The sequence below is a fragment of the Terasakiella brassicae genome (assembly GCF_014641495.1).
GTDB classification, from domain to species: Bacteria; Pseudomonadota; Alphaproteobacteria; order Rhodospirillales; family Terasakiellaceae; genus Terasakiella; species Terasakiella brassicae.
On sequence record NZ_BMHV01000013.1, the window covers coordinates 57,672 to 100,104 of the forward strand.

The window sequence follows — 42,433 nt, forward strand, 5'->3', positions numbered from 1 at the left end:
GTCTGAGCGAACAAGCCGATTGCAAAGGAAAGCTCGCTGATCAACCCGATAAAAAACTACATGCCTTGGCGGCATCCATCAATGACTGGCACCTGCTGCCCAGTGGCACGGAAGGATATCGCACAGCCGAAGTCATGCGCGGTGGCGTGGATACCAACGAGCTGTCATCCAAAACGTTTGAGGCAAAAAAAGTGCCCGGTCTTTTCTTCGTCGGGGAGGTTATTGACGTGACCGGGCATTTAGGAGGCTTTAATTTCCAATGGGCATGGGCATCCGGCTATTGCGCCGGACAGTATGTCTAAAGCAAATCCCGAGCAGGTTATCTCAACCTGCGACGATGCATTTGCGTTAAATCACTATCCCATCGAAAAAGAACGGTGCTTCTTTACGGGCAACAAAGAAGCACCGGTTTCAAGAACCTGATTTCAGGTTCCTAGATCAGGGTTGTCGGATCGAGATAATCATAACCCAGATCATCCGCAACGGCCTTGTAAGTCACACGACCATTGTGAACGTTCAGACCTGCCAGCAAATGCACATCATCTGCACAGGCTTTTTTCCAGCCTTTATCGGCCAGCGCCAAAGCAAACGGCAAGGTGGCATGGTTCAGTGCAAAAGTTGACGTCCGGGCAACCGCCCCCGGCATATTGGCCACACAGTAATGAACCACATCATCAACGATATAAGTCGGGTCTTGGTGGGTCGTGGCTCGGGATGTTTCAAAACACCCGCCCTGATCGATTGCAACATCTACAATGACGGAACCTTTTTTCATTGAAGACAATTGCTCTTTACGGATCAGCTTAGGCGCAGCTGCACCCGGAACCAGGACCGCACCAACAACCAGATCGGCACCATAGACAAGTTCTTCTGTGGCATCGACCGTTGCATATTGTGTTTTCAAACGTGACCCAAAGATATCATCAAGATAGGCCAAACGTGCCAGTGATTTATCCAGCACAGTTACGTCCGCGCCCAGCCCCATTGCCATACGAACCGCGCTTGTACCGACAACACCGCCGCCAATAACAACAACGCGCCCGGGCTGAACACCCGGCACACCACCCAGCAGGATCCCACTGCCGCCATTGGCTTTTTGCATGGCATTTGCACCCACCTGAATGGACATACGCCCGGCAACTTCAGACATCGGTGCCAGCAAAGGCAGGCCGCCATGTGCATCCGTAATCGTTTCATAGGCAATGCAGGTTGCCCCGGATTTCACCAGACCGGCTGTTTGCTCAGGATCTGGCGCAAGGTGCAGATATGTAAAGAGCAACTGATCTGCACTCAGTTGCTCATATTCAACTTTCTGCGGTTCTTTGACCTTGATGATCATTTCGGCACGATCAAAAATTTCAGCCGCCGTTCCAACAACTTTAGCGCCCGCAGCTTCATAATCTGTATCACTGAATCCGATACCGTTTCCGGCGTAGGTTTCGACCAGAACTTCATGGCCGTGATGTACCATTTCGCGTACAGAGCTTGGCGTCATACCAACGCGATATTCATGGTTTTTAATTTCTTTGGGTACACCGATAAGCATTCTCTCTCTCCTTGAAAACCAGGGTGACTCATCCCTTGAATACATATAATTTTGTTATGCGATGATGCTATATCAAGATCTCTCGAATGTGCTACGAAATCGCACTATGAAAACCATCAATTAACGCATATAATTCGAATTATTTTTAATTTTACAGAATTATTATGCAATGAACGAACTAGATATAACAGATCGTAAGATTCTCACCCTCCTGCAACGCGATGGTCGTATGAGCAACGCAGACCTCGCCGATGCGGTTAACCTGTCCCCTTCGGCCTGCTTACGCCGTGTCAAACGACTGGAAGACGATGGTTACATCGATGGTTATGCCATGCTGGTCAATCAGGCAGCCGTTGGCAAACCGACCAATGTTTTCGTGGAAATCACCTTGCGTAGTCTCAGTGAGGAAACCGTCGATGCCTTCGAACATGCGGTTATCAATTGCCCGGACGTGCGCGGCTGTTATCTGATGTCAGGTGATGCGGATTATTTATTGCGCATTGCGTGCGCTGGCCCGGAAGGCTACGAACATATCCATCGTAATTACCTGTCACGTATGCCCGGTGTCTCCCGCATCCGATCCAGTTTTGCCCTGCGCACCGTCTGCAAGAAAACCGGCGTGAAAATGGCTGATATCTGATATAGTTTGTCTATGAAAAAGAGATTCTTCCCCAAAGGTCGCCTGACAGACCCAAGCCGTTGTGAAATGATCGCTCAGTTACTTGGGCCTAAGGCACAACAACGCGACCTGTTGATCGAAAACCTGCATGTCGTTCAGGACCACTTTGGTCATCTGGATAAAGAAAGCATCACTGCACTCGCCGAGGTTATGCGTCTGTCACAGGCTCAAGTCTATGAAGTTGCCAGTTTTTATGCACATTTTCATTTAAACGGGCCACCTGCCCCGCAACAATCCTGTGTCAGTCTGACCTGCGCGATGTTTGGGGTCGGTAAGGGTGCACCTGTTCCGTGCGTGGGGCGGTGTGCTGAAGCCCCGGTTTCCCTGCCGCGCGCACAGAAATCGCCACCCGATTATATAGATTATGCGGCCTACGATTATACCACCTATCGCCAATATAAGGGGCAATCCGATCAGGTTTTACATGCCTTGGAAGCCGCAAACCTGCGCGGTTTGGGCGGGGCCGGATTTAAAGTCGCTGATAAATGGCGTTTTTTTGATAAGGCCACAAATGCCGTTTTGGTCATCAATGCCGATGAGGGCGAACCCGGCACGTTTAAAGACCGTCACTGTCTGGAAAGAAACCCGCATAAAGTTATTGAAGGGGCATTGATCGCCGCCGATGTCATCAACGCCAAAGACATCTACATCTATTTGCGCGATGAATATGCCGATATCCGCCAGATCCTGCAAATCGAATTGCCAAAGATTGATACAGACGGGCGTGTTATTCACCTGCGCCGTGGAGCCGGGGCCTATATCTGCGGGGAAGAAACCGCCCTTCTGGAAAGTCTGGAAGGTAAACGCGGCCTTCCCCGCATCAAACCACCCTATCCCGCCCAGCAAGGGTTATTTGGTCGTCCAACCCTGATCAATAATGTGGAAACGCTTTGGCGGGTACAAGATATCCTGCAAAACGGGATTGAGGCCGGATCAAAACGGTTTTATTCCCTATCCGGTCGCATCCAAAAACCGGGCGTTTACGAAGCCCCCCTGACCATCACCGCCCAAGAACTGATCACCCACTATGGGGGTGGTCTGTTAGACGGTCACAAATTCAAGGCTTATTTGCCCGGCGGGGCATCCGGCGGGATTTTACCGGCCTATCTGGCAAACCTGCCACTGGGATTTGGACAGCTGGAACAATACGGCTGTTTTATCGGGTCGGCCGCCGTCATTGTGTTATCAGATCACGACAATATGAAAACCGTCTGCACAAATTTGCTGGATTTCTTTAACCACGAAAGCTGCGGACAATGCACGCCTTGTCGCGTGGGTTGTGACAAACTGTCAAATATGCTTCGGCACACTCTGGATACAGACTTGGCACAAGAATTATGTGCGGTCATGCGCGATAGCTCCATCTGCGGACTGGGACAAGCCGCCCCCAATCCGCTGCTGTCTGCCCTGACATATTTTGCGGAGGATTTTACATGATTTCCTTCACCCTGAACGGCAAAACCGTTCACGCAGAACAAGATGAAACCCTGTTTGATATTGCCCAACGCGAAGGCCTTTCCCTGCCGCATCTTTGTTCCGGCTATCATACACATAACAAAGCGGACGGGAATTGCCGCCTTTGCGTGGTCGAGGTCGAAGGCGAACGCACATTAAGCGCATCTTGCAAACGCACCGTCCACGATGGCATGAAGGTTCACACCCATTCAGAACGGGTCACAAAATCACGCAAGATGATTATGGAACTGTTGCTTGCGGACCATCCTGAACACAACCAAAGCCCAGACCCGAACGCGCACTTCTGGCAAATGGCGGATGAGGTCGGGATCCAAACTTCACGCTTTTCGCCACGCCCAACCCTTGAGCCCGATTTTACCCATCCGGCCTTGGCTGTCAATTTGAACGCCTGTATTCAATGTACCAACTGTATTCGCGCCTGTCAGGACCTGCAAAGCAATGATGTCCTCGGTATGTTTGGGCGCGGGGCGCGTTCCACCATTGCCTTTGATCAAAACGATCCGGTGTTTGACAGTACATGTGTGGCCTGCGGGGAATGCATCCAGTCCTGCCCAACCGGGGCCTTGTTGCCGCGTGATCCACAAACGGGGGACGCTGTTACAGCATCAAACAGTTTGAAACGTGTGGACTCGCTCTGTCCCTTCTGCGGGGTCGGCTGTCAGTTGACCTATCATGTGCGCGATAACCGTCTTATACGTGTCGATGGCCGCGATGGTCCGGCAAATGAAGAAAAGCTCTGTGTAAAAGGGCGTTTTGGTTTTGATTACATCCATCATCCGCAACGCCTGACCAAACCTTTGATCCGCAAGGAAGGCGCACCAAAAGAACAAATGGATCCCGCTAATCCCTTGAGCCATTTTCGCGAAGCCACATGGGATGAGGCACTGGAAAAGGCAGCCAATGGTTTTAAATCGTTCAAGGGGCCGGAACTCGCTGGTTTTGGGTCGGCCAAAGGGTCCAATGAAGAAGCCTACCTGTTTCAAAAACTGATCCGCACCGGATTTGGCACCAACAATGTGGATCACTGCACCCGCCTGTGTCATGCATCTTCCGTTGCCGCCTTGATGGAAGGCATTGGATCTGCCGCCGTTTCCGCCCCGTTTATGGATGCGTTAAAATCCGATGTCATTATCGTTATTGGGGCACGCCCGGCCCAAAACCATCCGGTTGCCGCCACTTATATTAAAAAGGCGGTTAAACAAGGGGCCAAACTGATCGTCATGGACCCGCGTCGCCAAGCCCTTAGTCGATTTGCCGATCATATGGTGCAATTTAAATCCGGGGCCGATGTTGCCCTGCTGAACGCCATGATCCACACCATTATCGACGAAAACCTTGTTGATGAAGAATATATCAAAACCTACACACAGGATTTTGAAAAACTGCGCAGCCGTATCCAATCTTTCAGCCCGGAAGACATGGCGCCTGTTTGCGGTATTGCACCCAATGAAATTCGCAAAATTGCCCGCCTTTATGCTGGTGCCAAACGTGCCCTGATTTTTTGGGGAATGGGCGTGAGCCAACATGTCCACGGCACCGATAATGCCCGTTGCCTGATCGCATTGGCCCTGATCACCGGGCAAATCGGGCGCGATGGCACCGGCTTGCATCCTTTGCGGGGACAAAATAATGTGCAAGGCGCATCGGATGCCGGATTAATCCCGATGGTCTATCCCAATTATCAGGCCGTTGGCGATAAAACCATCCATGACCGTTTTGCCGATTTTTGGCAGGCTGAGCTTGATCCCGATCCCGGACTGACGGTTGTTGAAATCATCCATGCCATTCAGGCCCGACAGATTAAATCCATGTATATTATGGGGGAAAACCCCGCCATGTCGGACCCGGACACCACCAACACCCGCAAGGCTTTGGCCTCCTTAGATCATCTGGTCGTGCAGGATATCTTTTTGACAGAAACAGCTATGTATGGCGATGTGGTCTTGCCCGCCAGCGCCTTTCCTGAAAAAACAGGTACATTCACCAACACCAACCGACAGGTACAACTAGGCCGACAAGCCGTTGATCCGCCGGGTGATGCCAAACAAGACCTTTGGATTATTTGCGAGATTGCCAACCGGCTGGGGCTGAACTGGTCTTATGATCATGTGCGTGATGTCTATCGTGAAATGGCCAGTGTCATGAATTCCCTCAACGCGATTACATGGGAACGGTTGGAAACTGAAAACAGCCTGACCTACCCCAACGATCAGGCCGTTCTATTCAGAAACGGTTTCCCCACAGAGACGGGCAAAGGACGTATCGTCCCCACCGATTTGATCCCACCGGATGAAGTACCGGACACGGATTATCCTTTCGTCCTGACAACCGGGCGCATGCTGGAACATTGGCACACCGGGGCCATGACACGGCGCGCAGGCGTACTGGATCAGATCGAAGCCCTGCCCGTTGCCTGTTTAAACCCGAAGGAAATGAAAAAACGCGATATCGAAGCCGGTGACATCATCACCGTTTCCACGCGGCGTGGCACGGTTGATATTCATGCGCGCCCGGACCGCGATGTCCCCCCGGGGATGGTGTTTATTCCATTCTGTTTCAAAGAAGCGGCAGCCAACCTTCTCACCAACCCGAAACTTGATCCTTACGGTAAAATACCCGAGGTCAAGACCTGTGCTGCCAAGGTAGAAAAAACCTAAGACGCTTCCTTGATAAACTTTGCCGAACGTTTGCGTACTTTCCAACGCTTGTCTTTCAAGGCCGGATCAATTGGATAAATGTTGTCGAGAAATTCTGCAACCACCCGGTCCCATGAAAAATGAAGGGCATGACTGCGACAGGCCGGAACAAGCTTGCCATAGGCTTTTTTTACCGCCTTGCTCAAATCATCGTGCAAGGCCCCAAAGGATGTCTCGCAAGCCGCCTGCTGTCCAAACACATCCAGCGGACCGGACACCGGATAGGCTGCAACAGGCACACCACACGCCAGACTTTCCGCCATCACAAGACCGAATGTATCGGTCAAACTGGGAAAGACAAAAACATCAGCTGCCGAATAACACAGGGCCAATTCCCGATCGCTGTAGGGGATATGGAATAAAACATCCGGGTATTTTTCCATCAATTCTTCGCGCAATGGGCCAGGGCCGACAACGACCTTGGAACCGGGCAAATCCAGATCAAGAAAGGCCGGAATATTTTTTTCCACCGCCAAACGCCCGACATACATATGAATCGGACGTGGCAGATCAAAGAAATCTTTTTCCTGTGGACTAAAGGTATCGGTATCCACCCCATGCGACCATTCAAAGACATTTTCAAACCCATAACGGGCCAATTCTTTCGCCACACTATGCGATGGAGAAAAGACGCATTTGCTCGGCCCATGAAATTTCCGCATCACATCATACAGACGATCAAGGGACAGAAACGGTAAACGTTCATGGACATATTGCGGAAACTTGGTGTGATAGGCCGTTGTAAAAGGTAATCCCTTTTTAAGACAGACCTTGCGCATCGACCAGCCGATCGGACCTTCTGTGGCAATATGGATCACATCCGGGCGCATGCGTTTCAGCATAGAACGGATTTTTCGCTGCGGAAAAACAGCCAAAGGAATTTCAGCATAACCGGGACAGGGAACCGTAATAAAATCGTTCGGAGAAATCACACTGACCTCAAACCCGCGATCCATCAAACGTGTGCGCAATGTATCCAGCACCCGAACCACGCCGTTAATCTGCGGATGCCACGCGTCTGTAACGATCAAAATATGCAAAACCGAACCTTTCCCCATCGATACAACCGATAGAGACAAACATGCAGGTCATGACATTTTGAAGACAGACGTATGATTCTTTTTCTAAAAAAAGCTCTAACGTGTAATTACACCATCTTTGCCGCTTAGATAACCTTCGATCAATTCGTATCCCAGCAGACGGTTTTGGTCGTAACGCCCCGGCATGCGCATCAACCATGTTGGTTTTGCGCTGAAGCCTACGCGTTCGTAATAAGGCGCATCGCCCACCAAAACAATCGCACCATATCCGGCCTTACCAGCCAAATCGATGACTTTTAACAACATGGCCTTTCCCAGACCCAGACCATGCAATCTTGGTTCAACAGCCAGCGGCCCCAACAACAATGCATCCCCGGCATTACCAGCTTGAATATTCCACAGGCGCACGGTTCCAACCAGTTCATCCTTTAAAAAGGCGACCAGTGACAGGTCTTTGACAGGATCACGACCGATCCGAAGCTGGTGGGAAGATTTGGTTGTCCAGTTTTCCCCAAGCGCCCGTGCAACAAGTGCGAAGATTTTTTCTTCATCCACAGGACACTGCGCTTCTGTTTTTATGGTCCATTGCATAATGTCCCATAGCAGTAAGCCACGGAAGCGCCAAGCCTTTTTCTATTAAATACAGAAAAAGGCCTGACAGAAAGAAACAACCGTTAAATTTTAAACGCGGTCATGGCGAACAGAACAACAGCCAAACCGATCAAAAAGGCTGTAAATCCACCACGCCACCCGGGGCTGGAAGACCTGAGATCAAGAAAATGGCGCAAGATACCTTCGGCTTTTAAAACACTAAAGCCAAACAACAGGGCCAATGCCAGAACGGAAAGATGCGGCACATCACTGCCGGCCTGCCCGCTGATCATGGACAAAATAGTCAAACCAACCAGCACGACCCAGACAATAAATAAGCGTGTCATTTTTTCTACCTCGCCAAATAAACCAGCGGATACAACAGCACCCAGATTAAATCGACCATATGCCAGAACGCACAAACCGTTTCCAAAACATCACGGCGTGGCTTCCAAATCCCGATTCCCAACAAAATCATGCCGAAAATAACATGCAAAAAATGAAAACCCGTCATCAGGAAAAACAACGTAAAGAACGTGTCGGTTTCAATGCCGATGCCATGATCGAACTTGTCACCATATTCGATCATTTTGATCACGCCGAAGACACCGCCTAAGGCAATCGCACCTGCCAACAATCCACGCGCGCGCTGTATCGATTTTGTTTCCACGGCAACGGCACATAAAAACCCGCTTGTGATCAGCACAATCGTGTTCACCCCACCATAGACACCGTCCAGCAAGGCTTGTGATTGACCAAAGCCAACCGGGTCCAGCATACGCGAGACCCCAAAGCTCAGGAAGAATGCACCGAACACCAACAATTCACTGATGATCAGAATCCACATCATCGGGTTGCCCGGCAGGTCGTCTAGTGCCCCCCAGCCACCACGTTCTTCAACTTGTTCCATCTATGAACCCTTTACCAACTGGCGATAAATTTTCGGTAAGGCCGTCGACAATTTGGCGACATGCCCGACAATTTGATAAGACCCCCGCCCAAAAATATAAGGGAAATAATCTTGTGCTTTTTGGTCTACCGTCACCCCGAAAACGCTCAATCCCATTTGTCGACATTCTTGTACGGCCTTGCGGCTATCTTCGATACCGTAACGGCCTTCGTAATGATCGACATCGTTGGGTTTCCCATCGGTAATCACCAACAACAATTTTTGTCGGTTGGGACGTTCTGCCAAATCTTCTGCCGCCGCCCGCAACGCCGCCCCAATACGGGTATAATATCCCGGTTTTAGGGCTGAAATCCGGCGTTGCACTTGTGGGCCGAAGGCTTCATCGAAACTTTTGAGACAATCCACCCGGACATAATCGCGTTTGCGCGATGTAAAGGTATTGATCGCAAAATCATCCCCACACGCCGCCAGACCATTGCCTAAAATGGTCAGGGCTTCTTTTTCCACGTCAATCACCCGGTGATTATCCAGCCAGCTATCGGTTGAAAGCGAGACATCCACCAGCAAGGAAATTGCCAGATCACGCGTTTGCATGCGACTGGATAAATAAAGGCGGTTACTGGACCGTCCACTGGCCTGAATATCGGCACGTGCGCGCACAACCGCTTCAAGGTCCAGTTCTTCCCCATCAGGTTGGGCGTGCAGAACCTCGCGTTTGGCTTGCAAGGCCTCGAATTGGCGCTTCACCCGGCGAATACGCCGTCTGGCGGCTTCATCCGGTGTCCAGTCTTCGCCTTCTTCCAAACCGGTGCGGATGAGAACACGGCAATGGTCCTGTAAATAAATGCCTTTACGATAATGCCATTCCGGCAAGACCTTTTCCCCGGTCAGGCGGGTTTCATCCACCTCATCCCCGGGCAGGTCCAGATCCATTTTGATCTTGGTTGCCGCCTTTTTGTCATGTTCACTGACGGTGACCCGTTCCAGATCGTCAATCGCCTTGACCGCTTCGTCTTCTTCTTCGTCTTCCACATTGCGGTTCACGTTCAACATATCGGCAATGGACATGATCTTGTCGTAAATGTGCAAAAAGAATCCATCATCACGGTTGGCCTGATCCAGTTCGCGGCGTTGTGAACGCAGCTTGCGATCGGTCGCCTGCTTGCGCGACATATCGCCGCCCATTTCCTGATCGCCTTTTTTAACGTTGGACATCTCGCGTTCAAGAATTTCACCCCATAACGGGACAGGCAAAAACGGCTTATATTGCAAAACCTCGTCATCCGGCAATGCACCGTCTTCAAAGATATAGGCCATTGCCGAATTTTCGGGTTTTTCCCCACCCAACAAATAAAGAACGATATCTTCAACCATGTTTTCCAGAGGTGGCAGGCCTTTTTTCGGGCGCATCATACGCAACCCATAAGACAGACGCGTCCAGATCGGACGAATGCCGGGTAATTCCTGCAAGACAGAAAGCTGGACTTCATAGACCCGTTTTAAAAACATCAAGTCACGATGAAAGGCATTGTCCGTTTCTTCCAGCTTTTCATCGGGACTTGCGGCAAAAAAGGCCGATAACCAATAGAAAAGTTCTTTGTTCAACTGCTTTTCGGGGAAAATATCCAGCTCGATCGGCAGCATTAATGTATGCCCGTCAAGTGTCGGGCGAATCGTTCGTTCTTCCCCCATCCCCAAACGTTGACGGAACGACAGTCGGTGGTGCGATGTTTCATTCTTTGCCGCTGCGATTTCCACACCCTTGGCGCCGCCAAGACCCCGGAAAAAGACGCCAAGGGACGCGCGCACCTGATCCAGTGTCACCGCTGCCTCGGGGTGGGACCCATAACTGGCCACCCCGTTGCTGATGATCCTGTGCCAATGCGAGCCGACAAATTCCTCGACCTCTATGACCTCCATCCAACTCATGTTCTTTTATCCGAATGTGACGCGAACGACTTCCAACAAGCCTTCCTTCACGTCGGGTTCATCGGTCAGCGGTTCAATCATCGCATGTAAAACCGCAGCATCAACCGTCATGCCTGCTTTAATCAGGCTTGCGCAATAAACGATCAAACGTGTGGACACCCCTTCTTCAAGGTCCTGACCTTTCATTTCACGTAATTTATTGGCCAAACGAACAAGCGGACGTACGCGATCTTCTTCCAGACCACTTTCACCCGCGATAATCTTTGTTTCCAGTTCCAGTTCCGGGAAGTCAAACTCGACCCCGAGAAAACGCTGACGCGTACTGGGTTTCAAGGATTTCATCACATTCTGGTAACCGGGGTTGTAAGAAACAACCAGCATGAAATTATCCGGTGCCACCAATTCTTCACCAGTACGATCCAGCGGCAAAACACGACGATCATCCGTCAACGGGTGCAAAACAACCGTTACGTCTTTGCGTGCCTCCACGACTTCATCCAGATAACAAATCCCACCTTCACGCACGGCACGGGTCAAAGGACCATCTGTCCAAACCGTGTCACCGCCTTTAAGCAGGTAACGACCCGTTAAATCCGCCGCCGTTAAATCATCATGGCAAGAGACTGTATAGAGCGGCAAACCGAGTCGCGCCGCCATATGGCTGACGAAACGGGTTTTCCCGCACCCGGTCGGCCCTTTAAGTAACAAGGGGAGCTTATTCTTAAATGCCTGCTCAAACAGGGTACATTCATTGGATGCTTCGACGTAATGAGGGATGGATTTTGTCATGATATTAGCTTTTTCTATTGTTAACATTTTTCCAAAAAGAAGGGCTATAAGGTTGATAAAACAACCCTATAGCCCCCCATTTACCTTAAGAGAATGGCAGAATTATGCCTGTTTCTCTTTGCCCGGCAGCAGCAGTGATACGACGATAATAATCGCACCAAGTACCACAACAGCACCAGAACCCAGACGCATCATGTAGAACAGACCAAGTTGGTCTTGTACGTCCATGAAACCTTCACCCAGAACACGTTGCAGGTGAGTTTGGACCGTACCAGCGAACGTCAGAACGAATGTCATGAACGAAACCGCAGAAGTGGTGATCCAGAAGCCCCACATGTTGAGCATTTGGTTGTAAGGCGAACGGCCCAGCAGGTTCGGCAATGCATAAGTCATGATGGCGATGTTAACCATGACGTATGCGCCATAGAATGCCAAGTGACCGTGTGCAGCCGTAATCTGCGTACCGTGAGTATAGTAGTTTACGCCACTTAATGTATGCAGGAAGCCCCATACACCAGCACCGAAGAAGGCCATAACAGCACAACCCAAAGCCCACAGCAGAGCTGCTTTGTTCGGGTGGTCGCGACCACCTTTGTAAACCATGTAGAAAGTAAAGACGACCATCGCAAAGAACGGAACAACTTCCAAAGTAGAGAAGATGGAACCGATCCACTGCCAGTAACCGGGTGTCCCGATCCAGTAGTAGTGGTGACCTGTACCCAAGATACCAGTGAACAATGTCAAAGATACGATCAGGTACAACCATTTTTCCACAACTTCACGGTCAACACCGGTCAGTTTGATCATCAGGAAGGCCAGAATTGATGCCATGATCAATTCCCAAACACCTTCTACCCACAGGTGAACAACCCACCACCAGAACATTTTGTCCAGTACGAGGTTTACCGGGTTGTAGAAAGCGAACAGGAAGAACACCGCAACACCCCAAAGACCGACCAACAGCACCAAGGAAACGGCTGTTTTACGACCTTTCAACACTGTCATCGTCAGGTTGAAAAGGAAAATAAGGGCTACGATAACAATCGCGATTTTACCCCAGAGCGGCTGCTCAAGGAATTCACGGCCACCGTGGTTACCCAACAGGTAGCTGACAACGATCGCAGCAGCGCCCAGGAAGAACGCCCAGAACTGGATGATCGCCAATTTGGTGCTGTGCAATTCTGTTTCCGCTTCTTCCGGAACCAGATAGTAAGCTGCACCCATAAAGCCCATCAACAGCCACACGATCAATGCGTTGGTGTGAACCATACGAATTACGTTAAACGGCAGAACGTCTGCCAACATGTTCGGAGCCACATAAACAGCACCGGCAAGCAAGCCGAACAGCACTTGGGCAACGAACAAAACGAGGGCACCCGTAAAGTAGTAAAGTGCCACTTTTTGAGATTGATATTTCATAATAATGTCCTCAGCTTTCACCCGTTAGCCCGCGTCATTCGGCGGCCAGTTTTGGGTATTGATTTCACTGGTCCATTTGAAAAATTCAACCAGCCCGTCCAGTTCTTCTTCCGTCAAGTTAAACTGCGGCATTTGGCGGCGGCCTTCAACACCTGTAGGCATGGCTTTCATCCATTCTTTGATGAAATCGGCTGCCCCTTCGGCATCGTCACGTCCACCACGACGAACCCAAACGTTACCCAGTTCCGGTGCGAAATAAGCGCCTTCACCAAGCAAGCTGTGACAGTTAACACAAGAATGCCGTTCCCAAACCTCTTTCCCAAGGGCGACTTTCTCATTCAGATTTTCCGGTTTGGAGGATTCGTCAACAAACATAACAGATTGGACGACCAACAAAGTGAAAATCGCAAAGAAGAAAATTGTTCCCCCGAAGAAAATGTTTCGAGCCGCACTAATCGTTAAGCGGTCTTTCATTTTAATCTCCATCAAACACAATATGGCGGAAGCGCCCCCTCAGGTACAACTTCAACCTATGCTGAAATCTAGACAAGCCTGCCTGATAGGTAATTGAGGTTGGTCAAAACTCACATCGTTTGACCATTTAAAGCAAGATAAACACTATCTTTTCGTTTTATCCTCCCCTATCATCTTTATAAAAATCACGTTCGTTACTCAGAGACACGTTCACAAGATGGCTTCGTATTTGAAAAAAGGAAATAAAATCGGGAAAAAGCTGATGACGCTTATCATTGCGTTCAGCTCTTTGATTACCTTTTTCATAACGGCAGTACAGTTGTTCTTGGATTATACCGAGCAACGCAATGATCTGGACGTCACACTTAACAGCGTCACCGTTAATGTACCGACAATTTCAGGTAGTGTCTGGAGCTTCGACGAGGAACAGATTCTTTTATCGTTGGAAGGCTTGGTCAACCTGCGCAATATCGAACATGTGGTCGTCAAAACCGAAAATGGAAAAAGCGCCTGGCAAGCCGGTGCCCAAAGATCCGAACATGTGATCGAACGCACCTATCCCCTGATTTATGATAAACGCGGTGAACAGGTAAACATTGGGAGCCTCAATGTTGTTGCCAGCCTTGATCAAATTTACGAGCGCGTTTTTTCAAAGGCACTCGGCATTTTATTCAGCAACGGTGTCAAAACCTTCTTTGTCGCCCTGTTTATGTTTGCCATCTTCTATCGTCTGGTTGCGCGCAGGTTAGGCGCCCTTGCTGAAAAAGTAGAGAGCATCACACAGGAACTGGCGCAATCGGATATTGACGGGCTTTACGAACACGACCCCAAAGATGATGAAATTCAGTCTCTGCGCAAAAGCTTTGACCATATGGGCGACAAACTGCGCGCAACATTCAACACATTGGCCGAGACCAATAAAAGTCTGCAGCATGCCTACGAAGAAGTTCAGACCATCAATTCCCAGCTTGAATTGCGCGTCCATGAACGCACCCAACACCTAAGCCAAGAAATCGTCGAACGCGAATATGTTCAACAATCCCTCAAAAACAGCGAACAACGCTTGCGCGACATCGCAGAATCGGCCTCAGACTGGTTTTGGGAAACGGGCGAGGATCACCATTTCACTTATGTATCCGGTCGTTGCTATGAAGTCACCGGTCTTTCGCAAGAAGATATTCTGGGCAAGCAGCGCCATGCCCTTGCGGCTTATCTCTCGCCGGATTATGAACGTGATATATGGCAGGCCTATGACGAAATCCTCCGCAATGAATTGCCGCTTGAAGATTTCCGCTATCGTTTAAAAACCCGCAACGGACAGATTCGCGTGATTGAGCTCAGCGGGCGCCCCTACTATGACACCAACGATCAATTTATGGGATATCGTGGTGCGGCGCGTGACGTGACCGATCAGGTTCACTATCAGGAACAACTGCAAAAAGCCAAAGAAAAGGCCGATGTCGCCAGCAAGGCGAAAAGTGAATTCATCTCCAGCATGAGCCATGAATTGCGCACCCCGCTCAACGGTATTCTTGGCTTTGCACAGCTTTTAGTTATGAACCCGAAAAAGGCCCTTGATAAACAGCAGGCTCTTTATGTTGATCAAATTCTCGGGGCCAGCAATCATTTGCTGACCCTGATTAATGAGATCCTCGACCTTTCAAAAGTGGAAGCCGGAAAAATCAACCTTGATATGGAAGTGATTTCCCCCATTGAGACCATAAACGACAATATCGATTTGTTGGAAGCCGCCGCCCGTGACTACGAGGTCACTATTTCCACAAACTACGATAACGTCCCGGCAGACGTACAAATCATTGCAGACGTGACACGGTTCAGTCAGGTTCTGATGAATTTATGCTTTAATGCGATTAAATATAACCGTCCGCAAGGCCGCGTGGAAATATCGCTCTGCGTTGAAAAGAAACGTTGGTTGCGCATCAATGTGAGCGACACCGGTAACGGGTTGACCCCCGACCAGATCAATCAGCTTTTCACCCCCTTTAATCGTCTGGGGGCAGAGACCACGGATACAGAAGGAACGGGTGTCGGCCTGTCCATTTCCCAAAAACTGGTTCATTTGATGCAGGGGCAAATCGGTGTTGAAAGTACCCCCGGTGTCGGCAGTACATTCTGGTTTGAATTTGAAGTCGTTCAAGCCAGCCCCGTTCAGCATCAAGAAACCACGACCGCATTTTCCCTGAACAATCAAAAACTGGAACTCCTGCCTTGCCGAGTTCTGTATGTGGAAGACAATCCTGAAAACATGATGCTGGTCAGAGAAATCTTCGACAAATTCGACCATGCGGAACTTTTGGAAGCTCAGACAGCCGAAGAAGGTCTTGAGCTGGCATCCACAAACCAGCTTGACCTTATTCTGATGGACCTGAACCTGCCCGGTATGGATGGGTTCAAGGCCTTGAATATTTTGAAACAACAAGAAGAAACAAAAGACATTCCTGTCTTTGCCCTCAGTGCCAATGTTCATCCGGAAACCATCCGGCGCGGCATAGAAGAGGGTTTCCAAAGTTTCCTGACCAAGCCTGTAGATATAGTAGCCTTGATTAAAACGGTTAACTCAGTCCTGAACGGATAGAGGGGAGAGAAACTACAATGTTGTTTTTAAGGTTGATCCTGATCGCTTCATTTTGCAACGCAATCGTCTGGCTGGATGCACAAGCCGCACCGGAAGAAATTGAATATGCCTACCCGGATATTTCCGTTTGGACGACACAACGTGATGCCGATGGAAAATTGAAAAACCCATTGGTCCGCCTTGCCCAACCTTTATTTGAAAAAGCCGGCATCCCGTGGCATGCCAAGGATTACCCTGCCAAACGTATGTTTGCGAACCTGCGTGAAGGGGTGTCCAAATTTTCCATGCTGGTCAATGCACCGTCCATTTTGCGGGACTGTTGCCTGGTGAGCAAAGACCCGGTTGCGGTCGTTGAAATTCGTGTTTTTCATAGAAAGGGCACACCGGCGATCACCTCAATGGAAGAACTGAATGGAAAAAGTGTCATTACAATCCGGGGATATAGTTACGCCGGGGTGCTGAAATACATTCAACAAAAAGAAAATAAAATTGAAAACTACCCCGCCCCCAATCACGCGGCGGCTTTTTCCATGTTTGCAAATGGTCGTGCGGATTACGTTTTGGATTACGCCTTCCCCGCCGCAGAAATTCTTGAAAAGTCCCCGATTGAAAATATTGCCTTTAGCACGTTAAAAAAGACCAACGTCTATTTGATTTTACATAAAAGCTACCCGGATGCGGAAAATGTTATGGCACGACTGGAAGCAATTGCCAAAACATTGGATAAAGAAGAATTTCTGAATGCCCCGGATATAGCACCCGTTATGAATTAATACTAAACCGTTCCCGATAACGGCCTGCTTTCAGGCCGGTTATCTCTTTGAAAACCCGGCTAAAAGCCGATACATCTTTATATCCGACACGCCAGGCAACCTCGCCAACGGGTAGGCGGGTGCGCTCCAGCAAACCACGTGCCTTTTCGATACGTAAATGTTGCAAATAGATCGTCGGGGTTAATCCTGTCGCCGCCTTGAAACGTCGCAAGAACGTTCGCGACGACATATGGGCTTGCCCCGCAAGACCTTCCACGCTGACCTCATCCGCATAGCTTTTTTCCAAACCGTGCTGCACCGATAAAATGGAAGGATCCCCATGATTCAAAACTGGGCGAAAACTGCGATAATTTTTTTGTTCGCGCCCACTGGGATCAATCAATAAATGGCGCGCGGTCATGCTCGTGATGTGCTGTCCCAGATAACGGGTTACCACAAATAATCCCAAATCAACCCATGCCATCAGGCCACCCGCACTGACAATATCATGATCATCAATTAAAATGCGCTCACTATTGACCTCAGCCTTTGGAAACTGGCGCTGCAAATCTTCTTCCAGTAACCAGTGTGTTGTAACCGGACGACCATCCAAAAGTCCGCTAGCCCCCAGCCAAAACGCCCCGGCACATATGGAACAAATCGTCGCGCCTTGCCCATGCCCGGCCTTGACCCAATCAAGGATATCTTGATCATCGTAACGACGATCTTGGGATAAACTCGGTGGGAATATGATTGTGTCGCAGAAAGGAATTTCCCGGTTTTTAAGGTCTTCTGTGGAAAGAATACGAACATCCAACTGCCCCCCGGTATGCGTTGCACTATTACGGTTTGCGACTTCAAATAAATCGGCCAATCCCAAAACAGCAGCCTGCTGAACATCGGGATAGGCGAGAATTGCGATTGAAGCTTTATAAGGTGCGTCTTTCATTTGGCGAATATAGCATAAAAAATGTCATTTCCGCCAATTTCATTTCTTTTCAAATCGCTGAATAATCAACACCGTTCATAATTCAGGAGATCACAATGACAAAAACCGCTCTTATCCTCATTGATATTCAAAACGACTATTTCCCCAATGGGGCCTTTGAATTACATGAAATGGAACAGGCCACCCAAAATGCAAAAAAGATTCTGGAAAACTTTCGCCAAGCCGGTTCCCCCATCTTTCACATTCGACACGAAAGCCTTGCTGAAAACGCCTCATTCTTTTTACCTGATACAGATGGCGCACAAATTCACGCCAGCGTTGCCCCACAAGCAGGCGAAACCGTTATTTTAAAACATCGCCCCAACAGTTTTTTTGAAACCACCTTGCTGGACAGCCTGAAAGCCCAAAACATCGATTCTTTAATCATCTGCGGGGCCATGAGCCAAATGTGTGTGGAAGCCACAACCCGCGCTGCGGTCGATTTTGGTTTCACCGTAACAGTCATTGAGGATGCCTGCGCCGCACGCGCCCTGACGTTCAAAGGGGAAACGATTTCCGCCCCGCAGGTGCATGCCTCTTTCATGGCGGCACTTGGTATGAGTTATGCCCGCATTTTATCGACGCAAGATTTTCTTAGCGCTTAATAAAAAAAGGCCTCGTCTGCACACGCGTACGAGGCCTTTTTTCATAATCAGATGACGATCTTAGGCAACGTTGACTTTTTCCAACGCCTGACCGCGAACGGTACGATCATAATCTTCCACCAGTTGGCGTGAAATATCGCCCGGTGTAAATTTATATTCACCGATTTCAGCAACCGGGGTGACTTCTGCTGCTGTCCCTGTCAGGAAGCATTCTTCAAAATCACCCAACTCGTCCGGCATAATCACACGCTCAACGATCTTATACCCACGGTCTTTTGCCAAACCGATCACGGTACGACGGGTAATCCCGTCCAAAAAGCAATCCGGTGTCGGTGTGTGAATTTCACCCGCTTTATTCACAAAGAAAATATTGGCACCGGTTGCTTCGGCAACCTGCCCACGCCAATCCAGCATCATCGCATCGTGATAGCCACGGTCTTCGGCCGCATGTTTGGACAATGTACAGATCATATAAAGGCCAGCTGCCTTGGAACGGCTTGGCGCTGTTTCCGGGTTCGGGCGGCGATAAATCGCGTTATCCAGACGAATGCCTTTCATGCGGGCTTCCGGGTCGAAATAAGACGGCCATTCCCATGCGGCAATTGCCAGATGGATGGTGTTTTTCTGTGCAGAAACACCCATCATTTCAGAACCACGCCACGCAACCGGACGGATGTAACCATCCACAATATTGTTTTCGTCCACCACCTTTTGAGTCGCCGCATCAATTTCTTCCACAGTATAGGGAATTTTAAAACCGAGGATTTTAGCAGATTCGACGAGACGCTGACTATGTTCCGTCAATTTGAAGATTTTCCCGCCATATACGCGGATACCCTCAAAAACAGAAGATCCATAGTGCAGGGCATGGGAAAGAACATGAACCTTGGAATCGCGCCAAGGAATCATTTCGCCATCATGCCAGATCGTACCGTCACGGTCGTCAAACGAAAGGTTGGACATGGTTTTTCTCTTCTTTTGTAACAAAGTTGCTTTTATGCAGGGTTTTGCATAAATGATGTTGCCACTATTAGCTCGTTCTGGCATATATGTCAACATTGCTGACGTAGTTTAAAATAATTTGAAAAATGTCCGATATCAAAAGACGCGCCAATCCTTTGTTTTTACGAGAAGAAGAACTTCGCCTTGCGATGGAGCTTCTCTTTTTCGCCTACCGTGATTTTACCGGGGAGGCGGACGGCATTCTCGAATCGTATAATTTCGGACGCGCCCATCACCGTGTGATTTATTTTGTCGGGCGTGAACCCGGCATGTCGGTCAAAGACCTGCTACACATTCTCTCTATCACCAAACAAAGTCTATCGCGCGTCCTCAGCCAGTTGGTCGATGAAGGCTTCATCGAACAACGCACAGGCGTAAATGACCGCCGCCAACGCCTGTTATATCTAACCTCCAAGGGCCAGAAGCTCGAACAGCAGCTTTCCAAAAGTCAAAGCCGCCGCATTGCCGAAGCTTATCGTTTGGCCGGGGCCGATGCCGTTGACGGGTTTCGCAAGGTCTTGATGGGCATTACAGATGAAAAAGAACGTTTTGCCCAACTCAATGATGATCTACAGGATTGATTTTGATTTAAACGGGCGCGGTGCGGTGGCATACTGTCGCCCATGATGAACGAACAGCCTCATATTCTCGTTGTAGATGATGACGAACGTTTGCGCCGATTGCTGAAAAAATTCCTCAGTGAAAACGGTTTTAACGTCAGTATCGCGCAAGACGCACAAGATGCCCGCAATAAATTGGGATTGTTGGAATTCGATCTGATTGTGCTGGATTTGATGATGCCGGGAGAAAGCGGTCTGGATTTTGCCCGTGATTTCCGCTCATCCAACGACACACCCATCTTGATGCTCACCGCCATGAGCGAAGGTGAAGATCGTATTTTCGGTTTGGAATGCGGGGCGGAAGATTACCTGACCAAACCGTTTGAACCGCGTGAACTGGTTTTACGCATCAACAATATTTTAAAACGCGTTGTGCGCAGCACACCGCAAGATCAGACAGACCTGATCCAGTTGGGGGGCTTGGTCTTTGACAGTCAGCGCCATATCCTGAGCCGCAATGGCAAACAAATTCATTTAACCGCATCCGAAGCCAGCTTGCTTGTTATTCTGGCTGAAAACGAAAATAAAGTCCTCAGCCGGGAACAACTGGCAGAACTGTCCGGCATTGCCGGAAACGATCGAACCATTGATGTACAGGTCACCCGCCTGCGCCGCAAGATCGAAATTGACCCAAAAATGCCACGTTATCTGCAAACCGTACGTGGGCAAGGCTACGTCCTGCGACCAAGTTAAATCAAACATCATGGATACAATGATCAAGAAAATATTGCCACGCAGCCTGTTGGGACGCTCCTTAATGATTTTGGTGGTTCCACTGGTCCTGCTGCAAGTTATTTCGGCCTTCATTTTCTACGAAGCCCATTGGGACAAGGTTTCCAAATATCTGGCGCGCGGTCTGGCCGGTGATGTCGGCGCCCTTGTCGATATGATCCGCAACGATCCCAGCGAAGACGGATTGACACGCACGTTTCTTATTTCCAGACAACGGTTCAATATGGCCGCGAGTTTGCGCAAAGGCGAAATTCTCGCCAACAATGAAAATATCGTAGAAGGCAGTATTCCCGATCCTTTTTTACTCTCTGCACTGGATGAACGGGTTGGCCTGCCCTACCACATTCTTGCACCCGCTGATAAAAAGACTCTGACCATCGAAATCCAACTCAGTGACGGTGTGTTATCCGTCACGGCCCTGCGTAAGCGCCTGTTCAGTTCAACAACCTATGTTTTTGTCTTGTGGATGGTCGGCAGTTCCATGCTTTTATTCGGTGTGGCCATTATTTTCATGCGCAATCAGGTCCGCCCGATCCGACGACTGGCACAAGCCGCCGATGCCTTTGGGAAGCGCCAAAATGTTGAACGTTTCAAACCCGAAGGCGCGCGCGAAGTACGACAGGCAGCAACCGCATTTTTAAAAATGAAGGCCCGTATCGAACGCCAGATTGAGCAACGAACGCATATGCTGGCGGGTGTCTCCCACGATTTGCGCACCCCTTTAACCCGCATGAAACTACAACTCGCCATGATGGGTGAGGAAGACGATATCAAAGACCTGCGCGATGATATTCAGGAAATGGAGCACATGCTGGAAGGCTATCTGGATTTCGTACGCGGTGACGGCGAGGAAGAACCCGAAGACACCAATATTTCACAAATCCTGACATCCATTGTGCAAGGCATAAAACGCAAAGACATCCCCATTGATTATGAAAACGTCGAGGATGTGCACCTGCAAGTCCGGCCCAATGCCTTCAAGCGGTGCGTGACGAATTTGGTGGAAAATGCAGCTCGATACGGCACACATATCTGGCTGAGCCTTGAGCAACGTAACGAGGCGATTGAAGTCACGGTTGACGATGATGGCCCCGGCATCCCGGAAGATATGCGCGAAGAGGTTTTCAAACCCTTCTTTCGACTTGATAAATCACGCAATATCCAGACAGGCGGGGTTGGCCTTGGTCTGTCCATTGTCCGTGATGTTGTGCGCGCACATGGGGGAGATATTCAACTTACAACCTCCCCGCAAGGCGGTCTGCGTGCACGCTTGCGTTTTCCAGTTTAGAAAACGCGCTATTCTTTAGCGACGCTGATCCTGAATAGCGTTGAACTTGCCATCCGCAAGCAGCGCAATATCAGAACGTGTCATGCCAAGGTCTTTCAATTCACGGTCACTCATAATGCTCATTTCATAGCGAATGCGGTGACGCTCTTTCAATTTTGTGAATTGTGCAATGACAAAGTCTTCAAAACGGGTCAGCAATCCACCTGTCAATTCGACATGGCGGCTACCGTATGACGTAATCGGATAAGGTAAACTCATAGAACTCGTCTCTCTCTTGTTTGTAATATTTCCAGTTCCTATTACGCAGAGATAGGGTCTATTGTTCGCAGTCGCAACTATATTTTGTGCATTGCAGCATTACCATCTTTGCATAGCTCAAACGCCATGCATGTTAAGCCATTGAATTGCTTCACGTGGATGCGTCACATAGTCTACAGGTTCTTGCGGTGGGCGACGAACCATAATTACGGGAACCCCCTCCAGACGGGCCGCTTCCAGCTTTGCACGCGTTGCTTCGCCCCCGCTGTTTTTGGAAACGAGTAAACGAATCTGCTTCTCCCGGATCAACTCGCGTTCCGCTTCCACAGAAAAAGGCGGACGTGCAATCACACATTCATAATTGGCAAGCGGCAGCTTTTGCGCTGGCTCATTCACCAAACGGACAACCATCGCCACATCAGCAATACCGTCAAAGGCCGAGAGTTCCTTGACACCGATCGTTAAAAAGGTTTTTACACCGAAAGCCGCAACCTGACGGGCGGCTTCCTCCATATCTGAGACATCCAGCCAACGATCCCCAATTTGTGCACGCCATTCATCGCGCCACAGGATCAAAAACGGGATTTCCAAATCCTGTGCCGCCACATAAGCATGCATGGATATCTGTTCGGCAAATGGATGGGTTGCATCAATCAGATGTGTAAAATTATTTTCTTTAAGATAATCAATCAGACCCGATGGCCCCCCGAAACCGCCGACACGAATTTCACAAGGCAAATCCGGCTGGTGCCTTGTCACCCCGGCATAGGAAATCACGACCTCAAGCTTATTGCCAAAAACATCAACCGCCTGTTGGGCCAATTGTGCAGCTTCCCCGGTGCCCCCAAGGATCAATAACTTTTTATTCGGCATGTCCAACGATATCTCCAAAACGATTGATCGCAATGATCTCGATATGACAATGACCGGAGACAACGGCTTGTGCAACTTCTTTGGCGCGGCAAGCCACCAAATCCCCCAACGCGATATTATGGTCAAGTGCCAGCATCAAAACTTCCAAAGCCGTATTGGCGTTGCGGCTTTGATTTTGCAAATCTTCATTGGCACCGGCTTCTTTCATCCATTGGGCAAGACGGTCAAAATCAAGACGGGATCGTGAGGAATGCAAATCCATTTCCCCTTGTGCCAGTTTGCACAATTTTGCAAATCCCCCGCACAGGGTTAATTTATCAATCGGTTTTTGCCGGACATATTTTAAGACACCACCGGCAAAATCCCCCATATCAATCAGGGCACTTTCTTCCAGTCCATATTTATCCACCACGGTTTTTTCAGACGTTGACCCGGTCGTTGCCGCCATATGACCAATCCCCAAGGCACGCGCCACATCAATACCACGATGAATGGAATGGATCCATGCCGCACAGGAATAAGGTACCACGATCCCGGTCGTCCCCAGAACCGACAGTCCCCCAAGAATACCAAGGCGCGGGTTCATGGTTTTTTGCGCCAGTTCCTCCCCCTTGGTAATGGAAATAGTGACAATCACATCGGGGTTTTCTTGAACTTCATTTAAATTATCCGTGATCATCTGGCGCGGCATCGGGTTAATCGCCGGTTCCCCCACCGCCAGCGGCAAGCCCGGTTTCGTTACCACGCCGACCCCGGCACCATTTTTAAACACAATGCCGCTACCCGGTTCCCCCCGTTCAACACACACGACAATTTCAGCCCCGTGGGTGATGTCCGGGTCATCCCCGGCATCTTTAATCACCGCAGCCCATGCTGATTGTTGACTTACCCCCTGACGGTTCAGACAAAAAGACGGGGTCTGGCCTTTGGGCAGGCGGATTTGCACAGGGTCGCAAAATTCACCTGTCAACAGAGCGCCATAGGCCGCACGTGCCGCTGCGGTTGCACAGGCACCTGTCGTCCATCCTTTTCTGAGTTCTTTTTTATTCATAATCACAAAATAACCATTTTCTGAGGTTTGTCATCGTCTGCTTTTTGGAGTATCACAAGAACATGGAAAATTTGACACAGATATCATTCCCCGAATTCCAAACTGGCAGCGTCTGGCTGGTTGGTGCCGGACCGGGTGATGTAAAACTTTTAACACTTTATGCCTATCACGCGCTGCAACAGGCCGATGTCATTGTTCATGATGCGTTGGTCGCACCAGAGATATTGGCCCTCGCCCCTTCTCAAACAATTTTGGAAGGTATGGGCAAACGCGGCGGCAAAGCCTCCCCCAAACAACACGAGATCACCCAGCGCCTGATTGAATTGGCCGGGCAAGGCAAACGGGTTTTGCGTTTAAAAGGCGGCGACCCGTTCGTCTTTGGCCGTGGCGCCGAAGAAGCCTTGCCTATTTTAAAAGAAAATATCCCGGTGCGCATCGTCCCCGGTATCAGTGCCGGCATTGCAGGCAGTGCCTATGCCGGTATTCCGGTCAGTGACGGACAATCCAATCAGGTGATCAGTTTCGTTACCGGACACGATACATCCGGGCAAGTTCCCTGCGTCAACTGGAAAGCCCTTGCCGATAGTTCCCCCGTCATCGTCTTTTATATGCCGATCAAACATATCGATAAAATCCAGCGTGAATTGTTAAATGCAGGACGAAAACCGGATGAATTGATATCTGTCATTTCCAACGCAACCACATCTGCGCAACAAGTCTTGGAAACCACTTTGGAAAATTGCGCTTTAGATTTAGAAAACTCTAATGTAAGATCACCTGCCATTATGGTTGTCGGCCCAACGGTTGGTTTCCGGGCGCAATTGATGAATTGTTTTAACTAGGTAGTAAACTGATGGAATCCGAACTGCTTCTTATGACAATGCTGCAAGCGGGCTTGGCCCACTGCACCGTTGTTGTCGAAGATAACGGCAGTTTGCTCATCAGCCTGTTTATGGCGGGGCTTGTCGGAAGTGCAACGCATTGCGTCACCATGTGTGCCCCTTTTGTCTTGTCCCAAGTCACCACCCGACTGGAACATATTCCGCTTTCCCAAATGTCCGAATTTAAACGGATCAGCGGGGCGGCGTTGCTGCCTTATCATCTGGGGCGCATGACAACTTATATTATCTTGGGGTTTTTCGTTGGATTGCTCGCCCAAGGGGTTATTGAGTTCAGTGGTATGAAATGGATTTCTGCCGGATTATTGCTGTTTGCCGCCCTTTTCTTTTTAGGCTACGCCCTGAAAAAATTAGGTGTCAGCTTTCCCAACATGCCCTTTTTCGGCACGCAAAACCGATGTGAAAAAAGCGCGCTTTCTGATAAGCTGGGACAAATTCTCAAACCGTTTTTTGCCCGCCCAACCGGATTAAACGGCTATTTTTTAGGGATCGGTCTTGGCTTTTTACCCTGCGGATTGTTATATGGTGCCTTGGCGGCTGCCGGGGCCACAGGTGATTTTGTTGCCGGTGCATTTGGCATGGCGGCCTTTGCACTAGGAACGGTGCCGAGCTTGATGGTGGTCGGGTTTGCCGGTCATCTCGCCGGGCAAAAATGGCAACAGATCGTTACCGATCTTGCTCCAATGCTTTTGATTATCAACGCCGGTGTCTTGGCCTATCTGGCCTATACATTGGTGATCTAACAGAAAAGGTCTGAAAATGGGTTCTCGCACACGGATTTTATTGTACTTCATGGTCGCAGCCATTTTTCTGATTGTCGGCATTACCATGCGCCTGCCACAATTGATGGACGATTCCGGTAGTCAATCCAGCGGCGAAGTCGCCATTGGCGGGGCGTTTGAACTGGTCGACCCAAAAGGTAATCTCGTAACAGACAAAGACCTGCTGGGATCCTACACGCTTATTAATTTCGGCTATACGTTCTGCCCGGATGTCTGCCCGACAGGCCTGCAAACGGCAGCAATGGCTTTGGATATGATCCCTCAGGAAAAAATGAACAAAGTCGTTTCCCTGTTCATTACCATCGACCCGGAACGCGACACACCAAAAGTCATGGGTGAATATACAAAACATTTCCATGAAAGCCTGATTGGGCTCAGCGGATCAACCGAGCAAGTGGCCAAAGCTGCCAAAGCCTATCGCGTCTATTATAAAAAAGTCGCCGAAGACGGCAAAGCAGCGGATGATTATTTAATGGATCATTCCGCCTTCCAATATCTGGTCGGACCCGATGGTAAATACCTGACCCATTTCCCACACGGTATTTCACCGGAAGATATGGCGAAGAAACTGGAAGCCTATATCAAGTGAGCACCGGCAAAGGACTGATTATCGCAGCCCCCAATTCCAACAGCGGTAAGACCTTTATTACATTGGGAACATTGCGCGCCTTGGCCCGTAAAGGCGTATCGGTTTCATCCGCCAAGGTTGGCCCCGATTATATTGACCCGGCCTTTCATGGGGCGGCAACAAAACGCCTTTGCCCCAATCTGGACGGCTGGGCCATGCGTGAAGACAGCCTGCATTACCTGTTGGACAATCTTGCCAATCAATCCGACCTGATTGTGTGTGAAGGGGTGATGGGCCTGTTTGACGGGGCAACCCTGCCCGCCAATTCCCCCTCCAACAAAGACGGAAGCCCTGCCGATATTGCCCGGCGGACCGGCTGGCCTGTGGTCCTTGTGATTGATGCCAACGCCCAAGCCGCATCAGCCGCCGCCCTGATCCACGGCTTCGCAACCTTTGATAAAGATGTCCATATTAAAGGCGTAATCTTCAACAAAGTCGGTGGTCCGGGGCACGTTCAACTGCTGAAAAACGCCTGTGAAACCCATATCCCGCATATTCAGGTTTTAGGCTACGTTCCACGTAAAACCGAACTTGCCCTGCCCGAACGTCATCTTGGTCTTGTTCTGGCAGAAGAACATCCCGAACTGGAAGAATTTTTAAACAAGTCCGCCGACTTCCTTGAAGACCACATTGATCTGGATAATCTCGTTCAATTGGCAGAAAGCAGCTTTATTCCCAGTGTGTGTGAACGCAATGCGTTCTTTGCTCCACTTGGACAACGTATCGCCATTGCCAAAGATAAGGCATATGCCTTTGCCTATCCCGCCCTGCTGGAACATTGGCGGAACGCAGGGGCGGAACTGACGTTTTTCAGCCCGTTAAAAGACGAAATACCGGATCAAGCCTGTGATGCCATTTATCTGCCCGGCGGCTATCCCGAACTTTACGCCACCACACTGGCCGGGAATGCTGATTTCCTGAATGCCTTGCGCAACCATCACGACAAAGGCACCCTTATTTTTGGGGAATGCGGCGGCTATATGACCTTGGGTAAAGTTCTGACTGACCGGGACGGGCGCGCTCACGAAATGGCGGGTATTCTGGATCTGGAAACCTCCTTTGCCAAACGTAAACTTCATCTGGGTTATCGTGATGTTGTGTGCAAAACAGACACGCCTTTCGGCGCCATTGGTCATCGCCTGCGCGGGCATGAATTCCATTATGCCACCATCATCAAAGAAAAAGGGACTGCCCTTTTTGAGTGCAAAAATGCATCCGGTGTCACACTTGGCCCGTCCGGCTTAACACGCAATAATTGTTTCGGATCGTTCTTTCATTTGATAGATTCGTTCTAAAAGATAATAGTTTTCAAAATATTATTTTTATATTACCCTCATCGCATACAGGATAAATCATTTTTATTTATTCTAGCTATATTTAAGGGAGGGGACTATGCGCATGGATGAAGGCGACATCCTGATCACGTGGGATCGTGCGTTTAATTTGGGCATTGAAGAAATTGATCAAGACCATATTGTCTTAATTGATCTGATTAACGAATTAAACGGACACGTAAAAAACAACGCAGCGCACGACGATATTCAAGATATACTAAACCGTACAGTTACGCATCTCGACATTCATTTCACCCGTGAAAATGACATCATCCGCCAGTGTCAGCCCAATGCTGAAGGTGAAGAACATATCCGTTTCCATGATGAGACGCTGGTCTATTTCAAAAATATTGCAAAGGCCTATAAATCCGATCCCAACTCAATAAATATCCGGGATTTACTGCATGCCTTTTATGATCGTCTGATCGACCATATTGTTGATAGCGACTATAAAATGCGCGACGATCTGGAACGGGTCGGTTTGATTGAATGCGATCATGCCAATCAGTCCTTTATAGAAAGTTTTCTGGATAAATTCCGCCTTACCCACCGTATTGCGGCCCTTGCGGTTATTCCCTTAGCCATCATGCTTTATTTCGCAGGCGATGCCGTTTTGGAAAAACGGTCCACGGTGCAGGAAATGGAAAAGATCGAACAATTGTCTTCTATGGCAAGTATTTTTTCCAACCTTGTCCATGAACTGCAAAAAGAACGCGGTGCCTCTGCCGGTTTTCTGGCCTCCAAGGGGGAGGCTTTCGGTGACGAAGTTAGCGACCAACGCAAAAACACAGACAGCAAAGCCAGCCGTATCAACGATGCTTTTACAATCGGTGAACAACTCGGATTAACAAAAGACATCAAACGAATTCGCACCTTGTTGGACGAACTCCCGCAATGGCGTGAGAAAATATCGGCGCAACAAGTCAGTGTTGCTCAAGAAGTCGGCTATTATTCCGCCCTCAATAGCGCCTTTTTGAATTCCATTGCCTCCATGTCAAAAATTTCCAGTGATCTGGATCTGTCCAACCAAATCTCGGCATTTGTAAACTTCCTGCAAATTAAAGAACGCGCCGGGATTGAACGTGCAAAAGGGGCCGCCGGTTTCGGTAGCGGTCAATTCAGCCCTGCCTTATTAAAAGATTTCATCAGCCTGATTGCCGTGCAGGATACCTATATGAACGTTGCCCATTCGTTTGCCACACCAACAGTTGCAGATTTTCTGGACAAGACCATCAGCGGCCCTGCTATCGACAAAGTCAATGAAATGCGCACCGTTGCGATTGACAGTCAGGTCACTGGTGATCTTAAATCCATTACCGGGCCACAATGGTTCGACACCATTACACAAAAAATCAATCTCTTGAAAAAGACCGAAGATTTTATGGCAGAGACCTTGCGGCACTCTGCTGAAACCGTAAAATCCAATGCACATACCAGCTATATCAGCCTGTCTATTTTTGCATTGGCTATTACATTTGTCCTGATTGTTTTGATGGTCGTCCTTATCCGCAGTGTGGTTGTGCCCCTGAATTCCCTGCGCCATTCCCTCGAACGACTGGAAAAAGGCCAAACGGAAACCATGATTGCCGGACGCCATAAGTCGGATTCTATCGGTCAAATGGCCCGTTCAATCCAGCGTTTCAAGGAAAGCATCATCCGCAAAAACATGGCGCAGGCAAAGCAAGGCATCGAACAAACCATTCGCGAACGCACAAGTGTCCGCCGTTTGCAGATGACCGATATTTTCCGTGACGAAGTGGCCCTTGCCCTGCAACAGATGGGCGATGCGGCCACTCAATTGGAACATCACGCACAATCCATGTCTGCCGCTACGGAACAATCACGCTCGCAATCAGCAACCGTTGCCTCTGCGGCCAGTCAGGCCACATCCAACGTGGAAACCGTTGCGGCCGCTGCCGAAGAACTTTCCAGTTCTATTGAGGAAATTTCACGTCAGGTGGTGCATTCTTCCACCATTGCAAACGAAGCAAGCGGAACGGCTCGCCAGGCCAGACAGACCATTCAAGGTCTGGCAGATGGGGCCCAGCAAATCGGTGAAGTTGTTCAAATGATTACCGATATCGCCGAACAAACCAATCTTCTGGCCCTGAACGCAACCATCGAAGCGGCACGCGCGGGCGTTGCGGGTAAAGGGTTTGCTGTTGTGGCTTCCGAAGTGAAAAACCTGGCAAACCAGACCGCCAAAGCAACCAATGACATCACCCGTCAAATCACCACCATTCAGTCCGATACCATGCGCGCTGTCGAAGCCATTGCCGGTGTCACACAAACGATTGAAGAAATGAACGATGTCACCACAACGGTTAGCTCGGCAGTTGATCAACAGGGCAGTGCAACCCGCGAAATTAGTCAGAACGTGAATGAAGCGGCAACCGGCACCCGGGATGTTTCCGACAATATCGAAGGTGTCGCCCAAGCCAATGAAGAGACCGGGCGTATGTCCGAAGAAGTCTTTGTTTCCGCGAAGCTTGTTGCCGATAATACCCATAAACTTGAAAGTAAGATCAAAACCTATCTTCAAGATATGGCGAGTGCCTAAAACATTTATAGAGACTGCCTGTGTTGAGCTTCACGCAGGCAGTCTTCTTTTTCTGCCCGACATCCCCCGCCACACCACCAATCTTCTATTTCTTTGAGAACTGCCCCCATCCGGGGTCCGGCTGTAAAGCCACAGGCCAATAAATCAGCCCCTTGTATCGGAAAAACAACTGGGTCAGCCTGCCATTGATCAATCAGGGCAATCACCTGTTGTTCACGCGGACCAATGCCGCTGAACCCTTTTTCTGCCCAATATAAAAACAACTGATCGCGCGCAGCAATCGCCCCGTTGCGATAGAGAAAACAACGCAGTTCATCTTGCCCTTTCATCGGGTCAAGCATGGTTTCGCTACATCGCGCCGTCCGCAAACGCTTCTCAGCCGCCTTGGACAAGCGAAACCGTTTTGCCACCGCTGTTATCACATGCGGATCATTTGGCAGCAAACAGGCCAAGCGACGCAGTCCATCCGGCTGATCTTCAAAGGCACATAACATTTCAAGCTGAGGGCGCGTTAAAACATCAGGAATGATCTTTTGAAGAATGTCATGCCTGATCATCATATCCACCCATTTTGCCGGGCGCGGCGCTTCCAGTAATCGTAAAAATTCTTGCGAAATCCGTTCCCCGGACAGCTGTTTTAATCCTTCCGCCAGTTTCTCGCAGGCTTGCAATCCTTCGGGATCTATCGTTGTTTTTCCATAATAGGCATTAAAACGAAAAAACCGCAGCAGGCGGAGGTAATCTTCGCGAATACGATCTTGCGCCCCCCCAATAAAACGGACACGTCCTGCCTTTAAATCTTCCTGCCCGTCAAACGGATCATAAAGCGTTCCGTCTGCATCAAGGCTCATGGCATTAAAGGTAAAGTCGCGCCGTTTGGCATCTTCCAGCCAGTCTTCACAAAAGGCAACCGTCGCGCGCCGTCCATCGGTGGAAACATCCGAACGCAATGTGGTAATTTCAAAAGAACGCCCCTCACAAACCGCCGTAATCGTGCCATGTTCAATGCCGGTTGCAATCGCCTTAATATCGTTCTGTTTCAACAAATCGAGAACAGTTTGCGGCATCTCAGGTGTTGCGATATCGATATCATTAATCGGTTTTCGCAAAAGCGCATCGCGCACACACCCCCCGACATAACGGGCCGGACGACCACGCGCGCCCAAAACATTCATCACACGTCTGCTGGCAGGATCGCAAAACCAATCCTGATTGATAATATCAAGCATTGTTATTCGTCACGAATGATATGACCGGGGACAACTTTACCATCTCGAAAGACCGGTGGCTGGTAAACCCCGCCCGGCTTTTCCCCATCCATCACATTAAAGAAGACAAGTCCGATCCCCATCAAAACCACACCGAGCCCGAACAACCGTAACCACGGTCCTTTGGTTAAATCGATATGATGGGCTTCCTCGCCTGCCTTTTTTTTATGATACAGTTTCCAGACCAGATAAAGCGCGGTCGGAAAGGCCAATGGAAGAATATATTGCAGCAAAAAGCGCATTATTTAACACCTGACAAAACATCATAAAAATTTCGGAGCATCCCGGCTGTTGCCCCCCAGATATAATAATCGTTATAGGGCATCGCCCAAAAATAACGTCTTTTCCCCATAAAAATACGTGAACATTTTTGATGGTTGCCCGGATCCATTAAAAAGGGCAACGGGACCTCAAAGACCTCGGCAACTTCATGGTCATCCGGGTCCGTCGGGTAAGGGAAATCCACCAGACCGACGATGGGCGTCACCCGAAATCCCGTGCGCGTCACATAATCGTTTAATTGCCCGATCACCTGAATATATCGGTCCGGCAGGCCGACTTCTTCTTCGGTTTCGCGCAGGGCGGCATGCGCTGCCGTTTCGTCGTCTTCCTCGGTATGGCCACCGGGGAAACTGATCTGACCGGGATGATTGTTTAAATGGTCGGTTCTTTTGGTAAACAGGACACTCAGTTCATCATGGCGTTTAATGATGGGAACGAGAACGGCTGCGGCACGATTATCCGGTTTCGGTCGAAACCCATTAAGATCATGGTCCCCGCGAATATCCTGAGGGTCGGGCTGATACGATGCAAAAAAATCGCGCAAACTTTCTGGCGTTAATCCTCGTCCAATTGTCCCAGTGGGAAAAATTCGTTGTTGCTCCATATTCCGAAATACACTTCCCCATCTATTGTTTCTTCAACACCACGATTGACCAATTCATAGAAAACGGCGCGGTTGATCTTTGCTTCAATGGGAAACATACCTTCCCCCTGACGCAATGTCACGTACGGTGCGGGCTCACCTGTTTTTGAATCATGTTCCACTCGAATGGGATTGTCCAGCCCAATGGGAACAACTTCATCCACATTTGTGCGCAAAGACAGTTTTTGATCACAGCCACATTCGCATGCAAACAACTCAACGGCAATAAAGGGGGCATCATCTACGACGATTCTTGCTTTTTCAACCGGGGTTTGCAGCCAATACTCCCCATATTCGTCACGTTTGAGAATACTTGCAAATAAACAGACCAATTCTTTGCGCCCAATCGGCCCGCCTTCGTGAAACCACGTGCCGTCTTTTGCAATTTTTATATCAATATCGCCGCACATCGGTTGTGCAGATTGCTGCGCATTGGATTGCGCAATCGTACTCATCATTTCTCGCTCCTCCCCAACTCACCCTTCTTTCACATAAATTCTTCAACAGATCACACATAATTGTTTGGTTTTCCGTACGTTCGAACCTATCCTTATTTTCAGAGCCGGTTAAAATTGCATTGCTGACAAATGCAACCACATCTTTGAGATAGGACTTTTATCATGGCAAAACAAGGATATTTATTGTGAAAGACGACCCAAAAGCCGTTCAAGCCCTTGAAGCTCTCAGCAAACAAATGGCCACGGTGCACCGCGAAGTAAATGCCATTATCTTCGGTCAGGATCAAGTCATCGAAGAAGCATTGGTCAGTATTTTATCCGGTGGACACGTCCTTTTAATCGGCCTGCCCGGTCTGGGAAAAACCCGACTGGTTGAAACCTTAGGCACCGTTCTCGGTCTGGATGAACGCCGTGTTCAATTTACACCGGACCTGATGCCCGGTGATATTATCGGGTCCGAGATTTTAGACGAAGATGACAATGGGAAACGCCATTTCCGTTTTGTCAAAGGTCCGACATTTTGCCAATTGCTCATGGCCGATGAAATTAACCGGGCCAGTCCCCGCACCCAGTCGGCCTTGCTTCAAGCCATGCAGGAAAAACGCGTTTCCGTTGCAGGGCATTATCATGACCTGCCTCAACCCTTTCACGTTTTGGCCACCCAAAACCCGCTGGAACAGGAAGGCACCTATCCCCTGCCCGAAGCCCAACTGGATCGTTTTTTCATGGAGATCAACGTCCAATACCCGGAACGTGATGCCGAACGCGCTATCTTGATGACCACAACAGGCAACGATAACAAAATCCCCAAACGTATTTGCAGTTCAGCAGAACTCCTTCAGGCACAAAGCCTGTTGCGTGATATTCCGGTCGGCGAAAGCGTGGTCGAGGCCATCCTGACACTGGTGCGCGAAGGGCGACCGGAAACCAGTACCTTGAACGATGTGCAAAAACACGTTGCATGGGGACCGGGACCACGGGCCAGTCAAGCCTTAATGTCCGGCGTACGTGCCCGATGTGTTTTGCACAACCGATTATGCCCGTCCATTGACGATGTCATTGCCTTGGCGTCCCCGATTTTGCGACATCGCATGGCCTTGAATTTTGCCGCCCGCGCCGAAGGGGTATCGCTGGATACCATCATTGAACACTTAATCACACGGACCCTGAACGGATAGGATATTACCCAAAGATGACCCCCACCCCCACCATACATCGTGCAGAAGCCGAATGCGCCGGACTACCTGCCTTGTTGGTGGAGGCTGAACGCGTTGCAGCCACCGTGGCCCAAGGCATTCATGGTCGCAGGCGGCGCGGGCAAGGTGATAACTTCTGGCAATTTCGCCCCTATCAAAGCGGGGAATCCACCCGCACAATCGACTGGCGACAATCAGCCAAAACCCAACATCATTTTGTCCGCGAATATGAATGGGAAGCCGCCCAAACCGTCTGGTTATGGCGTGATCCTTCTGCCTCCATGAATTACAGTTCCTCCCCGGCCCTTGAGAACAAGCGTTATCGGGCGGAATTGATCACATTGGCCCTTGCCTCCCTTCTGCTGCGCGGTGGCGAACAAATCGCCCTATTGGGAGATGCCAATCCGCCGGGGCGCGGGCGGGCGGCCCTTTATCGCCTCGCCAGCATACTGGAACGTAATCGAAGCGGAAAAGACACCCTGCAAAGCCTGCCCGAACATGCCCATTTACCCCGCCACGGTGAACTGGTTTTGATCGGTGATTTCCTCTCCCCCTTATCTGAAATAGAAGAAGCCCTGAAACGCTATAGCCGCCGCCATGTGCGTGGACATATGATCCAAATACTGGATCCGGCCGAAGAAAGCCTTCCTTTTGACGGACGGGTTGAATTTCAAGGCTTGGAAAACGAAGGCAGTGCCTATTTCGGCAATGTTGAAACCGTGCGCGAAGCCTACAAGGAACGCTTGAAAGCCCGCCGCCATACTTTAAACCTGTTAGCTCATTCCTTGGGATGGAGCTTCCAGCGTCACGACACTTCGCAATCAGCCGCAAGTGCCCTTCTCAATCTTTACCTTTCCATCACACAAGGACGGGGGACGCAATGGAAGGGTTAAGCCAGTTTTCTTTTGTCAGCCCGTGGGCTTTCAGCGCCTTATTGTTTTTACCGCTGTTGTGGTATGTGCTGAAAACCACACCACCAAAGCCGAAAATCATTCCTTTCCCGGCGGTCCGTTTGCTGCAAGAATTAACCAGCCAGCGCCTGTTGGCAGCAAAAACCCCGTGGTGGGTTCTCTTGCTGCGCGGGTTGCTGCTTTTATGTTTGATTATCGCATTGGCCGGGCCTGTTTTAAATGCAACGCAATCAAGCCAAACTGATCAAGTTCCCCATATCATTCTGATCGATAATGACTGGTCGGTCATGGATCGATGGGACCAACGCCATCAGGAACTTGTGCGACTGGTGGCTAGTGCAAAAGACACAGAACAGCCCGTTTATATTATGGGAACCAGCCAGCCTGCTCCCTTTGAACAAAAGTCCGATGAGCGTCTAATTTATGAAGCCGAACACCTATCTGCACAACCCTGGCCAACCGCGCATGAAGCGGTGTTGCATTCTGTTAAAGAACTGCAATCTACGTTATCAACACGGCCCAAAATAAGCTGGATATCCAATGGCTTTTCAGACCCACAAGGGGATCCTTTTTTACAAGACCTCCTGCAAATCGGGGATGTCGATTATATTACGGAAAGCACCCTTCCCCCTTTACCCGTTCTTCATAACGTCACACGTAAAGGCAAAGGTTTCCACATTGGCCTCACGGAACTGACTACCCCCTCAAACAAAGCGTTGGAGCTTCAATTTCTGGATGCAGATGCACAAGTTCTCCTGCAAAAGAAATATGAGTTAAAAGCTGGCGAGAATGTTCACGAACAATTTATCGATATCCCGCAAGAACTGAAAAGTCGGACAGAACGCATTCGCATTGCCGGATTTACAAACCCCGGTGCGCAATATCTGCTGGATGAAAAATGGCGCGATCAAACTGTGGGTCTGATTACACCAAAGGGCAGCGATAAGGCCCTTCTCGCCCCGTCATACTATGTTGAGAAAAGTCTTGCTCCATACAGCCATCTTCAAATTGCATCCTTAAATGATCTGCTGGATCAATCACTCAGCCTGATTATTGATGTGGATTACACAGCCTTCCCCCCCCAACAAAGCGAACGGTTGGAAAACTGGATACAACAAGGCGGTATCTTTGTTCGTTTTGCCAGCGCCCGAAAAGGCGACACCAAAGACGGGACAAGTTTTGACCCGTTATTACCCGTGCAGCTCATGCCCGGCGAGCGCACCTTTGGCGGCAGTCTCAGTTGGGACAAACCCCATCGCCTGGCCCCCTTTGATAATCACAGTCCGTTTTTCGGCCTACCCGTGCCGGATGACATTTCAATCAACAAACAAATTCTTGCCCGCCCCAGTGCCGATCTAAGCGAAAAGACATGGGCCCGCCTCAGTGACGGGACCCCGTTGGTTACCGCAGCACAAATGGGACGGGGATGGAGCATTCTTTTTCATATCGAAGCTGTTCCCGGTTGGTCAAAGCTCCCCTTATCCGGCACCTTTGAACAAATGTTGAAAAGGCTTTTAAGCCTGACAACACGCAAATCCACGGCTGTACAAGACGGGCCGCTTTCCCCTTATCGCCTGTTTGATAGAAATGGTTTTTTAAGCGCCGCAAGCACGCAATTTACACCGATCACATCAAATGAATTGAAAAGTCAAAGCCCTGATTTTTCCCATCCACCCGGTTTATATGGAACCTCGCAAGCGCCGAAAGCGTATAACTTAGGTCCCTTTGTCAAGGACATGACAACCCTTGATCCAATTCCACCAACCGTCACGCAACGCACCTTCCATACGGCAAGCGAGCAAGACCTGTCCCTTTGGTTCTTATTTTCTGCCTTCCTTTTGGCCTTGCTTGACTGGCTTTTAAGCATACGCTTCAAAAAAGTTGCTATTATAAGCGGAAGCGCCCTTGGTGTGATGCTTTTTTCCATCATGCCCGCCCACAGCGAAACAGATTGGGACAAGGCATTGGCTGCCGCCAATCAAATGCGACTGGCATATATGCAAAGCCATGACCCGCAACTCAACGAAACACTGGAACGAGGGTTAAACGGTCTGGGGGCTACTTTGCGCAGGCGTACGGCCGTTGAACTGGCCCCGGCAATGGCGTTCGATCCTGAAAAGGACGATCCGTCCCTCTTTCCCATGATTTATTGGGCGATTGAGGATCAGCAAACCATCCTCAGCCCGCAAGCGACAGAAAAACTCAATCGTTTTTTAAAAACCGGTGGATTTATCCTGCTTGATACAATGGGCCAAGATCGCCCCGCTTTATTGGCGCAGGCAACCAAAAATCTTGATATCGCCCCGTTGGACCCTGTGGGGGAAACCCACGTTCTGACACGTGCCTTTTATCTGTTGCAACGTTTCCCCGGTCGGTTTGATCTTGATGGGGTTTGGGTGGAAAGTGACGGCGACATCCAAAATGATAGTGTCTCTTCTGTGTTGATCGGTCGCAATGCCTGGGCGCAAGCTTGGGCGCGTGATGACAACCTACGTCCCTTATATCCCGTCATACCGGGAGGGGAATTACAACGCGAACAGGCTATGCGCTTTGGGATCAACCTCGTCATGTATATCCTGAGCGGGAATTATAAAGGCGATCAAGTCCATATTCCCGCTATTTTACAAAGGTTGGGTCTATGATGGAAATTTCATTCGCCCCCCTTCTTCCGCTTTGGTCCCTGTTCAGTTTGGCCGGAATTGTCTGCGTCTTGACAATCCTGTCGATACGAAAAAAACAGCGTGGGGCCATCTTGCGTTTGCTGGGTGCTGTCCTCGTTCTTCTGGCCCTGATCGGCCCGCAAATTACACGCACGGACACCCGACAAGAAAAAGATATCGCGTTTATTCTGAATGACACCTCCACCAGTCAATCCCTTGGGGATCGCAGGGCACAAGGACAACAGGCCCTTGAAAAGTTAAAGATCGATGCCTCTGCCTATCAGGATCTGGAAATCCGAACCATTGATTTAGCGCCCCAACCCGACGAGGATAAATCAGGCACAAGGATCATCAACCGGATCAAGCAGGCCCTAGGCGCCATTGACCCGGAACGATACGCCGGTAGCGTCCTTCTCACCGATGGACAAATTCACGACCTGAAGGACGCATCCAATTTGCCCGGCCCCCTTCATGTTCTGATTACCGGCAGTAAAAAAGACGAGGACCGGCGCATTGAAATTGTCGATGCCCCGCGCTATGCCATCGTGGGCAAACCCGTTTTGCTGCGTGTTCGTGTCCTGGATAATGCACAACCCAATGCAAAAGCACCACTTTTTCTGTTGCATGAGAACGGTAAAAAACAACGTTTCACCCCGACAGAAGACGGCGTTCAAGAAACGGTCTATATTGCAGATCATGCCGGAAGACAGGTTCTTTTGCTTGAAACCCCGGCCCTTGAAAATGAGCTCAGCCTCAACAATAACAAAGTGGCGCTGAGCATTAACGGTGTGCGCGACCGTTTGCGCGTTTTGCTCGTATCCGGGCAACCTCATCAGGGGCAACGGACATGGCGCAATATCTTACGGTCCGACCCGGCTGTTGATCTGGTACATTTCACCATTCTGCGCCCCTCGGAAAAAGAAGACTTTACACCGTTAAATGAACTGTCCCTCATCGCCTTCCCGGTGCGTGAACTTTTTGAAGAAAAACTTAATGATTTCGACCTGATCATTTTTGATCGTTATTATCGCCACAATGTCCTGAATGAGAGCTACTTTCAAAACATCGTGCATTATGTTGAAAAGGGCGGGGCCTTGTTAATTTCTGCCGGACCGGATTTCGCAGGCGCGCGCAGTCTTGCCCAGACCGGATTAAAAATCGTCTTACCCGCCCTACCCACCGGACAAGTGAAAGACGATGCGCCCTATCGCCTGCAAAAAACCGAACTGGGCAAACGCCACCCCATCACAACCCAGCTCAACAGTCCGCAAAAAGATTGGGGACGATGGATGCGGATTGTGAACAGCCAAACCATTTCCGGTCAAACCATTTTACAAAGCGAAAACCAACAACCGCTTTTAATCGTGGACCGTATCCAGCAAGGCCGTGTTGCCATGCTCTTAAGTGATCATTTGTGGCTGTGGGCGCGGGGCTTTGACGGCGGCGGGCCCCATAACGCACTGGTGCGCAATCTTGTTCACTGGTTGATGAAAGAACCGGAACTGGAAGAAAACACCCTGCGTCTGCATCAACAAGACGAGCAAACCATCAAAATTATCCGCCACAGCCTGACACCTGAGAACCCGCCCGTTCAAATCACCTTTCCTGACGGGACACAACAAAATGTCACCTTGAAAGCACAAGGCAAAGGGATCTTTACGCAACAGATGAACGCCCCGCAAATGGGCATTTATCACGGGGAAGATACCACGCATCGGACCACCTTGATCAAAGGCAGCCTGAACCCGAAAGAACTGGAAGACCCGCGCGCAACCAAGGCCCTGATTGCCCCCCTAGCTGAAAAGCTGGACGGGAGTCTGCATTGGCTGGAAGACGGCATGCCCATGGTGCAACGGGTTTCCGTCAAAAGCGAAACGGTTGGTCGAAACTGGATCGGTCTGCCCAAACGCCATAAGGAAAACGTACTTGGTATAAAACGCAGCAATCTCGTTCCCCTCTGGCTTATCCTGATAGGGGCCGCCGTTTGCTGGTGTTTGGCATGGTGGCGCGAAAGCCGTTAGCAAATCCCGAGCAAGCAGAAACAGCTTGTAACGATGCCTTTAACGCTAACGAATATCTTCCCACGAGGGACAATTGCCGAACCAGTCTTTCAGGAAGTCTACAAACAGGCGTACTTTTGCAGATAAATGTCGATTGTGGGGATAAACCGCATAAATATTGATCGGTTCAACCTCATATTCTTCCATGACAGCTTCCAAGGAGCCGTCTGCAAGTTCGCGGCCAACAATAAAGGCCGGTGAAACCGCAATTCCCGCCCCATTCACCGCCATATCACGGATAATATCGCCGTTATTGGCTTTCACATCGCCTTCAATCTTCACCAAGTGGGTTTTGCCGTTTTCCTGATAAGACCAGCCGCCACTATTGCGCGACAGGGTATAGATCAAACAATTCATATCTTCCAATTGGCGGGGGTGCGTTGGTTTGGCATGTTTTTGCCAGTATTCCGGTGAGGCACACACCACCATCCGGCTGGAGCCAACTTTCTTCGCAATCAGGGAAGAATCCGGTAAACGACCGATACGAATGGCCAGATCAAACCCTTCGTCCACAATATCGACATAACGGTCATTCAGTTGCACATCAATGCTCAGATCTTCGTATTTTTCAATAAAGGCCGCAAGCGGTCGACCCAGATGTTTCACGCCAAAACTGACCGGAGCACTGATTTTAAGGTGCCCGCGTGGCTCGTCCTGTAAACGGGTAATGGCAAGTTCGGCTTCTTCAGCCTCGCTCATAATCCGTTCGCAGCGTTCGTAAAAAACCTGCCCGACTTCGGTTAAGCTCAGCTTACGTGTCGTTCGGTTTAACAAGCGCACACCAAGACGGTCTTCTAGAAAGGTAACCTTCTTACTGACCGAGCTTTTCGACATCCCCAGATCATCTGCCGCCTTTGAAAAACTGCCCGATTGCACCACCTGTGCAAAGATCATCATACCTGTCAGATTGTTCATCGTTTCCTCATAGAAACAATTATGTTCCAAATTGCCCCATTATCATTTCCTGTCGAACAGTACATCATGCAGCATGAATTTTGACAAGAGGAGAATAGGAAATGGGTCTACTCGTTGACGGCAAATGGCAAGACACATGGTACGATACCAAAAGCACCGGTGGAAAATTCAAACGTCAGGACAGCCGTTTTCGCAATTGGGTCAGCCGGGATGGCACCAGCGGTTTCAAGGCCGAAGCTGATCGCTATCGCCTCTATGTTTCCTACGCTTGTCCGTGGGCGCACCGCACACTTATTTTGCGCGCACTGAAGGGGCTTGAAGATATCATTGATTTGGTTGTCGTTGATCCTGTTATGAAAGAAAACGGCTGGATGCTCACCGATGGCAATCCCCTGCACACTCTTTATACTCACGTTCAACCTGATTATACGGGCCGGGTCACCGTCCCCATTTTATATGATAAAAAATCCAACGCGATTGTCAGTAATGAATCGGCTGAGATCATTCGGATGCTCAATACCGCCTTTGATGATTTTGCGACAAAGGAATGCGTTGATTTATATCCCGCAGCCCTGCAAACCGAAATCGATGAGATCAATACATTCGTTTATCACAACATCAACAACGGTGTGTACAAGGCAGGCTTTGCCACCACGCAAGATGCTTACGAAGAAGCCTTTGAAAACCTGTTTGCCGCCCTTGATAAGGTCGAAGATATCTTATCAAAAAACCGCTATCTTGTCGGGAACCACATCAGTGAAGCCGACTGGCGATTATTTACCACGCTTGTGCGCTTTGATGCCGTCTATGTCGGACATTTTAAATGCAACAAAAAACGCATTGTCGATTATCCAAACCTGTGGGGATATCTGAAAGACCTCTATCAAGTTCCCGGCGTGGCCAAAACCGTCCATATGGACCATATCAAAACCCACTACTACGCCAGTCACGATACCATCAACCCCACAGGCGTGATTCCATGTGGGCCGGAAATTGATTTCACCGCACCGCATGGTCGGGGGTAAAGACGCTCTGGGCCATTCATAAGCAGGGATATGAAGCACCCTTGTATTTATATCCTGACAAACAAACCGTATGGCACACTTTATGTCGGTGTCACGTCCAATTTATTACATCGACTTTATCAACATCAAAATGAATATTTCGATGGGTTTACAAAACGTTACAAACTAAAAAATCTGATTTATTTCGAGATGTACGACGACATGGAACATGCCATTCGTCGTGAAAAATCCCTGAAACGCTGGAGACGGGAATGGAAAATTCAGCTTATTGAACAACACAATCCTTATTGGCAGGATTTATCGTTCAAACTTTCAATGTAAGTGTCGCAATAATGGATCCCGGCTCAAGGCCGGGATGACGTTTTGACCAAACTTCTCCTCCCGTCATCAACTCTCTTGAGCAAACACTTCGTCACGTATTTTTGCGTTGATGATGACGATCAGTTTTCTCATGGCGGCTGTTAAGGCCACAATTGGCCTTTTCCCTTTGGCTATCAG

The 42,433-nt window shown here is 49.5% G+C and carries 40 protein-coding genes (1 of these 40 running past the window's edge); 21 read left to right on the plus strand and 19 right to left on the minus strand.

Annotation, left to right across the window (positions count from 1 at the left end; genetic code table 11):
- A protein-coding gene (locus IEW74_RS10380) for a BaiN/RdsA family NAD(P)/FAD-dependent oxidoreductase (protein WP_188664522.1) crosses the window boundary here: on the plus strand, positions 1-302 show its 3' end. Its footprint begins 883 nt before the window's first position; 302 of the gene's 1,185 nt are visible here — the last part of the coding sequence; its start codon lies beyond the left edge, outside the window; the stop codon is at positions 300-302.
- A gap of 131 nt (positions 303-433) precedes the next feature.
- Here IEW74_RS10380 and ald read toward each other — a convergent pair whose 3' ends face one another.
- Positions 434-1,546, minus strand: coding sequence for an alanine dehydrogenase (gene ald / locus IEW74_RS10385; RefSeq protein WP_188664525.1), 1,113 nt, complete (start codon positions 1,544-1,546; stop codon positions 434-436).
- A gap of 169 nt (positions 1,547-1,715) precedes the next feature.
- Here ald and IEW74_RS10390 point away from each other — a divergent pair, with 169 nt between their 5' ends.
- Genes IEW74_RS10390 through fdhF form a run of 3 tightly spaced genes read left to right on the plus strand, consistent with a single transcriptional unit; the run spans position 1,716 to position 6,358 of the window.
- Positions 1,716-2,186, plus strand: a complete 471-nt coding sequence (locus tag IEW74_RS10390; protein WP_188664528.1) for an Lrp/AsnC family transcriptional regulator — start codon at positions 1,716-1,718, stop codon at positions 2,184-2,186.
- 12 nt (positions 2,187-2,198) lie between these two features.
- Positions 2,199-3,662: an NADH-ubiquinone oxidoreductase-F iron-sulfur binding region domain-containing protein gene (locus tag IEW74_RS10395; RefSeq protein WP_229734312.1), complete on the plus strand. Its 1,464-nt coding sequence runs from the start codon at positions 2,199-2,201 to the stop codon at positions 3,660-3,662.
- Complete coding sequence (gene fdhF / locus IEW74_RS10400) at positions 3,659-6,358, plus strand: formate dehydrogenase subunit alpha (protein ID WP_188664531.1); 2,700 nt, start codon at positions 3,659-3,661, stop codon at positions 6,356-6,358. The genes IEW74_RS10395 and fdhF overlap by 4 nt, the downstream gene beginning before the upstream one ends.
- Here fdhF and IEW74_RS10405 read toward each other — a convergent pair.
- From IEW74_RS10405 to IEW74_RS10440, 8 genes are all read right to left on the minus strand, one after another.
- A complete protein-coding gene (locus IEW74_RS10405) occupies positions 6,355-7,437 on the minus strand; it encodes a glycosyltransferase family 4 protein (RefSeq protein WP_188664642.1) in 1,083 nt (360 codons plus the stop codon). The two genes, fdhF and IEW74_RS10405, sit on opposite strands and share 4 nt — an antisense overlap.
- A gap of 96 nt (positions 7,438-7,533) precedes the next feature.
- Positions 7,534-8,028, minus strand: coding sequence for a GNAT family N-acetyltransferase (locus tag IEW74_RS10410; protein WP_188664534.1), 495 nt, complete (start codon positions 8,026-8,028; stop codon positions 7,534-7,536).
- A gap of 83 nt (positions 8,029-8,111) precedes the next feature.
- On the minus strand, positions 8,112-8,375 hold the full coding sequence (locus tag IEW74_RS10415) for a cytochrome C oxidase subunit IV family protein (protein ID WP_188664537.1): 264 nt from the start codon (positions 8,373-8,375) through the stop codon (positions 8,112-8,114).
- Between the two features lie 5 nt (positions 8,376-8,380).
- Positions 8,381-8,938: a cytochrome c oxidase subunit 3 family protein gene (locus IEW74_RS10420; protein WP_188664540.1), complete on the minus strand. Its 558-nt coding sequence runs from the start codon at positions 8,936-8,938 to the stop codon at positions 8,381-8,383.
- Positions 8,939-10,867 carry a nitric oxide reductase activation protein NorD gene (locus tag IEW74_RS10425; RefSeq protein WP_188664543.1) on the minus strand — a complete coding sequence of 643 codons (1,929 nt, stop codon included), beginning with the start codon at positions 10,865-10,867 and terminating at the stop codon, positions 8,939-8,941. It lies immediately after the preceding gene.
- A gap of 6 nt (positions 10,868-10,873) precedes the next feature.
- Positions 10,874-11,656, minus strand: coding sequence for a CbbQ/NirQ/NorQ/GpvN family protein (locus IEW74_RS10430; protein WP_188664546.1), 783 nt, complete (start codon positions 11,654-11,656; stop codon positions 10,874-10,876).
- 102 nt (positions 11,657-11,758) lie between these two features.
- Complete coding sequence (locus IEW74_RS10435) at positions 11,759-13,075, minus strand: cbb3-type cytochrome c oxidase subunit I (RefSeq protein WP_188664549.1); 1,317 nt, start codon at positions 13,073-13,075, stop codon at positions 11,759-11,761.
- 24 nt (positions 13,076-13,099) lie between these two features.
- Positions 13,100-13,549: a c-type cytochrome gene (locus IEW74_RS10440; RefSeq protein ID WP_188664552.1), complete on the minus strand. Its 450-nt coding sequence runs from the start codon at positions 13,547-13,549 to the stop codon at positions 13,100-13,102.
- Between the two features lie 262 nt (positions 13,550-13,811).
- Between IEW74_RS10440 and IEW74_RS10445 the strand changes: the two genes are divergently transcribed.
- A complete protein-coding gene (locus IEW74_RS10445) occupies positions 13,812-16,145 on the plus strand; it encodes an ATP-binding protein (protein WP_188664555.1) in 2,334 nt (777 codons plus the stop codon).
- 17 nt (positions 16,146-16,162) lie between these two features.
- Positions 16,163-16,918 (plus strand): substrate-binding periplasmic protein, encoded by a 756-nt coding sequence (locus IEW74_RS10450; RefSeq protein WP_188664558.1) that lies wholly within the window; start codon positions 16,163-16,165, stop codon positions 16,916-16,918.
- Here IEW74_RS10450 and IEW74_RS10455 read toward each other — a convergent pair.
- Entirely contained in the window at positions 16,908-17,846 is a 939-nt protein-coding gene (locus IEW74_RS10455; RefSeq protein ID WP_188664561.1) for a GlxA family transcriptional regulator, read from the minus strand. The two genes, IEW74_RS10450 and IEW74_RS10455, sit on opposite strands and share 11 nt — an antisense overlap.
- A gap of 95 nt (positions 17,847-17,941) precedes the next feature.
- On the opposite strand from IEW74_RS10455, the gene IEW74_RS10460 reads away from it, so the two are divergent.
- Positions 17,942-18,490: a cysteine hydrolase family protein gene (locus IEW74_RS10460; protein WP_188664565.1), complete on the plus strand. Its 549-nt coding sequence runs from the start codon at positions 17,942-17,944 to the stop codon at positions 18,488-18,490.
- A 60-nt stretch (positions 18,491-18,550) separates the two neighbouring features.
- On the opposite strand, the gene IEW74_RS10465 is transcribed toward IEW74_RS10460, so the two are convergent.
- Positions 18,551-19,453: a branched-chain amino acid aminotransferase gene (locus IEW74_RS10465; protein WP_188664568.1), complete on the minus strand. Its 903-nt coding sequence runs from the start codon at positions 19,451-19,453 to the stop codon at positions 18,551-18,553.
- 125 nt (positions 19,454-19,578) lie between these two features.
- Between IEW74_RS10465 and IEW74_RS10470 the strand changes: the two genes are divergently transcribed.
- Genes IEW74_RS10470 through IEW74_RS10480 form a run of 3 tightly spaced genes read left to right on the plus strand, consistent with a single transcriptional unit; the run spans position 19,579 to position 22,132 of the window.
- Positions 19,579-20,073 carry a MarR family winged helix-turn-helix transcriptional regulator gene (locus IEW74_RS10470; RefSeq protein WP_188664571.1) on the plus strand — a complete coding sequence of 165 codons (495 nt, stop codon included), beginning with the start codon at positions 19,579-19,581 and terminating at the stop codon, positions 20,071-20,073.
- A gap of 42 nt (positions 20,074-20,115) precedes the next feature.
- Positions 20,116-20,805 carry a response regulator gene (locus IEW74_RS10475; RefSeq protein WP_188664574.1) on the plus strand — a complete coding sequence of 230 codons (690 nt, stop codon included), beginning with the start codon at positions 20,116-20,118 and terminating at the stop codon, positions 20,803-20,805.
- A 19-nt stretch (positions 20,806-20,824) separates the two neighbouring features.
- Positions 20,825-22,132 carry an ATP-binding protein gene (locus IEW74_RS10480; RefSeq protein WP_229734313.1) on the plus strand — a complete coding sequence of 436 codons (1,308 nt, stop codon included), beginning with the start codon at positions 20,825-20,827 and terminating at the stop codon, positions 22,130-22,132.
- Between the two features lie 15 nt (positions 22,133-22,147).
- Here the strand turns inward: IEW74_RS10480 and IEW74_RS10485 are convergent, their stop codons facing one another.
- The 3 genes from IEW74_RS10485 to IEW74_RS10495 form a co-directional block, all read right to left on the minus strand.
- Positions 22,148-22,390, minus strand: coding sequence for a DUF1127 domain-containing protein (locus IEW74_RS10485; protein WP_188664579.1), 243 nt, complete (start codon positions 22,388-22,390; stop codon positions 22,148-22,150).
- Between the two features lie 117 nt (positions 22,391-22,507).
- Positions 22,508-23,263, minus strand: a complete 756-nt coding sequence (locus IEW74_RS10490) for a cobalt-precorrin-6A reductase (protein WP_188664581.1) — start codon at positions 23,261-23,263, stop codon at positions 22,508-22,510.
- Positions 23,253-24,314 (minus strand): cobalt-precorrin-5B (C(1))-methyltransferase, encoded by a 1,062-nt coding sequence (locus IEW74_RS10495; RefSeq protein WP_188664584.1) that lies wholly within the window; start codon positions 24,312-24,314, stop codon positions 23,253-23,255. Before IEW74_RS10495 ends, IEW74_RS10490 begins: the two co-directional genes overlap by 11 nt.
- Positions 24,315-24,376: 62 nt before the next feature.
- Here IEW74_RS10495 and cobA point away from each other — a divergent pair, with 62 nt between their 5' ends.
- The 5 genes from cobA to IEW74_RS10520 all read left to right on the plus strand — a co-directional run bounded on the left by cobA (position 24,377) and on the right by IEW74_RS10520 (position 30,517).
- Complete coding sequence (cobA, locus tag IEW74_RS10500) at positions 24,377-25,156, plus strand: uroporphyrinogen-III C-methyltransferase (RefSeq protein WP_188664587.1); 780 nt, start codon at positions 24,377-24,379, stop codon at positions 25,154-25,156.
- A gap of 11 nt (positions 25,157-25,167) precedes the next feature.
- Positions 25,168-25,956: a sulfite exporter TauE/SafE family protein gene (locus IEW74_RS10505; RefSeq protein WP_188664590.1), complete on the plus strand. Its 789-nt coding sequence runs from the start codon at positions 25,168-25,170 to the stop codon at positions 25,954-25,956.
- 16 nt (positions 25,957-25,972) lie between these two features.
- Positions 25,973-26,584, plus strand: coding sequence for an SCO family protein (locus IEW74_RS10510; RefSeq protein ID WP_188664593.1), 612 nt, complete (start codon positions 25,973-25,975; stop codon positions 26,582-26,584).
- Positions 26,581-27,918, plus strand: a complete 1,338-nt coding sequence (locus tag IEW74_RS10515; protein WP_188664596.1) for a cobyrinic acid a,c-diamide synthase CobB — start codon at positions 26,581-26,583, stop codon at positions 27,916-27,918. Before IEW74_RS10510 ends, IEW74_RS10515 begins: the two co-directional genes overlap by 4 nt.
- Positions 27,919-28,015: 97 nt before the next feature.
- On the plus strand, positions 28,016-30,517 hold the full coding sequence (locus tag IEW74_RS10520) for a nitrate- and nitrite sensing domain-containing protein (RefSeq protein WP_188664599.1): 2,502 nt from the start codon (positions 28,016-28,018) through the stop codon (positions 30,515-30,517).
- A 5-nt stretch (positions 30,518-30,522) separates the two neighbouring features.
- Here the strand turns inward: IEW74_RS10520 and IEW74_RS10525 are convergent, their stop codons facing one another.
- From IEW74_RS10525 to IEW74_RS10540, 4 genes are read right to left on the minus strand one after another with little or no spacing between them, the layout of a single operon-like run.
- Positions 30,523-31,746, minus strand: a complete 1,224-nt coding sequence (locus IEW74_RS10525; protein WP_188664602.1) for a CCA tRNA nucleotidyltransferase — start codon at positions 31,744-31,746, stop codon at positions 30,523-30,525.
- 2 nt (positions 31,747-31,748) lie between these two features.
- Positions 31,749-32,027, minus strand: a complete 279-nt coding sequence (locus tag IEW74_RS10530; protein WP_188664605.1) for a hypothetical protein — start codon at positions 32,025-32,027, stop codon at positions 31,749-31,751.
- On the minus strand, positions 32,027-32,611 hold the full coding sequence (locus tag IEW74_RS10535) for a CoA pyrophosphatase (RefSeq protein ID WP_229734314.1): 585 nt from the start codon (positions 32,609-32,611) through the stop codon (positions 32,027-32,029). The genes IEW74_RS10530 and IEW74_RS10535 overlap by 1 nt, the downstream gene beginning before the upstream one ends.
- A gap of 11 nt (positions 32,612-32,622) precedes the next feature.
- A complete protein-coding gene (locus IEW74_RS10540) occupies positions 32,623-33,168 on the minus strand; it encodes a DUF1285 domain-containing protein (RefSeq protein ID WP_229734315.1) in 546 nt (181 codons plus the stop codon).
- Positions 33,169-33,404: 236 nt separating this feature from the next.
- Between IEW74_RS10540 and IEW74_RS10545 the strand changes: the two genes are divergently transcribed.
- Genes IEW74_RS10545 through IEW74_RS10560 form a run of 4 tightly spaced genes read left to right on the plus strand, consistent with a single transcriptional unit; the run spans position 33,405 to position 39,956 of the window.
- Positions 33,405-34,346, plus strand: a complete 942-nt coding sequence (locus tag IEW74_RS10545) for an AAA family ATPase (protein ID WP_188664648.1) — start codon at positions 33,405-33,407, stop codon at positions 34,344-34,346.
- Positions 34,347-34,360: 14 nt separating this feature from the next.
- Positions 34,361-35,257, plus strand: coding sequence for a DUF58 domain-containing protein (locus IEW74_RS10550; protein ID WP_188664611.1), 897 nt, complete (start codon positions 34,361-34,363; stop codon positions 35,255-35,257).
- Positions 35,245-37,917 (plus strand): DUF4159 domain-containing protein, encoded by a 2,673-nt coding sequence (locus IEW74_RS10555; RefSeq protein WP_188664614.1) that lies wholly within the window; start codon positions 35,245-35,247, stop codon positions 37,915-37,917. Before IEW74_RS10550 ends, IEW74_RS10555 begins: the two co-directional genes overlap by 13 nt.
- On the plus strand, positions 37,914-39,956 hold the full coding sequence (locus IEW74_RS10560; RefSeq protein WP_188664616.1) for a hypothetical protein: 2,043 nt from the start codon (positions 37,914-37,916) through the stop codon (positions 39,954-39,956). Before IEW74_RS10555 ends, IEW74_RS10560 begins: the two co-directional genes overlap by 4 nt.
- Before the next feature lie 45 nt (positions 39,957-40,001).
- Here IEW74_RS10560 and IEW74_RS10565 read toward each other — a convergent pair whose 3' ends face one another.
- Positions 40,002-40,910, minus strand: a complete 909-nt coding sequence (locus IEW74_RS10565) for a LysR family transcriptional regulator (RefSeq protein WP_188664619.1) — start codon at positions 40,908-40,910, stop codon at positions 40,002-40,004.
- Positions 40,911-41,011: 101 nt separating this feature from the next.
- Between IEW74_RS10565 and IEW74_RS10570 the strand changes: the two genes are divergently transcribed.
- Both IEW74_RS10570 and IEW74_RS10575 read left to right on the plus strand, forming a co-directional pair.
- Positions 41,012-41,935 (plus strand): glutathione S-transferase family protein, encoded by a 924-nt coding sequence (locus tag IEW74_RS10570; RefSeq protein WP_188664623.1) that lies wholly within the window; start codon positions 41,012-41,014, stop codon positions 41,933-41,935.
- A 30-nt stretch (positions 41,936-41,965) separates the two neighbouring features.
- Complete coding sequence (locus IEW74_RS10575) at positions 41,966-42,256, plus strand: GIY-YIG nuclease family protein (RefSeq protein WP_188664626.1); 291 nt, start codon at positions 41,966-41,968, stop codon at positions 42,254-42,256.
- Positions 42,257-42,433: the final 177 nt, after the last annotated feature.

Coding starts and splice junctions, on each gene's coding strand:
- ald (WP_188664525.1), bottom strand. CDS start 1,546: ATGCTTATCGGTGTACCCAAAGAAATTAAAAACCATGAATATCGCGTT.
- IEW74_RS10390 (WP_188664528.1), top strand. CDS start 1,716: ATGAACGAACTAGATATAACAGATCGTAAGATTCTCACCCTCCTGCAA.
- IEW74_RS10395 (WP_229734312.1), top strand. CDS start 2,199: ATGAAAAAGAGATTCTTCCCCAAAGGTCGCCTGACAGACCCAAGCCGT.
- fdhF (WP_188664531.1), top strand. CDS start 3,659: ATGATTTCCTTCACCCTGAACGGCAAAACCGTTCACGCAGAACAAGAT.
- IEW74_RS10410 (WP_188664534.1), bottom strand. CDS start 8,028: ATGCAATGGACCATAAAAACAGAAGCGCAGTGTCCTGTGGATGAAGAA.
- IEW74_RS10415 (WP_188664537.1), bottom strand. CDS start 8,375: ATGACACGCTTATTTATTGTCTGGGTCGTGCTGGTTGGTTTGACTATT.
- IEW74_RS10420 (WP_188664540.1), bottom strand. CDS start 8,938: ATGGAACAAGTTGAAGAACGTGGTGGCTGGGGGGCACTAGACGACCTG.
- IEW74_RS10425 (WP_188664543.1), bottom strand. CDS start 10,867: ATGAGTTGGATGGAGGTCATAGAGGTCGAGGAATTTGTCGGCTCGCAT.
- IEW74_RS10430 (WP_188664546.1), bottom strand. CDS start 11,656: ATGACAAAATCCATCCCTCATTACGTCGAAGCATCCAATGAATGTACC.
- IEW74_RS10435 (WP_188664549.1), bottom strand. CDS start 13,075: ATGAAATATCAATCTCAAAAAGTGGCACTTTACTACTTTACGGGTGCC.
- IEW74_RS10440 (WP_188664552.1), bottom strand. CDS start 13,549: ATGAAAGACCGCTTAACGATTAGTGCGGCTCGAAACATTTTCTTCGGG.
- IEW74_RS10445 (WP_188664555.1), top strand. CDS start 13,812: ATGACGCTTATCATTGCGTTCAGCTCTTTGATTACCTTTTTCATAACG.
- IEW74_RS10450 (WP_188664558.1), top strand. CDS start 16,163: ATGTTGTTTTTAAGGTTGATCCTGATCGCTTCATTTTGCAACGCAATC.
- IEW74_RS10455 (WP_188664561.1), bottom strand. CDS start 17,846: ATGAAAGACGCACCTTATAAAGCTTCAATCGCAATTCTCGCCTATCCC.
- IEW74_RS10460 (WP_188664565.1), top strand. CDS start 17,942: ATGACAAAAACCGCTCTTATCCTCATTGATATTCAAAACGACTATTTC.
- IEW74_RS10465 (WP_188664568.1), bottom strand. CDS start 19,453: ATGTCCAACCTTTCGTTTGACGACCGTGACGGTACGATCTGGCATGAT.
- IEW74_RS10470 (WP_188664571.1), top strand. CDS start 19,579: ATGTCCGATATCAAAAGACGCGCCAATCCTTTGTTTTTACGAGAAGAA.
- IEW74_RS10475 (WP_188664574.1), top strand. CDS start 20,116: ATGATGAACGAACAGCCTCATATTCTCGTTGTAGATGATGACGAACGT.
- IEW74_RS10480 (WP_229734313.1), top strand. CDS start 20,825: ATGATCAAGAAAATATTGCCACGCAGCCTGTTGGGACGCTCCTTAATG.
- IEW74_RS10485 (WP_188664579.1), bottom strand. CDS start 22,390: ATGAGTTTACCTTATCCGATTACGTCATACGGTAGCCGCCATGTCGAA.
- IEW74_RS10490 (WP_188664581.1), bottom strand. CDS start 23,263: ATGCCGAATAAAAAGTTATTGATCCTTGGGGGCACCGGGGAAGCTGCA.
- IEW74_RS10495 (WP_188664584.1), bottom strand. CDS start 24,314: ATGAATAAAAAAGAACTCAGAAAAGGATGGACGACAGGTGCCTGTGCA.
- cobA (WP_188664587.1), top strand. CDS start 24,377: ATGGAAAATTTGACACAGATATCATTCCCCGAATTCCAAACTGGCAGC.
- IEW74_RS10505 (WP_188664590.1), top strand. CDS start 25,168: ATGGAATCCGAACTGCTTCTTATGACAATGCTGCAAGCGGGCTTGGCC.
- IEW74_RS10510 (WP_188664593.1), top strand. CDS start 25,973: ATGGGTTCTCGCACACGGATTTTATTGTACTTCATGGTCGCAGCCATT.
- IEW74_RS10520 (WP_188664599.1), top strand. CDS start 28,016: ATGCGCATGGATGAAGGCGACATCCTGATCACGTGGGATCGTGCGTTT.
- IEW74_RS10525 (WP_188664602.1), bottom strand. CDS start 31,746: ATGCTTGATATTATCAATCAGGATTGGTTTTGCGATCCTGCCAGCAGA.
- IEW74_RS10530 (WP_188664605.1), bottom strand. CDS start 32,027: ATGCGCTTTTTGCTGCAATATATTCTTCCATTGGCCTTTCCGACCGCG.
- IEW74_RS10540 (WP_229734315.1), bottom strand. CDS start 33,168: ATGATGAGTACGATTGCGCAATCCAATGCGCAGCAATCTGCACAACCG.
- IEW74_RS10545 (WP_188664648.1), top strand. CDS start 33,405: ATGGCCACGGTGCACCGCGAAGTAAATGCCATTATCTTCGGTCAGGAT.
- IEW74_RS10550 (WP_188664611.1), top strand. CDS start 34,361: ATGACCCCCACCCCCACCATACATCGTGCAGAAGCCGAATGCGCCGGA.
- IEW74_RS10555 (WP_188664614.1), top strand. CDS start 35,245: ATGGAAGGGTTAAGCCAGTTTTCTTTTGTCAGCCCGTGGGCTTTCAGC.
- IEW74_RS10560 (WP_188664616.1), top strand. CDS start 37,914: ATGATGGAAATTTCATTCGCCCCCCTTCTTCCGCTTTGGTCCCTGTTC.
- IEW74_RS10565 (WP_188664619.1), bottom strand. CDS start 40,910: ATGAACAATCTGACAGGTATGATGATCTTTGCACAGGTGGTGCAATCG.
- IEW74_RS10570 (WP_188664623.1), top strand. CDS start 41,012: ATGGGTCTACTCGTTGACGGCAAATGGCAAGACACATGGTACGATACC.
- IEW74_RS10575 (WP_188664626.1), top strand. CDS start 41,966: ATGAAGCACCCTTGTATTTATATCCTGACAAACAAACCGTATGGCACA.